49 protein-coding genes (1 of these 49 cut by a window edge) are annotated in these 57,671 nt (G+C 70.4%); 7 read left to right on the top strand and 42 right to left on the bottom strand.

The window, feature by feature from the left end:
* From ITJ57_RS06065 to ITJ57_RS05985, 17 genes are all read right to left on the bottom strand, one after another.
* A protein-coding gene (locus tag ITJ57_RS06065) for an Ig-like domain-containing protein (protein WP_194669299.1) crosses the window boundary here: on the bottom strand, positions 1–845 show its start. 4,438 nt of this gene lie to the left of the window's left edge; 845 of the gene's 5,283 nt are visible here — the first part of the coding sequence; its start codon is at positions 843–845; its stop codon lies off the left edge, out of view.
* Between the two features lie 77 nt (positions 846–922).
* Positions 923–1,672 carry a hypothetical protein gene (locus ITJ57_RS06060; protein WP_194669298.1) on the bottom strand — a complete coding sequence of 250 codons (750 nt, stop codon included), beginning with the start codon at positions 1,670–1,672 and terminating at the stop codon, positions 923–925.
* A 70-nt stretch (positions 1,673–1,742) separates the two neighbouring features.
* Entirely contained in the window at positions 1,743–3,377 is a 1,635-nt protein-coding gene (locus ITJ57_RS06055; protein WP_194669297.1) for a serine/threonine-protein kinase, read from the bottom strand.
* 1 nt (position 3,378) lies between these two features.
* Positions 3,379–4,728: an FHA domain-containing protein gene (locus ITJ57_RS19745; RefSeq protein ID WP_194669296.1), complete on the bottom strand. Its 1,350-nt coding sequence runs from the start codon at positions 4,726–4,728 to the stop codon at positions 3,379–3,381.
* A 10-nt stretch (positions 4,729–4,738) separates the two neighbouring features.
* Complete coding sequence (locus ITJ57_RS06045) at positions 4,739–5,560, bottom strand: PP2C family serine/threonine-protein phosphatase (protein ID WP_194669295.1); 822 nt, start codon at positions 5,558–5,560, stop codon at positions 4,739–4,741.
* Positions 5,557–6,069, bottom strand: a complete 513-nt coding sequence (locus tag ITJ57_RS06040; RefSeq protein ID WP_194669294.1) for a hypothetical protein — start codon at positions 6,067–6,069, stop codon at positions 5,557–5,559. The genes ITJ57_RS06045 and ITJ57_RS06040 overlap by 4 nt, the downstream gene beginning before the upstream one ends.
* Positions 6,070–6,129: 60 nt before the next feature.
* On the bottom strand, positions 6,130–7,779 hold the full coding sequence (locus ITJ57_RS06035; RefSeq protein WP_194669293.1) for a hypothetical protein: 1,650 nt from the start codon (positions 7,777–7,779) through the stop codon (positions 6,130–6,132).
* Positions 7,776–8,720, bottom strand: coding sequence for a hypothetical protein (locus ITJ57_RS06030; RefSeq protein WP_194669292.1), 945 nt, complete (start codon positions 8,718–8,720; stop codon positions 7,776–7,778). The genes ITJ57_RS06035 and ITJ57_RS06030 overlap by 4 nt, the downstream gene beginning before the upstream one ends.
* Positions 8,720–9,262: a WXG100 family type VII secretion target gene (locus ITJ57_RS06025; protein WP_370582226.1), complete on the bottom strand. Its 543-nt coding sequence runs from the start codon at positions 9,260–9,262 to the stop codon at positions 8,720–8,722. Before ITJ57_RS06025 ends, ITJ57_RS06030 begins: the two co-directional genes overlap by 1 nt.
* Positions 9,263–9,325: 63 nt before the next feature.
* The gene (locus ITJ57_RS06020) at positions 9,326–9,622 is read right to left on the bottom strand and encodes a WXG100 family type VII secretion target (RefSeq protein WP_056008215.1); all 297 of its coding nucleotides are present in this window, start codon (positions 9,620–9,622) and stop codon (positions 9,326–9,328) included.
* A 120-nt stretch (positions 9,623–9,742) separates the two neighbouring features.
* Positions 9,743–14,263, bottom strand: coding sequence for an FtsK/SpoIIIE domain-containing protein (locus ITJ57_RS06015; protein WP_194669290.1), 4,521 nt, complete (start codon positions 14,261–14,263; stop codon positions 9,743–9,745).
* 92 nt (positions 14,264–14,355) lie between these two features.
* Positions 14,356–14,982, bottom strand: a complete 627-nt coding sequence (locus tag ITJ57_RS06010; RefSeq protein WP_194669289.1) for a hypothetical protein — start codon at positions 14,980–14,982, stop codon at positions 14,356–14,358.
* Entirely contained in the window at positions 14,969–17,362 is a 2,394-nt protein-coding gene (locus ITJ57_RS06005) for a hypothetical protein (RefSeq protein WP_194669288.1), read from the bottom strand. Before ITJ57_RS06005 ends, ITJ57_RS06010 begins: the two co-directional genes overlap by 14 nt.
* Complete coding sequence (locus tag ITJ57_RS06000; protein WP_194669287.1) at positions 17,362–17,634, bottom strand: hypothetical protein; 273 nt, start codon at positions 17,632–17,634, stop codon at positions 17,362–17,364. The genes ITJ57_RS06005 and ITJ57_RS06000 overlap by 1 nt, the downstream gene beginning before the upstream one ends.
* Before the next feature lie 133 nt (positions 17,635–17,767).
* The gene (locus ITJ57_RS05995) at positions 17,768–19,084 is read right to left on the bottom strand and encodes a hypothetical protein (RefSeq protein ID WP_194669286.1); all 1,317 of its coding nucleotides are present in this window, start codon (positions 19,082–19,084) and stop codon (positions 17,768–17,770) included.
* A gap of 89 nt (positions 19,085–19,173) precedes the next feature.
* Positions 19,174–19,662: a DUF6121 family protein gene (locus ITJ57_RS05990; protein WP_194669285.1), complete on the bottom strand. Its 489-nt coding sequence runs from the start codon at positions 19,660–19,662 to the stop codon at positions 19,174–19,176.
* Positions 19,663–19,664: 2 nt separating this feature from the next.
* The gene (locus ITJ57_RS05985) at positions 19,665–20,678 is read right to left on the bottom strand and encodes a hypothetical protein (RefSeq protein WP_194669284.1); all 1,014 of its coding nucleotides are present in this window, start codon (positions 20,676–20,678) and stop codon (positions 19,665–19,667) included.
* 261 nt (positions 20,679–20,939) lie between these two features.
* Here ITJ57_RS05985 and ITJ57_RS05980 point away from each other — a divergent pair, with 261 nt between their 5' ends.
* The gene (locus tag ITJ57_RS05980) at positions 20,940–21,941 is read left to right on the top strand and encodes an amidase domain-containing protein (protein ID WP_194669283.1); all 1,002 of its coding nucleotides are present in this window, start codon (positions 20,940–20,942) and stop codon (positions 21,939–21,941) included.
* A 27-nt stretch (positions 21,942–21,968) separates the two neighbouring features.
* On the opposite strand, the gene ITJ57_RS05975 is transcribed toward ITJ57_RS05980, so the two are convergent.
* The 6 genes from ITJ57_RS05975 to ITJ57_RS05950 all read right to left on the bottom strand — a co-directional run bounded on the left by ITJ57_RS05975 (position 21,969) and on the right by ITJ57_RS05950 (position 32,837).
* Positions 21,969–22,739, bottom strand: a complete 771-nt coding sequence (locus tag ITJ57_RS05975; RefSeq protein ID WP_194669282.1) for a hypothetical protein — start codon at positions 22,737–22,739, stop codon at positions 21,969–21,971.
* Between the two features lie 113 nt (positions 22,740–22,852).
* Positions 22,853–26,734 carry a DNA-directed RNA polymerase subunit beta' gene (locus tag ITJ57_RS05970; protein WP_056008241.1) on the bottom strand — a complete coding sequence of 1,294 codons (3,882 nt, stop codon included), beginning with the start codon at positions 26,732–26,734 and terminating at the stop codon, positions 22,853–22,855.
* Positions 26,735–26,779: 45 nt separating this feature from the next.
* Positions 26,780–30,271 carry a DNA-directed RNA polymerase subunit beta gene (rpoB, locus tag ITJ57_RS05965; RefSeq protein WP_194669281.1) on the bottom strand — a complete coding sequence of 1,164 codons (3,492 nt, stop codon included), beginning with the start codon at positions 30,269–30,271 and terminating at the stop codon, positions 26,780–26,782.
* 237 nt (positions 30,272–30,508) lie between these two features.
* Positions 30,509–31,378, bottom strand: coding sequence for a biotin-dependent carboxyltransferase family protein (locus ITJ57_RS05960; protein ID WP_228506516.1), 870 nt, complete (start codon positions 31,376–31,378; stop codon positions 30,509–30,511).
* Positions 31,375–32,052 (bottom strand): allophanate hydrolase subunit 1, encoded by a 678-nt coding sequence (locus ITJ57_RS05955; protein WP_370582224.1) that lies wholly within the window; start codon positions 32,050–32,052, stop codon positions 31,375–31,377. The genes ITJ57_RS05960 and ITJ57_RS05955 overlap by 4 nt, the downstream gene beginning before the upstream one ends.
* Positions 32,049–32,837 carry a 5-oxoprolinase subunit PxpA gene (locus ITJ57_RS05950; RefSeq protein WP_194669280.1) on the bottom strand — a complete coding sequence of 263 codons (789 nt, stop codon included), beginning with the start codon at positions 32,835–32,837 and terminating at the stop codon, positions 32,049–32,051. Before ITJ57_RS05950 ends, ITJ57_RS05955 begins: the two co-directional genes overlap by 4 nt.
* Before the next feature lie 55 nt (positions 32,838–32,892).
* Between ITJ57_RS05950 and ITJ57_RS05945 the strand changes: the two genes are divergently transcribed.
* The 5 genes from ITJ57_RS05945 to ITJ57_RS05925 all read left to right on the top strand — a co-directional run bounded on the left by ITJ57_RS05945 (position 32,893) and on the right by ITJ57_RS05925 (position 37,039).
* A complete protein-coding gene (locus ITJ57_RS05945) occupies positions 32,893–33,747 on the top strand; it encodes a spermidine synthase (protein WP_194669279.1) in 855 nt (284 codons plus the stop codon).
* Between the two features lie 2 nt (positions 33,748–33,749).
* The gene (locus ITJ57_RS05940) at positions 33,750–34,973 is read left to right on the top strand and encodes a sorbosone dehydrogenase family protein (RefSeq protein WP_194669278.1); all 1,224 of its coding nucleotides are present in this window, start codon (positions 33,750–33,752) and stop codon (positions 34,971–34,973) included.
* A gap of 73 nt (positions 34,974–35,046) precedes the next feature.
* Positions 35,047–35,571, top strand: a complete 525-nt coding sequence (locus ITJ57_RS05935; protein WP_056008258.1) for a SprT-like domain-containing protein — start codon at positions 35,047–35,049, stop codon at positions 35,569–35,571.
* Positions 35,568–36,131: a DUF1697 domain-containing protein gene (locus ITJ57_RS05930; protein ID WP_194669277.1), complete on the top strand. Its 564-nt coding sequence runs from the start codon at positions 35,568–35,570 to the stop codon at positions 36,129–36,131. Before ITJ57_RS05935 ends, ITJ57_RS05930 begins: the two co-directional genes overlap by 4 nt.
* A gap of 86 nt (positions 36,132–36,217) precedes the next feature.
* Positions 36,218–37,039, top strand: a complete 822-nt coding sequence (locus ITJ57_RS05925) for a tryptophan-rich sensory protein (RefSeq protein ID WP_194669276.1) — start codon at positions 36,218–36,220, stop codon at positions 37,037–37,039.
* Positions 37,040–37,067: 28 nt separating this feature from the next.
* On the opposite strand, the gene ITJ57_RS05920 is transcribed toward ITJ57_RS05925, so the two are convergent.
* From ITJ57_RS05920 to ITJ57_RS05905, 4 genes are all read right to left on the bottom strand, one after another.
* Positions 37,068–37,571, bottom strand: coding sequence for a DinB family protein (locus ITJ57_RS05920; protein ID WP_194669275.1), 504 nt, complete (start codon positions 37,569–37,571; stop codon positions 37,068–37,070).
* On the bottom strand, positions 37,571–37,873 hold the full coding sequence (locus ITJ57_RS05915; protein WP_056008269.1) for a DUF427 domain-containing protein: 303 nt from the start codon (positions 37,871–37,873) through the stop codon (positions 37,571–37,573). Before ITJ57_RS05915 ends, ITJ57_RS05920 begins: the two co-directional genes overlap by 1 nt.
* Positions 37,874–37,882: 9 nt before the next feature.
* Positions 37,883–38,533: a 2-phosphosulfolactate phosphatase gene (locus ITJ57_RS05910; RefSeq protein WP_194669274.1), complete on the bottom strand. Its 651-nt coding sequence runs from the start codon at positions 38,531–38,533 to the stop codon at positions 37,883–37,885.
* 195 nt (positions 38,534–38,728) lie between these two features.
* Positions 38,729–39,202 carry an EVE domain-containing protein gene (locus ITJ57_RS05905; protein ID WP_194669273.1) on the bottom strand — a complete coding sequence of 158 codons (474 nt, stop codon included), beginning with the start codon at positions 39,200–39,202 and terminating at the stop codon, positions 38,729–38,731.
* 73 nt (positions 39,203–39,275) lie between these two features.
* Between ITJ57_RS05905 and ITJ57_RS05900 the strand changes: the two genes are divergently transcribed.
* Positions 39,276–39,803, top strand: coding sequence for a hypothetical protein (locus tag ITJ57_RS05900; protein ID WP_228506514.1), 528 nt, complete (start codon positions 39,276–39,278; stop codon positions 39,801–39,803).
* A gap of 67 nt (positions 39,804–39,870) precedes the next feature.
* Here the strand turns inward: ITJ57_RS05900 and ITJ57_RS05895 are convergent, their stop codons facing one another.
* From ITJ57_RS05895 to ITJ57_RS05825, 15 genes are all read right to left on the bottom strand, one after another.
* Complete coding sequence (locus tag ITJ57_RS05895; protein WP_194669271.1) at positions 39,871–41,391, bottom strand: aldehyde dehydrogenase (NADP(+)); 1,521 nt, start codon at positions 41,389–41,391, stop codon at positions 39,871–39,873.
* Between the two features lie 26 nt (positions 41,392–41,417).
* Positions 41,418–42,419 (bottom strand): proline racemase family protein, encoded by a 1,002-nt coding sequence (locus tag ITJ57_RS05890; RefSeq protein WP_194669270.1) that lies wholly within the window; start codon positions 42,417–42,419, stop codon positions 41,418–41,420.
* A 51-nt stretch (positions 42,420–42,470) separates the two neighbouring features.
* Positions 42,471–43,385 (bottom strand): dihydrodipicolinate synthase family protein, encoded by a 915-nt coding sequence (locus ITJ57_RS05885; protein WP_194669269.1) that lies wholly within the window; start codon positions 43,383–43,385, stop codon positions 42,471–42,473.
* Positions 43,386–43,426: 41 nt separating this feature from the next.
* Positions 43,427–44,932 carry an NAD(P)/FAD-dependent oxidoreductase gene (locus tag ITJ57_RS05880; RefSeq protein WP_194669268.1) on the bottom strand — a complete coding sequence of 502 codons (1,506 nt, stop codon included), beginning with the start codon at positions 44,930–44,932 and terminating at the stop codon, positions 43,427–43,429.
* Positions 44,929–45,279, bottom strand: coding sequence for a (2Fe-2S)-binding protein (locus ITJ57_RS05875; RefSeq protein WP_194669267.1), 351 nt, complete (start codon positions 45,277–45,279; stop codon positions 44,929–44,931). Before ITJ57_RS05875 ends, ITJ57_RS05880 begins: the two co-directional genes overlap by 4 nt.
* Complete coding sequence (locus ITJ57_RS05870; RefSeq protein WP_194669266.1) at positions 45,279–46,475, bottom strand: FAD-binding oxidoreductase; 1,197 nt, start codon at positions 46,473–46,475, stop codon at positions 45,279–45,281. Before ITJ57_RS05870 ends, ITJ57_RS05875 begins: the two co-directional genes overlap by 1 nt.
* A 115-nt stretch (positions 46,476–46,590) precedes the next feature.
* On the bottom strand, positions 46,591–47,268 hold the full coding sequence (locus ITJ57_RS05865) for a GntR family transcriptional regulator (protein ID WP_194669265.1): 678 nt from the start codon (positions 47,266–47,268) through the stop codon (positions 46,591–46,593).
* Between the two features lie 41 nt (positions 47,269–47,309).
* On the bottom strand, positions 47,310–48,797 hold the full coding sequence (locus ITJ57_RS05860) for an aminopeptidase P family protein (RefSeq protein WP_370582221.1): 1,488 nt from the start codon (positions 48,795–48,797) through the stop codon (positions 47,310–47,312).
* A complete protein-coding gene (locus ITJ57_RS05855) occupies positions 48,794–50,107 on the bottom strand; it encodes an alpha/beta fold hydrolase (RefSeq protein ID WP_194669264.1) in 1,314 nt (437 codons plus the stop codon). The genes ITJ57_RS05860 and ITJ57_RS05855 overlap by 4 nt, the downstream gene beginning before the upstream one ends.
* Positions 50,104–50,982, bottom strand: a complete 879-nt coding sequence (locus ITJ57_RS05850; RefSeq protein WP_194669263.1) for an ABC transporter ATP-binding protein — start codon at positions 50,980–50,982, stop codon at positions 50,104–50,106. Before ITJ57_RS05850 ends, ITJ57_RS05855 begins: the two co-directional genes overlap by 4 nt.
* On the bottom strand, positions 50,979–51,860 hold the full coding sequence (locus tag ITJ57_RS05845; protein WP_056008302.1) for an ABC transporter ATP-binding protein: 882 nt from the start codon (positions 51,858–51,860) through the stop codon (positions 50,979–50,981). Before ITJ57_RS05845 ends, ITJ57_RS05850 begins: the two co-directional genes overlap by 4 nt.
* The gene (locus ITJ57_RS05840; RefSeq protein ID WP_056008304.1) at positions 51,857–52,852 is read right to left on the bottom strand and encodes an ABC transporter permease; all 996 of its coding nucleotides are present in this window, start codon (positions 52,850–52,852) and stop codon (positions 51,857–51,859) included. The genes ITJ57_RS05845 and ITJ57_RS05840 overlap by 4 nt, the downstream gene beginning before the upstream one ends.
* A complete protein-coding gene (locus ITJ57_RS05835) occupies positions 52,849–53,808 on the bottom strand; it encodes an ABC transporter permease (RefSeq protein ID WP_194669262.1) in 960 nt (319 codons plus the stop codon). Before ITJ57_RS05835 ends, ITJ57_RS05840 begins: the two co-directional genes overlap by 4 nt.
* 21 nt (positions 53,809–53,829) lie before the next feature.
* Positions 53,830–55,524, bottom strand: a complete 1,695-nt coding sequence (locus ITJ57_RS05830) for an ABC transporter substrate-binding protein (RefSeq protein ID WP_194669261.1) — start codon at positions 55,522–55,524, stop codon at positions 53,830–53,832.
* Between the two features lie 83 nt (positions 55,525–55,607).
* Positions 55,608–57,611 carry a glycoside hydrolase family 127 protein gene (locus tag ITJ57_RS05825; RefSeq protein WP_194669260.1) on the bottom strand — a complete coding sequence of 668 codons (2,004 nt, stop codon included), beginning with the start codon at positions 57,609–57,611 and terminating at the stop codon, positions 55,608–55,610.
* Between the last annotated feature and the right edge of the window lie 60 nt (positions 57,612–57,671).

The raw sequence follows: 57,671 nt of genomic DNA, 5'->3' as shown, positions 1-57,671 counted from the left end.
TCCGCGTCGAGCACCTCAGGATCGCCGCCACCGAGCGGGATGCGGACCAGGGAGTCACCGGTCGCGACGACCGCGCTGTCGTCCGTCGCCGAGGGTTCCTGGATCTTGAGCGGGTCACCCGGAAGCTCGACGACGGAACCGTCCTGCTTGATGAGGTCGCCGGACGTGAGATCGAGGATGACCGCCTGCTCACCGGCGGCGCTCAGCTGGTAGTCCTTGAGCTTCGGGAGCTTCGACTCGGTCTTCGTGCCGTCGGGCAGGATCCGGTAGAGGCGTCCCTTGGTGGGCGCCACCGCGAGGATGGTGCCCTTCGAGGTGACGACCGCCTGTCCCGCCTTGCCGATGGAGACGATCGGCTTCGTCTCGGTGGGGTCGAAGCGGAGCTCGCCGGCGGCGTCGACCGACCAGAGCTTGCCCGTCTCCCCCGCGACGACCGACAGGCGGTCACCGCCGTAGTGCACCGTCGCACCGGTGGGCAGTGAGACCCGCTGGATGAGGCTGGTGAACGCCGGGTCGATGCGCTCGAGTGAGGAGAGCGCCTTGTCCTGGAGGAAGACGTCGTCGCCGTTCTGCAGGATGTCGGCGTTGTTCGACGCCGTCGAGACCGCGCCGTCGAGTTCGGAGATCTGGTCGTTGAGGCGCCCGGCCAGGAGCGATTCGCCGTTCGTGACCCAGACGTCGCGGGACTCGAGGTCCACCTCCGTCACCGGGAATCCCTGGTGGATGAGGGCGGCGGTCACGGGGACGGCGACGAGGACCGACAGGGCCGTGATCGAGGCCGCGGTCTTGCGCTTGCGCAGCCAGCCGCTCCAGTTGCTCACGATCCCCCAGGTGTGTTCGGTCAACGCGCGGTCGAGCGACCGCGCTGCAAACGCGGAGTCACTCTAACAAACAAGTGAGGCTTGGAAAACGGTTGCGAGGGTCAACCCCGAGCCGGTTGTCCCTCGTCGACCGCGGCCTGCTCGGCGTGGTCGAGGAGCGGCAGGTCGCTGGCGTCCACGAGTCGGGTCGACACCGCGTACTCGACGAGCCGAGCGCGGCGCCCCGTGGCCAGTTTGCCCGGTCCACCGCGCAAGCCTTGGACGCCGAACTTGTCGAGTTTGTCGCAGACGTTGTCGAGCTTGCGGTTGAACGTCGTCTGGCTCCAGCCGAGCCGGGCCGCCGCCGCCGCCGAGGCCGGGATCTCGCCACGGCCGGGCGACGCCTGCCGGAGGACGTCCTCGGCGAGCGCCACGATCAGCAGGCGCTGGCTGCTCGTGAGATGGATCGGTCCGACCGTCGTCGTACCCGCCGTGGTCGTCGAGAGCTGCGACGGGCTGAAGTACTCAAGGTCGGAGGTGATCGTGAAGTCGTAGGTCGTGGTCCCGGCACTGAAGAGCACCTGGAGTTCGGGGAAGACGATCGGCAGGCGCGCACCAGGAGCGAGCCAGGCCTGCACGTTGCCGGTGGTGTCGGTCACCGTCGCGGAGAGGGTGTTGCCGATGTTCGTGAGCCACCAGAGCCCGGCGTCGAAGGTGATGCTGAGGAAGGTGCGGTGCAGGAACGGGTTCTCGTCGACGACGAGGTCGCCCTCCCGCCCGATGAGGAACGGCTGCCGTGCGTCCACGTCGTACTGCTCGCCGCAGAACTCGACGCGTACCGCGGTCTTCCTCGTCGCCTCGTCCGTGGTCATCGTCTGCTCCCCTTGCTGTCCATGGTCGTCGTGTCCGTTCCCGCCGCGCTCGTCCGGCACCTCGTCGAGGTCACTGCTGTGAGCACATCTCGAGGGGGTCCGGTGAGGTGACGCCCGCGCGGACGATCACCACCTCGATGCAGAGCTGCGCGCCAGGGGCGCTCGGCTTCAGATCGACCGCGTAGGTCGAGGTCGGGACCTTCGGCGAGTTCTTGCCGCCGCTCGTCACCTGGTAGATGTAGGTGTCGCCGTCCTGCGGGTCCGGGTTGTCCCAGATGAACGTGACGACGCTGCCGTCCTCGCTGATGTTCACCCCGAACGCCTTCGGCGAGGGGACGTCGCTCAACTGGATCGGTGCGCCGGTCGCCGCCGCCGTCGGTTTCGGGTCGGTGACGGCTCCCTGCCAGACGATGCCGGCCGCGATCCCGCCGACGGCGAGCACGGCGACGCCGCCGACCACGAGCCATCGCGTCAGCCGGCGGCGCTTGGCGAGACGGGCAGCGTCGTCCGTCGGGTCCGTCGTCGGTTCGGTCGTGGCCGGCTCGAGGCGGTCGCGACGGATCGTCTCGGAGGGCGCCGAAGCGGAGGCACCGATGACGATGGGTGCCGACGGCTGGATCGGTTGGACGAGCGGCCCGGCCGACCGCACCACCGTCTCGTCGCCGAGCGCGGGCTGCACGCCCGGCCGGGGCTGGGCCTCCACCGACGGCACCTGCCGGACGCGGGTCTCGTCGGAGGCGCTGCCGCTCGGCTCCTGCCGCGGGGCCTGCGACTGCGGTTGCACGAGGTTCGGGATGTCGATGGGCGTCGGCGCGTAGGCGAGCTCCATCTCGACCCGCTGCAACGCGCGGGCGAAGTCGACGGCGCTGTCGAAGCGGTTCGCGCGGTCCTTCGCGAGACCCTTCTGCAGCGTCGCCACGAGCGAAGCGGGTGCGTCGTCGCGCCCGAGCGGGGTGACGGTCCCTCGTTCGATGCGGCTGATGAGGTCGGCCGCGCCGTTCGACTGACCCGGGATCTCGAAGGGCGTCCGTCCGGCGAGCAGCGTGTAGACCGTGGCGGCCAGCGAGAAGACGTCCGACCGGACGTCGGGTCTCGGCTCGTCCTCGAACATCTCGGGCGGCGACCACGGGATCGACAGACCGACCGTCTGGGTGCCCGATGCCCCCGTCGAACCCACGTCCCCCGGGCGGCTCTCCACGGCGGACGGCACTTCGAGCTCGACGGCCTGCGAGATGCCGAAGTCGGTGAGCGCGGGCCAGCCGTAGGCGTTCGTGAGCACGTTGGCCGGCTTGATGTCGCGGTGCAGGATCCCGGCCGCGTGCGCGGTGGCGACCGCACTGGCGAGGCGGACACCGGTGCGCAGCGCGTCGGCGACGGGGAACCGGCGCAGCTTCGCCTGTTCGGCGAGGCTCGGCCCGGCGCAGTACTCCATGGCGAGGTACGGTCGGCCGTCGGGCGCGACGTCCGCCGTGTAGATCGTGACGATGTACGGGTGCGCCGACAGCTGCGCCATGAGGTTAGCCTCGGCGACGAACGCTTCGCGGGTCTGCTCACTGAGGTGCTCGGCGAGGAGGACCTTGACGGCCACCTGACGCCTCGGCAGCTGCTGCTCGTACAGGAAGACGTCGGAGAAGCCGCCCGCTCCGAGCTGTCGTTCGAACCGCAGTCCGGGGATGGCCGGCGGTTGTGAGGGAGAACGACGCACGTCAGCCCTCTCGGACGCGGAGTGCGACGCCGCCGCCGAGGTCGATGACGGTTCCGACGATCACGGGGGTCGACTCCCCCGGCCGGAGGGACTGCGGCGCCTGGCCGGGGAGGACGACCTGGGTGCCGTTCCGCGAGTGCAGGTCCGTGACGACGACCGTGCCGCCCTCGACCGCGACGCGGACGTGGCTTCGCGAGATGTCGTCGCCGGCGAGGGTGACGAGCGTGGGGACGACCGATGCGGGGACCTGGGAGACGCTCGGTGCCCGGCCGAGGACGACCGGTGACGCGAGCGACTGCCGGGTGCCGCCGGGGAGCTCGAGGTAGGTGAGCGGCGTGGCCGCGGGAGTGGTCGACCGCGCAGGCGGGGTCTCGGCCGCTCGACGTGCACGGAGGGCCGCGAGGTCCTCGGCGAGGATGGTGTGACCGTCGTGGTCGCCGAGCTCCGTCGCCTCCGCGACCGGGGCCTCGGGCGCAGCCATCGCCGCAGCCTGCTGCTGGGCGGCGAGCTCGGTCGCCGCGCGTTCCGCGTCGCCGGCCTCATCGACGGCCGCCGCCCCGACCGGCCGGAGCACGGTCTGGCCGAACAGGAAGTCGTAGCCCTCGTCGACGGGCTCCTCCGGGGGTGCCGGCGGAGCATCGGGGTCGTCCTCGTCGTGGAAGAACTGCGTATCGGAGACGGATGGCACGACGTGGAGCGGCTGGGCCGGCTCGACGGGCGCTTCGGAAGCCGACTCGTCGTCGCCGACCTCGTCGTCGGGGCCTGCCGACGACGCCGACGCGGCAGGCTCCGCAGGTGACGGGACGGGCGGAGCGGCGAGCTGCTCCGCCGCGGTGGGCGAGCTGATCGACGCCTCGGCGGACAGTGGTTCTTCCGCAGGCGGGGCGGGGACGGCGGCGGACGCATCCTCGTCGAGCGTCGCCGTGATGGAGGTGGTCCAGACGGTGCCGGACCCGAGCGGCAGCCGAACACCGGAAGGGTTCGGCTGGTCGCTGCGGAGCGTCACGCTGACCGCGTCGGCGTGGTGCTCCTCGACCCAGGTCGTCGCCCGGGCGCCCAGGACCGTCTCGGTCCCGGCATCGCTCGTCACGACGGCTGCGGCGAGCCCGCGCACGATGACCGTCGCGCCCGAGTCATCCCACACCGCCGCGGCGAACGCGGGGGTGTTCGAGAGACCGCCGGCGGCGAGGCGGTCGACGATCAACGCGAGCGAGGCGTCGCCGGGGAGGTCTGCGGCGAAGGCCGCAGCCGCGGCGTCGTCGCCCTGGGCGTCGACCAGCACGAGCCTGCCGGGCGCCGCCACGGCGAGCCAACGGCGGACCTCGGCCGGTTCCATTTCGTACGAGTACACGGCCACTCCTCTAGCCTCGCGGCATCGTCTCTTCAAGATACCCGAGACCACCCGCGTCATCGTAGCCGGGACCGCTGGACATGAGCGAGGTCGACACGACATCGACGACCAGCGCGGTCACGTTGTCCCGTCCGCCGGCGGCCAGCGCGAGCTCCACGAGGCGGTCCGCTGCACCCTCGAACCCCTGCGAGAGGACCTCGGCGATGCCCTCGTCGGTGAGCTCGCCGGTGAGCCCGTCGGAGCAGAGCAGGAACCGTTGCCGTCCGGCGACCGGGAGCAACCAGACGTCCGGGTCGATGCCGGCTTCGACGCCGATCGCCTTCGTCACGATGTTGCGGTCGGGGTGCTGGCGCGCCTCCGCCTCGGTCAGGGAGCCGTCGTCGATGAGTTCCTGGACGGCCGAGTGGTCGACGGTGATCCGCCGGAGCACGCCGTCCGTCCACGTGTAGACCCGGGAGTCCCCCACGTTGAAGACCATCCAGTGCAGATCGGTCTGCGGGGACAGCGCGACGAGTGCGAGACCCGCGACCGTCGTCCCGATGACCCCGTTCGGTGTCGGGATGCTCCGGATGACGGCGTTCGCCGCGACGATCGTCGTCACCACCGCCTCGGTCGTCGTGGGGGTGCCGACCGGAATACCCCGTTCGAGCGCTGCGGCCACCTCCCGGCTGGCGACCTCGCCGCGTTCGTGCCCACCCATGCCGTCCGCGACGACGAACGCCGGAGCGCCCGCGTAGAAGGCGTCCTCGTTCAGTCGACGGACGAGGCCGGTGTCGGTTCGGCCCTCGCTGCGCAGGACGTGGGTGGATCGGGGTGTCTCGATCGTCGTCATCCCGCGCCTCCCAACGTCGTGGGCAGCGTCGGCACCTCGCTCGGCCAGGAGCCGTACCGGGCGTCGAGGTCGGAGCTGGAGAGCTCCACGGAATCACCGCCGGCGTACTGCTCGGACGCGATGTCCAGCGTCGCGAGGATGGCGATCGTCGACTCGACGGTCTGCCCTGGGGCGTCGAACGCGAACCGCACGAACCGACCGCGGTCGAGCTCGTCCTGTGAGGCGAGCTGCGCGAGGGAGTAGTCCACCAGGGCGCCGGGGTCGCCGGTGAACGCCTCGGTGGCCGAGAGCGTCGCGGTGACGTAGGCCGTCGTGCCGTCCCAGGCTCGGGCGGCTCGGAAGTCGGCGCCGGGGATCTCCGCGACCGCTTCCTCGACGGCAGCCAGGGGCCGCTCAGGGCTGCGGGTCGGGTTCCGCTGCGCCGTCGGTACTCCGGTCCCGCAGGCGGTGAGGAGTCCCAGCAGGACGACCGACACGGCGCCGGATCGGACGATGGTGCTGATGCGCATGGAAGGCCTCACGGTCGGAACGGTCTGCGGAAGGGCGACCCGGTGGCAGGCCGCATTCGATCATCTCCGCGTAGGACTGTAGTCGGTCACCTGTTGATCACCGCTGAAGAAGCCACTCGCCGAGTCCAGGTACGACTCGACGCTCGGGTCTCCCGACGACGTCGTCTGATCCGCCATGATCTCGTACCGCTGCGCGTTGTGGGCGCCCGCGATCCCGGGATCCTGCTGTTCCGGGTTCACGCCGCCGAGTCTCGGGGCATCACCCTGCACGGTCGTCCAGTTCGCCGAATCCGGGTTCCCCTGTCCGTCGAGACGGGCGACGGGGTCCTCGTTGAACTCCATCGAGAGGACCTGCACATCGTCGGGGATGTCGAACCGGGCGATCGGTGAACCAGCGGTGACGACGTGTGTGACGTTGTACCCGAGATCCGGGTCCGAGGCCAACAGCCCGGCCGTGATCCCGCCGAGACTGAAGCCCTCGAGCATCACCGGATCCGTCGGGGAGATGCCGGCCGCGGCCATCGCGTCCTTCACCGCCTGGCTGAGCGCAGTCTGTCCGCCCTGCATGGCCGCGATGTCCGAGGTGAGGTCGTTCGAGATCGCCCCGCCGTGCGGGTCCCAGACCTGCGTGCTCGGGATCTGCACGATCCAGCTCGGCGGCGGTCCGGCCGATTGGATCACGCGGATGTTGCTGAGTTCTTCCTCACCCTGGTCGATGTCGGCCGAGCCCTGCATGAGGTCGCCCAGGTCGGTGACCGTCCGGTCCCGAGGGACGGCGAGCGGCTGCGTCGGGTTGTCCGGGTCCATGGCGAGGCCGCCCTGGCCGTCCTCGAAGAGGCCGAACCGGCCACCGCCACCGGCGATGGCCGCGATCGCCTGCTCATACGTGAGGGGCGGCCAGCCCTGGCCGGTGAGGCCCGACATGAGGCCGTTGAAGCCGGGGATCAGGCCGGGGAGGAACGTGAGGCCGGCCAGGAGACCGGGGGCGCCGTCCGTGAGGATGTCCGCGATCCAGGCGTTCTCGCCCAACCATTCGTTGGCGGCCTGAGCCGCGACCGGGGCGAGCTCCTGCAGTCTGGACAAGGCGTCGGCGTACGTCGCCGCCGTCCGGTCGACGACCTCCTGCGGCGAGTAGGCGGAGACCGAGTTGGTTGCGAACGCTGCGGCGACACCGGCCGGCGACAGCAACAGCCAGGGGTTGTCGCCGATCTGGTCCAGCGTCTGCTGGGCGCCCTCCACCAGCGAGTCGACCCCCTCGACGACGACGTTCACACCGGCGACGGTGAGCATCCACGCCCCGCCGGCCACCACCACGCCTGCCGCGACGACGAGGCCGACCGGCACCGCCAGGACGCCGATGACGAAGGCGACACCGTTGTGCAGCGCGACCGTCGCGGCGGCGATCATCTGATCGGCCGTCTCGTACGCGACCACGGCGCCCTCGAGGAAGACGGCGGAGACGCCGGTCTCGGTCGCGACCAGCAGCAGGGAACCGGAGGCCAGCACGATGGCGCCTTCGGCCGCCGCCCCGGTCATCGGGGACAGCAGCATCGACTCGAGCAGGTCGCCGTCGACCGCCTTCGCGGCGGCGGTCCCGGAGCGGCCGATGAGCTCACTCGAGAGCGTGGCGAGTTGCTGGGCCTGCAGACGCATGTCGTCGAGCTTCGCGCCGACACCGCCCGCGCCGCCGGAGACCGTGATGTCGCTCATGCCCGTGCTCCCTGGATCTGGGCCGCGATGGTGAGCACCTCGGCGACGATGTCCGCCCGCCGAACCGCCCGGAGCGAGACCCGGCTCGCCTCGGCGACGGCGGTCGGATCCGTGCTCGCCGGATCGATGTCCGGGGTGTCGACCGTCACGGCCACCCACCCGTCGGAGCTCCGGAGCCAGGTGTCCGTCCACCGGCGTGCTGGACTTCCGAGCCGGGACAGCGCGTCGAGCCGGAACCCGCCGTCGATCCGCTTGGCGAGTCCACCGAGGAGGGACGCGGCCTGCGGACTGTGGAGCTGGTCGACGACCGCGCCGACGACGTCGGGTCGGTCCTGACGAAGCGCTATGACGAGCGCCTCGGCGTCGGCGAGCGGGAGGACGACGGCCTCCGTCGAGCGGCCTCGGGAGTCGGGGACGTCGTGCAGGGCGGAGAGTGGCCGGAGGAGTTGCTGCGCCAACCCGGCGGTGTCGAAGGCGCGGATCTCGATGGCTTCCTCATCGCGTGCGGCCGTGCCGTACTCCGCGAGCGAGGCATCCGAGTGATCGACCCGCTGCGTCCGCAGCAACGCCAGGGCGTGCGCGCCGATCACGGAGACGGACTGGATCGCCGTCCGGTCCAAGGTCCAGCAGGACGCGTCGACGGCCGCCGTCGCGAACTGGGGCATCGACAGGAATGCGGCGAAATCGGGATCGACGTCGGCCGTGAGGTCGTCTGGAACGCCGCCGTCACCGTGGGCGAGGAGTCGTCGCTCTCGGAGTCGGGTGACGGCTCGCAGCTCGCGCTCGCGGATCTCCTCTGGTGACACCTCCGAGCCCCACTCGGTGTGGAAGGCGTGGGGCAGCACGAGGTGCGGGGTCCGGTGCTCCAGCACGTGGAGCTCGTCGGCGGACAGGAGGAACGCGGCGGCGGCGGGAGCCGGCCTGGTGCGTGTGGTGGTCATCAGGGGGTCCATCCTCGGCTGCGGTAGAGGTCGGCGAGGTCGAGCCAGCCGCGATCACCGGGGCTGGGGAGCGACGGGGTGGAGGCGACGATGTCCTTCGCCTGGTGGACGAGGAAGTCCGGGACCTCCTGGCCGAAGAACTCGAACACCTTCGCGGCGCCGTCCTTCACGGTCTCGACGGCTCCGGAGACGAGGTTCACCGCGTCGTTCCAGCGGTCGCCCACCCAACGGGCGGCATCCTCGATCAACTGCTTCACGTGGTCGACCGCGGTCGCATGCTCGTCGAGCTTCGTCGCGGCGTCGTCGAGTTGCGTCGCGGAGGTCTCGAGCGAAGCCGCACGGGTGCCGAGCTGCTCGATGAAGGTGTCCGCGGCCGTCGAGGTCCATGAGAGCTCGGCGGCTGATCGCAGCTCACCGGCCCTACCTCGGACCTCGGTCGCGAGGGCCCGGAGCTCGGTGGCCCGGAGTCTGATCTGCTGGGTGTCGCCGTACACGGCTCGCTCCTCGTCGGTTCGTCGACTCGTCGGTTCAAGGCTCGACAACGACCGCGCGCCCTCACCGACGAGGTGTCGGGAGGGCGCGCAGAGCGAAGCCGACGGTGGTGACTACTGGCCGGCGCCGGCGGCGAGCGCCGCGTCGGTCTGCTCGAGCGTGGTCACAGCGTTGTTGAGGTAGCCCGACAGCTTGTCGAGGTGCTGGATGGTGACCGTCGCGCTCTGCGTGAAGGCCGTGTAGGTCTCGTTGAAGGTGCCGGACGCGGTGTCGGTCTGGAACCCGGAGGACACGAGGTTGTTGATGAGGGTCTGCAGGCGGTTGAGCGTCGTCTCGACCTCGCCCTTGCCCGTCGTCAGGTTGACGGCGGCCTGCTTGATCTCGCTGTAGTTGACGTTGATGTTGGCCATGTCTCTTGCTCCTTCGTTGTGGTCACCGGCACCGTCGGTGCCTTCATCATGTAACCACAACGCCTGTCGGGAACACATGGGGAGCACTCCCCATGCAGCCCCACCGGCGCCTGTCGGCCGTCAGACGAGCGGGAACTCGGGGGCGATCGGGACCTGCACGCGTGACAGCGCACCACGGTTCGCGTACATCCCGCGCCCAGGCGGGAAGTCCTTGCGGGCGAGCCGGGGGAACGTGGTGCGGAGGACGAGGTCGCCCTCCATCTGCTCCGGCTGCAGGAGGATGCCACGCCTGGCGCTCTTGATCTCGCCCATGAGCGGCCAGGAGGACGACCAGCCGGACACCTCGTTCTCGGCGATCACCAGGTGGTCGCTGCGCTTGATGGCCTTGATCAGCTCCACGAGCGGCGGGTCGGCGATGCCGTTGAGGTAGTCGGAGATCGTCTCGATGACGACGACGGTCCGCGTGGTGACCGTCTCCGCCGCGATCCCCGCCGACAACGCCTTCGCCTGCTCGACGATCGTCTCCGGGGTGACGGCCGACTCGTCGAACCGCAGCTCTCGGAGGAGGTCCGAGCGCTTCGATCCGAAGTAGACGAACCGGGTCGACGGGTCGAAGCGCCGCATGGCACCGACGAGTGCCGCGACCGCGTTCGTCCGGCCGCTTCCGGGCGGACCGCCGACGAGGAAGGCACCGGAGGGGTCGAAGCCGAGCGGCGCGAGGTCGGCGTCGCCGATACCGAGTGTCGGACGGTCGCCGACGCGGTCGGGGAGCTCGCGTGCTTCGATCTCCTTCGGGAGCGCACCGATCGGTGGCGCCGTGATCGTGGCACCGGCCCTCGCCATCGCCTCGGCGAGCTTGACCGTCGCGAGCGACTGCTCCGACAGCACCGGCGAGCCGCCCAGGATCGCGACCTGGACCTCGAGTCCGTCGACGATCGCACGTCCGGCGGGCGACTCAGGCCCGAGGACGTCCTTCGGCACACCGAGGAGCTGGTACCCCGTCTCGTCCGCCAGCCGCAGCACCACGCGGCGTTGCACACCCGCACTGATGTTCGTCGGCACGGACCCCGGCCGGTCGGCCGAGAACGCGATGTTCACACCGAGCTGGCGGCCGTCGGTGATGAGCTGTTGGAACAGCGTGTACCAGGAGGACAGCCCGAGGGTCGTCTCGTACTCCTGCCGGAAGGACTGGAACCCGTCGACGAGCAGCAGGATCCGGCGCTCGTCGTTCCGGCCGGAGACCCGACGGTAGTCGGTGATGGAGGACGCGTTCGCCTCCGCGTACCGGACGCTGCGGTCGTCGATGATCTCCTTGATGTGGCGGAGCAACCGGATGACCCGCTCCTGGTCGTCGCCCGGGATGATCGAACCGACGTGGGGCAGCGCCTCCAGCATGCGGAGGCTCCCCGCACCGAAGTCGAGCCCGTACACCTCGACGGGCCCACCGCGCGGCGTGATGCCGGCTGCCGTGGCGAGGGTGCGCAGGACCGTGCTCTTGCCGGAACCACCGGTGCCGAAGACCGCGATGTGGCCGTCGACGTCGGGGCGGAAGTACACGGGTCGCTGTTCCTGCGAGTCGGGCAGGTCGGCTACGCCGATGAGCAGTTCGGCGTCGGACCGCTGCCGGAGCTTGCTGAGGTCGTAGACGGGTGCCAGCTCGTCGAGCCACGGTCGCCGCGGCGCGGGGATCGACGCACGGTCGGCGGCGGCGATGATGCTGGCGACGAGCCGCTGCTGGTCGGTCGGGCCGAGGTCGCGCTCCTCCTCGGCGTCTGCGGCTCGCGGCTCCTCCCACCGGGTGTCGCCACCGAACCGCAGTTCGCGGACCTCGATGTCGGAACGTTCGGGTTCGTCGCTCGTCCACCCGCCGGCGTAGCCGGACTGGAAGATGCTCAGGCGCCCTGGCCCGGTCTTCGCGATGCCGCGCCCGGGCACACCGGGATCGAAGTGCGCCGCGTCCTTGACGCCGACGACGTCCTGGCTGTCCGACTCGTCGGCCATCCGCAGGGCGACCCGGAGGTTGGTGTTGGCGCGCAGGTTGTCCTTGATGACGCCGGCCGGTCGCTGCGTCGCCATGATGAGGTGGATGCCGAGGGACCGACCGCGCTGGGCGATGTCCACGACGCCGTCGACGAACTCCGGGACCTCGCCGACGAGCGCTGCGAACTCGTCGATGACGAGGACGAGGGCGGGCGGCGAGTCCGGGTCGCCGCGCTTCTCGAGCTCCAACAGGTCTTTGGCCTTCTTCCGGTTGAGCAGGTGCTCGCGGAAGTGCAGCTCGGCGCGGAGGCTCGTCAGTGCTCGGCGGACGAGGTGGGGGCTGAGGTCGGTGACGAGACCGACGCAGTGCGGAAGGGTCACGCAGTCGGCGAAGGCCGAACCGCCCTTGTAGTCGACGAAGAGGAACGAGACGCGGTCGGGGCTGTACTCCGCCGCCATCCCGAGGACCCAGGCCTGCAGGAACTCGCTCTTCCCGGCACCCGTCGTGCCACCCACGAGGGCGTGCGGGCCCTGCGCGCGGAGGTCGAGGTGCATGGCGTCCACACCGCCGGAGCCGACGGTCGCGCGGAGCTGGCCGGCCCGGCGGGGCTTCGGCGGAAGCCCGGGGGTGCGGTCGTGGATGGAGGAGTTCTGCCGCCAGCGATCGACGACGGCGTCACTCGACGTCGTCAGCTCCGAGCCCAGCAGCGTCACCATCGAGACCGAACGCGGGAGGTCGCTCGAGTCCTCGACGAGGGCGCCCGCGTCGATCACCGATGCCATGCGCCGGGCGTAGTCGAGGGCCGTCACAGGGTCGATGAACTCCGGACGGGCGTCGTCGACCGAGTATCCGAGCCGGACCATGCCGACCGTCGCGGGTGCGTCGACGCCTGCGCCGGCCTCGGGGACCCGCAGGAAGGTGCGGCAGGCGGCCGGCAGCGAGACGACCTCGTCGGCGATCCAGATCGGGAAGACACCGGCGTCCGCGGCGATCTCCGCCAACTGGACGAGCCGCGCGCGGTCGACGCCGACGTCGTCGGAGATGAGGAGCACGATCGCGGGGATCGGCGACTTCGTGCCGGTGTCGTTCGAGCTCTTGGTGCCGATGTCGGCGCCGCGTTCCTGCGCCGCCTGCTTCTCGGAGATGGCACCACGGCGCGCGTCCCCCGCCCGGGCCGCCTGGAGGCGGGTCTGGACGAGTTCCTCGATGGCCGCCAGCAGTTGGTTGCCACTCGACACGCTGTCCGCGAGGTGGCCGACGTCGAGCGGGCTGTTCGACGAGGAGGCGTGCGGCAACCATTTCACCCACGAGAGTGCGTTCGACCAGGCGGGCGACACGATGGCTGCGACGACGACCTCGGCCGGCGAGTGGAGTGCCGTCAGCTGCACGAGGATGCCGTTCACGGCCCCGCCGGCGGTCTGCGGCGATCCGGCGATGCCGAGCGCGCCGGCATCGTAGAGGTTGTCGATGATGGGGACGTCGGCGACCGTGGCGTACTCGTCCTTGAGCTTCTCGAGTCGTTCCTGGAACTCCGGCAGGAAGCTGTCGCGCGCCTTCGCCGACACCTCGTTCCGCGACGGCATGGTGCCGACGCCGAGCCGGAGGTTCAGGAAGGACCAGTGCTCCGGCCGACGCGTCCACAGCAGCGGGCCGCGGGTGAGGGCGTGCTTCAACGCCTCGGAGGTGGACGGCGCCTCGCGCATGCGGACGTCGTGCTCGATCTCCCGCTCCGCCGCGAGCTGCTTGCCGAGCGATTCGAGCCGCTCGTCGAAGATCTTGATCTGCTGCTTGAGCTTGCGCTTGTTCCGCCCGCGGCCGGTGAAGTAGTTGCCGATGAGCATGAGCGGCGTCATGGCGATGAAGATGAGCGACAGCGGGTTCTTGGTGAAGAAGTACATCGCGCCACCGAGCAGCATCGGCGTGAGCATGCCGAGGAGCGGGAACGGCTGGTTCTCGCGCTCGGTCGGCGGCTCGGGGGCGGGGAAGGTCTCCCCCGCGTACCGTTGCTCGACCCGCGGGGACCGGTTGAAGTACACCGGCCCGGCCTTGGGGACGACACCGGCGCGACCGACCGTTCCCGCGAAGCCGATCTCGACCTCGGTGTCGCCGATGAGCACCCGCTCCGGCTCGACCACCTTGAGCCGAGGGACGATACCGCCATCGACGACGATGCCGTTCGCCGCACCGAGGTCGACGAGTTCGATCTCGCCGCCGACCTCGAGCCGCGCGTGTCGCTTGGAGACGAGCGGGTCGTCGAGGACGACGTCGCAGCTCGCCTCGCGTCCGATGGTCCAGCTGCCGGCCGGCAGGGTGAACTCACGGCCGGCGTCGTCGCCGGACAGGACGCGGACGACGGCGACGGCGGGCGCCTGGCCGGTACGTGCGGCGGAGTAGTAGACGCCGGCGTCGGCGAGTTCGATGACCGCACCGGAGCCCACCCAGGCCTCACCGATGGGGGCCTCGGGCGGGAGCGGCAGCGTCTCGGTCGACCCCGGCAGGCGGGCGTGCAAGGTGAAGTCGGCGTTCGCGGAGTCGGGCCCCTGCGGGTCGACGCGCGCGATCGTCGATGCGACCTCGGCGATGCTCGCCGCCGCATCCGTGGTCACGACGATGTCGGCGGACGAACCCGACGGCCTGGTCAACGTCAGCTTGATGCGCATGCAGGGTCCCCTTGGAGGTGCGGGCCGCCGGACACGGCCTCGATCAGCCTAGCGACGGCAGCGGTGCCGGCTTCGATCTCGACGTGCCGGGATCAGTCGCGGGTCGGCCGGACGATCTGCTCGACGTCGTCGACGATCGACGGTTCCGGCGCCGGGTCGAACAGGGCGACGGGCAGCTCGACGGCCGAGCAGTCGAGATCCGGCACGTTGACCGTCGCCGTGACGACCCTGGACCCGTCCTTCTGCTCGAGCCGGTACTCGATTCCGCGCGCACCAGGCACGGCCGGCGCGGTGCCGCCCTCGCTCGCCCACTGCTCGGCGACGCACCCGCGGACGGACGCGGTCTCATCCTCCGGGACGCCGATCACCTCGACCGGCGCGAACGGGAGCGGACCGGGCAGGACATCGGTGGCGCCGTTCGCGAGTTGATCACGTGCCGCGCCGTACAACCGCGACCGGAGATCGTAGGACGTCGTCTCGGTGAGGGATGGCAGCGAGAAGTCGTTGCGGTTGACGGCGACAGCCTGCGCCTCGAGCGATGCTCGAACCGCGACCACCCACGGATCGCCCTCGAGCGGCCCCTCCGGGGCGGACGACGACCACACCGCGCTGGGGAGCGGTGCAGGAGCCTCCTCGGAGGGCGTGCATGCGGTGAGTGAACCGAGCGTGATGACCGTCAGAGCGGCCGCGACGGCCACCCGTGCATCAGCCCTCGGCATCCGTCTGGTACGCGTCGAAGGCGTTCGAGGCGTTGGTCGCGATGGACGCGAGCGTGCGGGTACTGCCCGATGCCGGATCGATGATGTCGTCGAGCGCGGCACGGTTGTCCTGCACCCAATCCCACCACTCCTCTGCGTCGTCCGTACTCGGCGCTTCGAGCCCCTCCGGTGGCGAGAGCTCCATGAGCGTCTGAGCGACACTGATCTGAGTCGCGCGCAGGCGCGCGTCACCGCCGTCTTCGAGCTGCGTGAGCAGGTCCTCGTGCGAACCCGCCCAGGCATCGCCGGCTGCGCCGGTCGCGGCATCGGTCAGCTGACCGCGCACATAACCGATCCCCTCGCTCGCGATCTTCTCCGCGACCGCGTCGCCGAGCGTCCCGACCAGCTTGTCGAGACCGGGGATCGGGAGCATCCCGACGCCGGTCTCGACGACGCCGATGGCCGACTGGACGGCCTCGTCGTGACGGGTGGCCTCACCGAGGTCGACACCCGCCGTGCTGCCGTCGAGCACGGACTGCAGCATCGAGACCCGGGTCGCGGCGTCGACCGGGCTGTAGAGACCGAGCTCGGCCGCGCCGAGCACCGTGTTCTGGTAGTCGTTCACGACGGCCTGCAGGGCTTCGGCGCCGCCGCTGTTGCTTCCGGCGATCCCGAGGATCCGTGCGAGCGCCTCGGGCGAGAGGTTGGCATACACCCGCGGATCGCCCTCGATGCCGAACGGGTTGATCGAGGTGGTCGGGTCCGAGGTGCCGTCCGGGTTCTGTCCCACCATCGGGTGCTCGACGAGTCCGGGGATCTGCGGCGCAAGCGCCTGAACGAGCTTGACGCTCCCCAGTTCACTGACGTTCTCGCTGTCGAAGTGGGGGTTGCCTGCCACGTACCCCTCGGCGTCCTCGGTGGCTCGAGGCTCTCCGATGAGCCGGGCGATGACATCGTGACTGAGCGTCGACGCCTGATCCCAGGCCTCTGGGATGTACGCCGTGCCGTCCGTGGGACCCCCCGGGATGGACTGCGCGCCCTCCCACAGAGCGAGGACACCCTCGAACCCGTCGAGGCCCGAGTCTCGACGCCCGTACCAGTACTCAAGACGGTTCGCGCCGAGCTCGTCCGAGTCGTACGGCTCGTCCGGATACATCGGCGCATCCCGGTACGGGTCCTCCCTCGTCGAGGTCAGCCAGTCCATCGCCGCCTCGGGGTATTCGCCGAGCGTGCTGAAGACTCGGGCCGTCCAGTCGCCGAGTCGGTTGACGTCGTAACCCGCCTGCTCCGCCTCGGCGAGGCTGAGGAACCCTCCGGGGCCCATGATCCCCTGGCCGGGGCCGTACATGCCTTCGTGCGAGCCAGGCAGACCGCGCTCCGTCGCGTCGGCGATGTCGGCGAGGCCGACCGTCGTCGATTCACCGATCGGGTTGTCCTGCTCGTCACCGAAGAGGAACGCGAGGCTCGTCCAGCTGTTCGTGCCGTGCACCGACGCCGAGCCGTCGTAGAGCTCCTGCGCGAATTCTCGTCCGACGCCGTCGGTCCAACGCTGGGACCCGACGGACAGACCGCCGCGAACCGACTGAGCGAGCAGCAGGGCCGCGCCGGGTGCCATCCACCCGTTGGCACCGGCCTCGTCGATGCGGCTGATGAGTGAAATGAGGTCCTCACCGCCGAGCGCGAGGTTCATCTGCGCCATGACCGACGGGTTGTTGCCGTAGAGCGAGTACAGCGACTGCAACTGCGCGGCGAGATCGGATTCGAAGGTGCCGTTCCCGAGCTCCGCCGCCATGTCCGCCATGCCCTGCGCGATCGCGTGCGGGTTCAAGCCGGCCGCGGAGGTGATGCCGATGGCAGCGAGCGCCGCCTGCTGGGAGTCCCAGCTGTCGCCACCAGGCGAGGACAGCGCAGTGACGAGGGCGGCGTCGGCCGCCTCGCGCTCTGCGGAGAGCTCGTCGAGCAGCCGCTGGGCGGTCGCCTGATCTGACTGGGCCGTCTGGCGCAGTTGGTCGCGACGCGCCTGCTCCACAGGATCCGGACCGCCGACGGCGTCCAGGTACTGGACCGCGGCGGTGAGGCTCGCTTGGACGATCATCTCCTTGTAGCTCGTTGCGCGCGTCTTGATGTCGTCGACCGTCGTCGTGTAGGTGGCGATCGCCGTGCGGACCGCCGCCATCTCGGGGAGCACCGCGTCGATCTTGCCGATCGGCGTCGCCAAGGAACTCGTCCACGCAGCGGCCGCGTCTCCCGTCCAGATCGCGTCGGAGATCCCCGCGCGGGCGGTGTCGGCGACCGTCCGCGCCTCGCTCAGACTCGTCTCCGTCGTCTGGATCGTCGTCGCAGTCGTCGCAAGCGCCCCCGAGTCGATCTCACCGGGGTTCTCCGCAGTCCAGTTCGCCATCAGCCCTCATCTCCCATCGCCGCATCAGTCGCTTCCCACGTGCTGACGACATCGCGCGCCGTCCGATCCGCCTCGACCATGGCCGAGCCGGCCAGCGAGACGTGCACGGAGATGTACATCGCGAAGCTCTCAGCGGCGGCGGTCACGGCGCTGCTGCAGCTGCCGGAGAAGTCGAGCGGGATGTTCTGCGGCAGACCGGAGCCGCTCGGTGTCAGTGGTGCGGCGACGGCCAGGATCTGATCCCCGTCGACGACGAGTGGTTGCTCGCTCATCATTCCCCTTCATGGAACCGGCGCAGCGGGCCTGCGCCGCCCACCGGTTGCTCGTCCGGCGGGTACGTCGTTCAGCGTAACCGAGAGCGTCCGACCGGACGATGGGGAGCACTCCCCATCCGCTGCGCGACGTTCAGCCCGTCACGACCCGGATGGGGAACTCGCCGATCCCGATCGTCGAACCCGCCTCGACGACGTAGGCCTCGCCCGGCTGGCAGACGGTGACGGCACCGGACGCGTCCGTGATCGTCGTGCCGTTCGTCGAGTGCAGGTCGGTCACCCGGAGCGACCGACGCCCGGGCACGACGGCCGTGTGCGTCTTCGACACGGACATCCGCGGATCGACGAGTGATCGCAGTTCGGCGTCGGGCTGCTCGGGACGCGCCGAGGGGTTGCGCCCGAGGAGCACCGGCCCACGGAGCTGGATGCGTTCGCCGTCGGGCAGCTCAAGGGCGAAATCGCCGGCCCGCGACGACGAGGAGACGACCGTCGCGCCGAGATCGGCGTGGGGTGCCGCGACGGGGCCGTCGAGCGTCGGCGCCGGGTGCGACGCCGACGCGGGCCGCTCGGACACGGGCGGTGCCGACGCGATGAGTCCGGGCGGGACGGTGATCTGGAGTTCCGGTGCCACCGAGGACGTCGCGGAGTCGTCCGGCGACGTCTGCGGGATCGCCGCGGGCGGCGGCTGGCGGAATTGCGGCGCACCGAGCGGCGGGGCGGCGACGACGGGGCCGGCGTCCGGCACCCGTTCCGGTTCCGGGGCCGACGGTGCGGCGGCGGGAGCATGCGGTTCCGGGGGCGTCGCCACGGAAGCGGGTTCGGGCACGTCAGGGGTCGGCGGTGCATCGACCGGCTGGGCCGAGAACCTCGGTGCCTGCACCGGAGGCGCGACAGCGGAATCGGTGCGTTCCGCGGGCTCGCCACCCGAGTGCACCTGCCACGCGGAGGCGACGGGCGCCGCACCGGTCGGGGCGGCGGAGGGCGCGGCGTCGGGCAGGGACGAGGCGCCACTCGACGTCTCCGCGCCGCTCGGCGCGAGCTCGGTCCTCGCGCTGTGCACGCGGACCGTGGCGGACGCACCCGGATCCGACTCCGCCACGAGTGCGGCCAGTGCGTGCAGGAAGGCCAGGAACGGCTGCTCGCCGAGCAGCGTGCGCTGCCGTCGTTTCTTCTGGACGCCGTGCTGCAGGATGAAGGTCGCCGCTGCGGTCCCACGGGCGGACGGGGCCGTCGTGATCGCGAAGGCGAGCAGTGGTGCCGGGTCGTCGACCGAGACAACGCGTAAGCGGATGTCGGCGTTCGTCCCACCGTCGATCGCGACGTAGTGCCTGGTCGTCTGCGCATCCGCGCCGGAGGCTGCGACCGCACGCTGGACGAGCGCGACGAGCTCGTCGGCGGTGCCCGCCAGGTCGAGTTCCAGACCGGTGTCGGTCGGGTCGGGTGATCGCATCGGTGGTTCCTCCCCAGGCGCCGTCGGCCGACGGCAGCAACGCAACGATTATCGCGCAAGCGGCGCGTCGGCGCGTGAGCCCGCCGGGGTCAGATGCCGCCGCGCTCCCACGGCCACCGCGGAGTCGGCCGGCCGCCGGTCGACGAGGTCGCCACCGCGGCTGCGGCGAGCACGATGACGAGCGCCAACACGCCGACGGTCACCGAGAACGGTCCCGTCAGCGTCGTGACCGCGAACGCGGCCGCGTCGGCTCCGTCCTGACTCGCCACCGCATCGAAGATCCCGCCACTGACGCCGTAGGCGAGCCACGCGAGCAACCCGGCCAGGACGGCCGATCCCACCGAGACGCGCACCGGCGTCCGGCGCGTCTCTCGGATGATCGCCCAGAGCACCACGAGTGCGGCCACGACGACCATCAACGGGCCGGTCAGCGGCCCTGCGTCGGGATCGGTCACCACGTCGAGATCCGCCAGCAGACTGATGAAGCCGAACGCGCAGACGACGAGCGCCACATAGGTGATCGCCGCGAACGGAGCGACCCACCAGGGCCCTGGCGCCCCGTGCTCGCGGTCGGTCATGCTCAGCGGGCGGTGGTCGGTCCGGCCTCGAGGACACGCTCGTACTCGGCGCGGGCCTCGAGGTTGGCCTCACGGACCTTGCGTCCGCGGGCGGCGATCCAGCCACCGAACCAGACGGGGATCTCGCGGGCGACGACGAACGCGAGGACCGGTCCGAAGGTGAACGCGACGCCGGTCACTTCGGCGAGCACCTCGTCGACACTCAGCGTCCACGCGCGCTCCTGGATGAGGAACCCGCCGACCCACGCGAGGAACACGACCAGTCCGATGATGAAGCCGCCGAGCACCCAGTGCACCCAGCCGGAACGGTTGACGATGGTGGCCGTGACCACCCACGACAGGAAGAATCCGGCGGTCGCCAGCAGGAAGGGCCAGCTGGTGGAGATCGTGATGAGGTTCTCGACGAAGGTGCCGTCGCCCTCGAGGACGAGCTGGAGGCCCGCGACGGCGGCTGCGTACAGACCGGCGAAGATGATGGTGCCGAGCAGACCGATGAGGATACCGAAGCCGCGGTTGCCGCGGACCTCCGGCTCCGACGGCGCCTGGACGTAGAGCGGGAAGGCCTGCTGCTGCTGCTCGGTCTCCGTCGCGGCGGCGGTGTCGCTCGCTCCGGAGCGCGCGACCGGCTCGTAGGCTGCCGCCGGGTAGGGGTGCGCGCCGGTGTCGGCCTGCTGGGACGTCGCCGCAGTGGTCGACGTGGACGTGGTGTCGTCGTCGTCATCGACGTTCGAGTACGCGCGCTGCGGGGTGTGCGGGCGGTACGGGCGCGTCTCGCGGACACCGGCGTCGGCGTCACTGCGAGCTGCCGCCCGATGGTCGTCGACGACCGGGTCGGCGCCGACGCCGTCCGCCGTCGTGATCGTGTCCTGCTGGACGGTGTCTTCGGAGAGGATGTCGCGCTCGACCACGGGGTCACCGCTCGCGGTGGCCGGACGGGCGGTACCAGACGCGGTCTGGGCAGCCGCCGGAGTGGTCGGGTCGGTCGACGATCCGGGCTCGGGGTTCTGGGTGCTCATCGCGTACTCCTTCGGCGGAAGCCTGTTCAGGAGCGCCCGCACGGCGCTCCGTCCGCCACGGTAGCAACACCGGGACGCGATGCCCGGCAAGCTCGCCGGGCACGCGGGACTCCCATCGATCGCGATTCAGGTCTGATTCATATCCGAAGGAAACGGTCCCCTCAGCTCCGCCCGGTTGAGTTGGCCGCACAACAGAAATTTGTCGGATCACCGCCGATCCCGCGACGCCGATCCCCCACGGCGCACCCCCGGAAAGGCACCATGCCAGAGCATCTCCCCCACGCCCACCGCGACGACGCCCGTGCCCACTCACCGTTCCGTCGCCTCTCGGCCCGGTACCGCGGCCTCCCTCTGCGCGGACGCCGCGTGGTCGCCGGCGCTGCTGCCGCTGCCGCGCTCGTCCTCGCCACGGCGGTCGTCGCCCCGCTCGCGGTGAACGGAACCGGCTCGCCGCAGTCGGAAGCCGCCGCGCAACCGGACGGCGATCCGGCGCTGTCGGTCCCCGCGTCCACGGTGAACGCCACGGCGGTCACGGCGATCTCCGAGACGACCGGCCCGGTCGCCGGCGGTAGCACGGTGACCGTCAGCGGCGTCGACGTGGACGGCGTCACCCGGGTCGTCTTCGGCGCACAAGAGGCCGAGATCCTGTCGGCGACGAGCACCGAGGTGACGGTCGCGGTACCGGCCGCGTCGGATTTCTCCCCTGCCGACGTCGGCATCGCCGTGTACGCGGACGACCTCCGGGTCGACGGCGACACGCTGAGCTACCGCTACGACATCATGAGTCCCGTCGACACGCAGATGGCCTACGTCTTCGCGCACTGGGACGACTACAATCTCGCCGAATACGGCTCGCTCCCCGACACCGACTGCGCGAACTTCGCCAGCCAGAGTCTCATCGAGCGCGGGTGGACGATGGACGAGGACTGGTGGGCCGAGGGGACGGACGAGGACTTCGACTTCTCGAAGGCCTGGGTCAGTTCCACGTTCTTCATGAACTACCTGGAGGAGCGCCCGGACCTCGCCACCGCCCTCGACGACACGCAGCGCGACCAGGTGAAGGTCGGTGACATCGTGCAGTTCGACTGGGACGACAGCGGCGACCGCGACCACACGGGCATCGTCTCCAAGGTGGAGACCACGGCCGCCGGAACCCAGGTGTACTACGCCGGGCACACCGACGACACCGACTACCGCACCGTCGACGAGGCCATCACCGTCCTGCACCCCGGCGCGGACGTGTACTACTGGAGCATCGCCTAGCCGGAATCCGGAAGCCGGGCCCCGGTCTCAGGCGGGGAAGAGCGTGGAGACGATCGTCTGCGTCCAGCCGGTGATGGACGTGTTCGACCAGCGGGTTGCGATCCACGTGCCGTCACGGAGGAAGTGGCGCTCCCCGTAGGTGCCGGCGTCCTCGGTCGTCTCGGTGAAGCACATCGTGCCGCCGGTCTCCTCGGAGCAGGTGAAGCCCGCCTCGTTCATCCGCGCGATCGCAGCGGCCTGCGTGGCGGCGTCGACCACCAGCACGTTCGTCGTGATCCCGAGGTCCCCACCGCCACTCGACTTGGCGAGGATGCAGTTGAGGCGGTCGGTGTTCGCCGAGATGACGGCCACGAGCGCGTTGTCGTTCGACCCGATGAACTCCGTCGCGAGATCCGGCTGCGCCCACGCAGGGTTGAGCTCGAGGATCCCGCCCTCGGTCACCGAATCGATGTACCCGGCGGGGAAGAGCTGCGTGCAGTCGGTCGGCCGCACGGGGGCGGCGGGCGTGACGGCGGCGTCCGTCGCGGTCGGCGCCGGAGTCGGCTCCGCAGTGGCCGTCACGGTCGGCGTACCGGTGGCGTCCGCGGCGGGAGTACCGCGTTGACCGACGACGAGGAGTCCGATCACGACGACGAGCGCGATCACGAGCACCGCGGCCAACACGCTCAGCCAGATGACGAGGGGGTTCCGCTTCCGCTTCGGAGCCGGTGCGCCGTACCGGACGTCCGGCTGCGCCGCTGCCGAGTCCGGTTCCAGGGGCTGGAAGGAACCGGTGGGCTGCTCGGGCTGATCGCTCATCCCCTCAGCATGTCGGCCCCGGCCCGCCCGCACAACTCGGGTGTCCCCCACCAACGGCGGAAGGCCCGCCCTGCATGATGCAGGGCGGGCCTTCCGGTTGAGTCGTTCAACCCCTAGTTGTAGTTCCCGGGGGTGAAGTCGTCGGAGCTGAAGCTGTCGAAGTCGACGAAGCTCAGGTCGGACTCGTTGAACGCGCCGTCCTCACCGAAGATGCGGTTCGGGTAACGCTCCGCCTTCGCCTCTTCCGTGGCCTCGACCGTCACGTTGCGGTAGCGTGCCAGGCCGGTACCGGCCGGGATGAGCTTACCGATGATGACGTTCTCCTTGAGGCCGACCAGCGGGTCGCTCTTGCCTTCCATGGCGGCCTGCGTGAGGACACGCGTGGTCTCCTGGAAGGAAGCGGCCGACAGCCACGACTCGGTCGCGAGGGAGGCCTTGGTGATACCCATGACCTCCTGGCGGGCCGACGCGGTGCGACGACCCTCCGACACGGCCGAGCGGTTGAGCTCGGCGTAGCGCAGGCGGTCGACGAGCTCGCCGGGCAGCAGGTCGGTGTCGCCGTGGTCGACGACGGTCACCTTCCGCAGCATCTGGCGCACGATGACCTCGATGTGCTTGTCGTGGATCGGGACACCCTGCGAGCGGTACACGCCCTGGACGCCACCGACGAGGTGCTTCTGGACCTCGCGGACGCCCTGCACGCGCAGGACCTCCTTGGGGTCGACCGCACCGACGTGGATCTTCTGACCGAGCTCGACGTGCTGTCCGTCCTCGACGAGGAGGACCGCACGCTTCAGCACCGGGTAGACGACCGGCTCGTCGCCGTTGTCGGGCGTCAGGATGACCTTGCGCGACTTGTCGTTCTCGTCGATCGTGATGCGACCGGCGGCCTCGGCGATCGGGGTCGCACCCTTGGGGGTACGCGCCTCGAACAGCTCCTGCACGCGGGGCAGACCCTGCGTGATGTCGTCTGCCGACGCGGAACCACCGGTGTGGAAGGTACGCATCGTCAGCTGGGTACCGGGCTCACCGATCGACTGGGCCGCGATGATGCCGACGGCCTCGCCGATGTCGACGAGCTTGCCCGTAGCGAGCGAGCGGCCGTAGCAGGCTGCACACACACCGACGGTCGACTCGCAGGTCAGGACCGAGCGAACCTTGATGTTCTCGACACCGGCCGACACGAGCTTGTCGATGAGCACGTCACCGACGTCCTCACCGGCCTCCGCGACGACCTCGCCCTTCGGGTTGACCGCAGCGGCGGCCAGCGAACGGGCGAACACGGAGTTCTCCACGTTCGGGTCGCGCACGAGCTCACCCGAGCTGTCGGCGTTCGCGATCGCGAGCTCGAGACCCTTGGTCGTACCGCAGTCGTCTTCGCGGATGATGACATCCTGCGAGACGTCGACGAGACGACGCGTGAGGTATCCCGAGTCGGCGGTACGGAGCGCCGTGTCCGCCAGACCCTTACGAGCACCGTGGGTCGCGATGAAGTACTCCGCGACCGACAGGCCCTCACGGTAGGAGGAGATGATCGGGCGAGGGATGATCTCACCCTTCGGGTTGTTCACCAGGCCTCGCATACCCGCGATGTTGCGGATCTGCAGCCAGTTACCACGAGCACCCGACGACACCATGCGGTTGATGGTGTTGTCCGCCGGGAAGTTCGCGCGCATGGCCTCGGCGACCTTCTCGGTGGCCTCCGTCCAGATCTTGATGAGCTCCTGACGACGCTCGGCATCCGTGGTCAGACCCTTGTCGAACTGGCTCTGGACCTTGGCGGCCTGCTTCTCGTAGCCCTGGACGATCTCCCGCTTGTTCGGCGGGGTCAGGACGTCGCTGAGCGCAACGGTCACACCGGAACGCGTCGCCCAGTGGAAACCGGCGTCCTTGATGTTGTCGAGCGTGGCCGCGACGACCGTCTTCGGGTACCGCTCCGCGAGGTCGTTGACGATCGAGGACAGCTTGCCCTTGTCCGCCACGTCCTCGACGTAGGGGTAGTCAGCCGGCAGCGCCTCGTTGAAGAGTGCGCGACCGAGCGTGGTCTCGACGAGTGCGACACCGGAACCCTCGTAGCCCTCAGGCCCGGTGCCCTCGGCGAACGTCACGTCGGTCAGACGGATGCGCACCTTGGCGTTGAGGTCGAGCGAGCCCTGGTCCTTCGCGAGGATCGCCTCGGCGACCGACGAGAAGGCACGACCCTCACCCTCGACACCCTCCTTGAGGGTGGTGAGGTGGTGGAGGCCGATGATCATGTCCTGCGTGGGCAGGGTGACCGGGCGGCCGTCGGACGGCTTCAGGATGTTGTTCGACGCGAGCATCAGGATGCGCGCCTCGGCCTGGGCCTCGACGGACAGCGGGAGGTGGACAGCCATCTGGTCGCCGTCGAAGTCCGCGTTGAACGCGGCGCAGACGAGCGGGTGCAGCTGGATGGCCTTGCCCTCGACGAGCTGAGGCTCGAACGCCTGGATGCCGAGACGGTGCAGCGTTGGCGCACGGTTCAGCAGCACGGGGCGCTCGCGGATGATCTCCTCCAGCACGTCCCAGACCTCGGGACGGCTGCGCTCGACCATGCGCTTCGCGGCCTTGATGTTCTGAGCGTGGCTCAGGTCGATCAGGCGCTTGATGACGAACGGCTTGAAGAGCTCCAGCGCCATCTGCTTGGGCAGACCACACTGGTGCAGCTTCAGCTGCGGGCCGACGATGATGACCGAACGACCGGAGTAGTCGACGCGCTTCCCGAGCAGGTTCTGGCGGAAACGACCCTGCTTCCCCTTCAGCATGTCGCTGAGGGACTTCAGGGCGCGGTTGCCGGTACCGGTGACGGGGCGACCACGGCGACCGTTGTCGAACAGGGCGTCGACGGCCTCCTGCAGCATCCGCTTCTCGTTGTTGACGATGATCTCGGGAGCCCCGAGGTCGAGCAGACGACGCAGACGGTTGTTGCGGTTGATCACACGACGGTAGAGGTCGTTGAGGTCGGAGGTCGCGAAGCGGCCGCCGTCGAGCTGCACCATCGGACGGAGCTCCGGCGGGATCACGGGGACCACGTCGAGCACCATCGCGGCCGGCGAGTTGCCGGTGATGAGGAACGAGTTGACCACGCGCAGACGCTTGATGGCGCGGATCTTCTTCTGACCCTTGCCCTCCGCGATCTGGTGGTGGAGCAGCTCGGACTCGGCGGCGAGGTCGAAGGACAGCAGGCGCTTCTTGACCGCCTCGGCACCCATGTAGGCCTCGAAGTACAGGCCGAAGCGGTCCTGCAGCTCGTGGAACACGGAGTCCTCGGGCTTGAGGTCGCCGACCTTGAGGTTGCGGAAGTCCTCCCAGACGCGCTCGAGGTGAGCGATCTGCTCGTCGTAGGACTTGCGGGTCTGGCTCATCTCCTTCTCGGCGGCGTCCTTCGTGCGACGCTTCTGCTCGCTCTTGGCGCCTTCCTCCTCGAGGGCGACGAGGTCGTCCTCGAGCTTCTTCAGGCGGTCTGCGATGCGCGAGTCACGCTGGTCGCCGAGGGTCTTGATCTCGAGGCGGAGCTCGTTCTCAAGGCCGGGCATGTCCTGGTGGCGTGCGTCCTCGTCCACGTCGATGACCATGTAGGCCGCGAAGTAGATGACCTTCTCGAGGTCCTTGGGCGCCATGTCCAGCAGGTAGCCGAGGCGAGACGGGACACCCTTGAAGTACCAGATGTGCGTGACCGGGGCGGCGAGTTCGATGTGGCCCATGCGCTCACGGCGCACCGACGACTTCGTGACCTCGACACCGCAGCGCTCGCACACGATGCCCTTGAAGCGGACCCGCTTGTACTTGCCGCAGGCGCACTCCCAGTCGCGGGAAGGACCGAAGATCTGCTCACCGAACAGACCGTCCTTCTCGGGCTTGAGGGTGCGGTAGTTGATGGTCTCGGGCTTCTTGACCTCTCCGTGCGACCAGGCACGGATGTCGTCTGCGGTGGCCAGACCAATGCGAAGCTCGTCAAAAGTTGTGACGTCGAGCAATGTATCTCCTATGAAAGGTTTCGTCAGTCTCTACAGTGGTCAGGCTTAGATCTCGTCGATGGACGACGACTCGAACCTGGAGGAAATGTTGATCCCGAGCTCCTCGGCGGCGCGGAAGGCGTCGTCGTCGGTGTCGCGCAGGCTCACCGCGGTGCCGTCGGCCGAGAGGACCTCGACGTTCAAGCACAGCGACTGCATTTCCTTGATGAGCACCTTGAAGCTCTCGGGGATACCCGGCTCCTGGATGTTCTCGCCCTTGACGATGGCCTCGTACACCTTGACGCGGCCGAGGATGTCGTCGGACTTGATGGTCAGGAGCTCCTGGAGCGCGTACGCGGCTCCATAGGCCTCGAGGGCCCAGACCTCCATCTCACCGAAGCGCTGTCCACCGAACTGAGCCTTACCACCGAGCGGCTGCTGCGTGATCATCGAGTACGGACCCGTCGAACGCGCGTGGATCTTGTCGTCCACGAGGTGGTGCAGCTTGAGGATGTACATGTAGCCGACCGAGACCGGCGCCGGGAACGGCTCGCCGGAGCGGCCGTCGAAGAGACGGGCCTTTCCGGAGGAACCGATGAGGCGGTCACCGTCGCGGGTGACGTTGGTCGAGTCGAGCAGGCCGGCGATCTCCTCCTCGGAGGCACCGTCGAACACCGGGGTCGCGACCTTGGTGTTCGGCTCCGCCGAGTGGGCGGCCGCGGGCAGCTTCTTCGCCCAGGACGGCTTGCCCTCGACGTTCCAGCCCTGCTTCGCGATCCAACCCAGGTGGATCTCGAGGACCTGGCCGAAGTTCATTCGACCGGGGATGCCGAGCGGGTTGAGGATGACGTCGACCGGCGTGCCGTCCTCGAGGAACGGCATGTCCTCGACGGGCAGGATCTTCGCGATGACACCCTTGTTGCCGTGACGGCCGGCGAGCTTGTCGCCCTCGGTGATCTTGCGCTTCTGGGCGATGTAGACGACGACACGCTGGTTGACGCCCGAGCCGAGCTCGTCGTCGCCGTCCTGTGCGTCGAACACCTTGACCGCGATGATCGTTCCGGCTTCACCGTGGGGCACCTTCAGCGAGGTGTCGCGGACTTCGCGGCTCTTCTCGTTGAAGATGGCGCGGAGCAGCCGCTCCTCGGCGGAGAGCTCGGTCTCACCCTTCGGCGTGACCTTGCCGACGAGGATGTCGCCGGGGCGGACCTCGGCACCGATGCGGATGATGCCGCGCTCGTCGAGGTCCTTGAGCAGCTCCGGGCTGACGTTCGGGAGATCACGGGTGATCTCCTCCTTGCCGAGCTTGGTGTCGCGCGCGTCGACCTCGTACTCCTCGATGTGGATCGAGGAGAGGATGTCGTCCTTCACCAGGTTCTGGCTGAGGATGATCGCGTCCTCGAAGTTGTGACCCTCCCACGTCATGAAGGCGACGAGGAGGTTCTTGCCGAGCGCGAGCTCGCCGTTCTCCGTGGCGGGGCCGTCGGCGATGACCTCGCCGGCCTCGATGCGTGCACCCTCGGAGACGATGACGCGGTTGTTGTAGCTCGTGCCCTGGTTCGAGCGGTCGAACTTGCGCAGGTAGTAGGTCTGCGTGCCACCCTCGTCGAGCTGGATAGTGACGGACTCGGCCGACACCTCCTGCACGACGCCGGCCTTGTCGGCCGTGACGACGTCACCGGCGTCGATGGCCGCATAGCCCTCCATACCGGTACCGACGAGCGGCGAGTCCGACATGAGGAGCGGGACGGCCTGACGCTGCATGTTCGCACCCATGAGTGCGCGGTTCGCGTCGTCGTGCTCGAGGAACGGGATGAGCGACGTCGCGACCGACACCATCTGGCGCGGGGAGACGTCCATGTAGCCGATCTCCTCGGACGGGATGAGGTCGACCTCGCCGCCCTTCTTCCGGGCGAGGACGCGGTCCTCCTGGAAGTGGCCGTCGCTCTTCAGCGGAGCGTTGGCCTGCGCGACGATGAAGTTGTCCTCTTCCATCGCGGTCAGGTAGTCGATGTCCTCGGTGACCCGGCCGTCGACGACGCGACGGTACGGGGTCTCGATGAAGCCGAACGAGTTGATGCGCGCGAACGATGCGAGCGAACCGATCAGGCCGATGTTCGGGCCTTCCGGGGTCTCGATCGGGCACATGCGGCCGTAGTGCGACGGGTGGACGTCTCGCACCTCGACGCCTGCACGCTCACGCGACAGACCACCGGGGCCGAGCGCCGAGAGACGACGCTTGTGGGTCAGGCCCGCGAGCGGGTTGTTCTGGTCCATGAACTGCGACAGCTGCGAGGTTCCGAAGAACTCCTTGATCGCGGCGACGACGGGGCGCACGTTGATCAGGGTCTGCGGCGTGATCGCCTCGATGTCCTGCGTGGTCATGCGCTCGCGGACGACGCGCTCCATGCGGGACAGGCCCGTGCGGACCTGGTTCTGGATGAGCTCGCCGACGGCGCGGATGCGACGGTTGCCGAAGTTGTCGATGTCGTCCGTGTCGAGACGGAGGTCGACCGGCTTGCCGTTGCGGACACCCGGGAGGGTGGCCGTACCGCGGTGGAGGGCGACGAGGTACTTGATCGTGGCGACGATGTCGTCGTTCGTCAGGACGGAGTCGCTGAGCGGCTTGTCGAGACCGAGCTTGTTGTTGATCTTGTACCGGCCGACCTTCGCGAGGTCGTAGCGCTTCGAGTTGAAGTAGAAGTTGTCGAGGAGCGCACGCGCGGCCTCGGCAGCGACCTGCTCGCCCGGACGGAGCTTGCGGTAGATGTCGCGGAGCGCGTCCTCCTTGGTGAGGATCGTGTCCTTCTCGAGGGTGAGCTCAATGGACTCGTAGCCCTTGAACTCCTCGAGGATCTCCTCGCTCGTCATGCCGAGTGCCTTGAGGAACACGGTGACGGACTGCTTGCGCTTGCGGTCGATGCGGACGCCGACCTGATCGCGCTTGTCGATCTCGAACTCGAGCCAGGCACCACGGCTCGGGATGACGCGAGCGGAGAAGATGTCCTTGTCGGAGGTCTTCTCCTGAGCCGACTCGAAGTAGACGCCCGGGCTGCGGACGAGCTGCGAGACGACGACACGCTCGGTGCCGTTGATGATGAAGGTACCGCGCTCCGTCATGAGCGGGAAGTCGCCCATGAAGACCGTCTGCGTCTTGATCTCACCGGTGAGGTGGTTCATGAACTCGGCCTCGACGTAGAGCGGGGCCGCGTACGTCTTGCCGCGTTCCTTGCACTCGTCGATGGAGTACTTCTCGGGCTCGAGGTACGGGTTGGCGAAGGAGAGCTGCATCGTCTCGCCGAGGTCCTCGATGGGAGAGATCTCCTCGAAGATCTCGTCGAGGCCGCTCTTCGTCGGCAGGTCCTGCCGGCCGGCCTGGGTGGCTTCATCGACGCGTGCCTTCCACACGTCGTTGCCGACCAGCCAGTCGAAGCTTTCGGTCTGCAGAGCCAGGAGGTCTGGAACCGTCAGCGTGTCGGTGATCTTCGCGAACGAGAGGCGGGATGCTCCGCGGCCGTTCTTGGGTGAGTTGGTGGTTGCGTTGCGCGCAGCAGCCAAGGGGATAACCTCCGGAGGCCTGTTGGGGGCCGAGTTACTGGTCGTCAGTGGAGTTACTCACCAGAAAGAGAACATGTGGCGGGTTGAACCCGCACACCAGCCGACCGCAATATGAAGGCATAGAGATTCTGGGAGCGCAAAGAACAACTATATGCCGGAATCTGCGGCGTGTCTACTGTTTCCTTGACGAGTTTTCGACTTTCCGGTATAACCGCCGGGCGGACCCCGCTGTTCCCGTCAGGCCCGACTGAACCGCACCCGCTGGCCGGGCCGCAGCTGCGCGAGGAGGTCGCGGCCCGCCGGCCGCACGACCGCGATGACGGGGTATCCGCCGGTGACGGGGTGGTCGGCGAGGAGGATCGTCGGCAGACCGCTCGGCGGCACCTGCACGGCTCCCGCGACCATGCCCTCGCTCGGCAGCTCGAGGCCCGGGTCCCGCCGGTCGAGCGGCGTCCCGTCGAGGCGCATCCCGATCCGGTCGGCGTCGGACGTCACCGTCCAGGGGTGCTCGAGGAACCGCCGACGGGAGTCGTCGTCGAACCAGTCCGCGCGTGGTCCCGGCATGACCCGCACGAGCCGCTCCCCGGCGTGCGGCCGCGTCCAGGGGAAGATGTCGAGCACCGGGATGCGGCGGCGCGGTGTCGGCAGGACGGTGAGGCGGTCGCCGGTGGCGACCGGCCCGGGGCCGAGGCCCGCCAGGGTGTCGGTCGACCGCGAGCCGAGGAGCTGCGGGCCGTCGAAGCCGCCTCGGACGGCGAGGAGGTAGCGCAGGCCGTGCGTCGCGGCGCCGAGCTGGAGCCTGGAACCAGCCGGCACGAGGACGGCGCGATGCCCGTCGACCGGTCGACCGTCGACGGAGATCCGGCCCCAGGCACCGGTCACCGCGACCCACAGGTCGACGTCCGGGACGGCGGCGAACGGACCCAGCACGATCTCCACCCCCGCACGGCCCTCCGGGTTGCCGACGAGGCGGTTGGCGAGGCGCAGCGCTCCGCGATCGAGCGCGCCGGACGCACCGACCCCGAGTGACGCCGCGCCGGGGCGCCCCAGATCCTGGACGGTGGCGGACGGCCCGGCGGTCTCCACGAGCAGGGTGCCGCCCATCATGCGGGGACCTGCACGAACCGCACCCGTTCCCCGGGGACGAGCAGGGCCGGTGGATCCGCCGTGGTGTCCCACAGCACGGTGTCGGTGCTCCCGATGATGCGCCATCCGCCCGGTGAGGCCCGCGGGTAGACCCCGCTGAACGCCCCGGCCAGCGCCACGGCACCGGCGGGGACGGCCGTGCGCGGCACGCTCAGCCGCGGGACCTCGAACGGCCAGGTCGGTCCGCCGACGAGATAGGCGAAGCCGGGCGCGAACCCGCTGAACGCCACGGTCCAGACGCAACCGGTGTGCCTCGCGACGAGCCCGTCGGCGTCCGTCCCCAGGAGCGCCGCTGTCTCCTGGAGGTCGGCGCCGTCGTAGCGGACCGGGATGACGACCTCCGGCCGGTCCGAAGCCCCTGTTGCGGATCCGATCGGGTCTGCCTCGCCCGGCCGCAGCACCCGTTCCGCCGTCGCGAGCAACCAGGCGCCGACCGCGGCGAGCGCCGGGCCTCGCGCGTCCGTCACCGCGAGCACGGTCCGGGCGGCGGGCACGAGGTCGACGAGACCGCCCGGGCGAGACGCGGCGAGCGCCCGGTGGACGAGGAGGACGTCGTCGAGCGATCCGAGTTCGAGAAGGACCGCCTCCTCCCCCATCGCCAGGAGGACGGGACCGCCCGGGGTGTTCGCGGTCACCACGGTGCGACCAGCTCGACGCCGGCCGCCACGAGGGCCGCCCTGACCGCCGCCGCCATCGACACGGCTCCCGGGGTGTCGCCGTGCACGCAGAGCGAGAGGGCTTCGAGTTCCAGTTCGTCGCCGTCGACGCTGGCGATCCGACGGTCCAGGACGAGGGCGACGGCACGGCGGGCGGCCGCCGTCTCGTCGGTCAGCAGGGCCCCCGGCTGATCGCGTGGGACGAGCGAGCCGTCCGAGCGGTAGCCGCGGTCGACGAAGGCCTCCGCGACGAACCGGAGCCCGGCGGCTCGGGCCTCCTCCTCGATGACGGAACCGGGCATGCCGAGGACGGGGAGCGATCGCCCGAGCTCCTCGGAGGCCGCGAGCACCGCCCGCACGACCGCCGACGCCTGGACCCGGTCGTGGACGATCCGGTTGTAGAGGGCACCGTGCGGTTTCACGTACGCGAGCCGGGGGCCGTCGCCATCGGCCACGCGGACCTCGTCGACCGCCCGACCCAAGGCCCGGAGCTGCTCGAGGACCTCGGCCTCGAGCGCCTCGGGCGGGACGTCCTGGTCGCGTCGGCCGAAGCCAGCCTCGTCCCGGTAGGAGGGATGGGCGCCGAGGGACACCCCGTGGAGCGTCGAGCGGCGGACGGCGTCGCGCATGGACCGGTCGTCGCCGGCGTGGAAGCCGCAGGCGATGTTCGCGCTCGTGATCAGGGCGAACATCGCCTCGTCGTCGGCCGTCGCCGTACCACGCCAGACCTCCCCGAGGTCGCTGTTGAGGTCCACCTGGGCCACGGCCGCACCCTTCCCACTCCGCCTCGTGCTGTTGCGGGAAGTCTAGGCTGGGGGCATGGACGAGGCACAGGTACGACTCGGCGTCAGCGGCTACCTGGCCAGGATCGAGGCAGACCGCTTCGTGCCGGGCACCTATCAGCTGGTGGTCGACGGCACCCCGCAGTCGCACGTCAACCTCGACCAGCCCGACGAGCTCTTCTTCGAGTACGTCCAGCGCATCGGTCACATCATCGACGAGATCGCCGACCCCGGTCAGCCGATCACGGCCGTCCACCTGGGAGCCGGCGCGCTCACCCTCCCCCGCTACGTGGAGGCGACGCGGCCTGGATCGCGGCAGCAGGTCGTCGAACTCGAACGGGAACTCATCGACCTGGTGCGCGAGCACCTGCCCTGGTCGAAGCGGGCGCAGATCCGGGTCCGCTACGGCGACGCCCGGGAGATCGTCGCGAAGCTGCCCCCGGGCCTCCGCGGCACGGTCGACCTCGTGGTCGTGGACATCTTCAGCGGTGCGAACACGCCGGCGCACGTGACGAGCACCGAGTTCTACGCTTCGGCGGTCGAGCTGCTCTCGCCGACCGGCGTGATCGTCGTCAACGTCGCCGACGGCCGTGGCCTGGCGTTCGCCCGTGGGCAGGCGGCCACCCTGTCGGCCTCGGTGGCGCACGTGGCCGCGCTAGCGGAGACGCAGATCCTCAAGGGACGGCGGTTCGGCAACGTCGTCCTCGTCGGCTCGAACACCGCCCTCTCACTCGACTTCCTGCCGCGACTCCTCGCCGCCGGGCCCCACCCTGCCAAAGCGGTCGCGGGTGCTGAACTGCGGGCCTTCATCGCGGGTGCGCAGGTCGTGACGGACGAGACCGCCGTCCCCTCCCCGAACCCCGCCCAGGGCATCTTCCAGACGAAGGGCTGACCATGGCCACCACGCAGACGCCGACACGTCGGGGCCTGCGTGCGCCCGCCGCGCTCTTCACCCTGATCGCCGCTGCGCTGGCACTCGTGGCCTGCACGGAGGCCGACCCCCGATCGCCGGGCACAGCGGCGCTCTCCCCCTCCCCGGTGCCCAGCGAGTCGGCGGCAGCACCAGCGGATCCCGTCGTGCCCGTCGCGCCGACCGGTGCCGCGACCACCGTCGTCGGCGGCCTGGACGCCCCCTGGTCGATGGTGAGGCTCGCCTCCGGCAGCACGCTCGTGAGCCAGCGCGATGCAGGCGACATCCTCGAGCTCGTCAGTGGCGGAGGCGTGCGACAGCTCGGTGTCGTCCCCGGTGTCGCCGCCGGCGGTGAGGGTGGGTTGCTCGGTCTCGCCGTGTTCACCCCGGAACCGTCGACTGCGGACACCACCTGGGTCTACGCCTACCTCACGACGGCCTCCGACAACCGCATCGTGCGGATGCCGCTCACCGGCGAGGCCGGCTCGTACGCCCTCGGCGCGGTCGAGGAGGTGCTCGTGGGCATCCCGCGTGCCGGCAACCACAACGGCGGGCGCATCGCGTTCGGCCCGGACGGCATGCTCTACGCCACCGCCGGTGACGCCGGCGACCGGAATCTTGCGCAGGACGGCGACAGCCTCGGCGGCAAGATCCTCCGGCTCACCCCGGAGGGGCAGGTACCGCCGGACAACCCCTTCCCCGGCTCACCCGTCTACTCCGTCGGACACCGCAACCCGCAGGGTCTCGCCTGGGATCGCGACGGCGGACTCTGGGCCAGCGAATTCGGGCAGAACACCTGGGACGAACTCAACCGCATCACGCCCGGCGGCAACTACGGTTGGCCGATCGCCGAAGGGATCGCCGGAGCGGACGGCATGATCGACCCGGTCGCGCAGTGGGCCACCGAGGACGCCAGCCCGAGCGGCCTGGTGATCGTCGACGACACGATCTTCATGGCGTCCCTCCGCGGCGAGCGCCTGTACGGGATCACCGACGGCGTGCACGTGCCGGCCGGGAGCACGACCCTCGTCGGCGTCGTCGACGCCGTCCCCTACCTCGTCGGCGAGTTCGGGAGGATCCGCGACGTCGTCGCCGGCCCGCCCGGGACGGTCTGGATCCTCACCAACAACACGGACGGCCGCGGTTCGCCTGGTGCCGACGACGACCGGATCCTCAAGCTCCCCCTCGAGCCACTCCCACCGCGTTGACCGGTTCTCGCCACGCGGTTGGAAGGCCCGGTTCCTGCCCGGTCGTGTCGGTCGCCGGGGGTACCATCCAGGCATGGCAGAACTGAGTCGGGTGACGGCGTGGGCACAGGCCCTCATCGTGCTGCACCTCGACCCGGCGGTGTGGACCTTCGGATTCGACAACGCGAAGCGCCGAGCCGGTCTCTGCAACTTCACGACGAAGCGGATCACCGTCTCCCGGTACCTCGCCGCCCGCTACGACGACGACGAGATCCACCAGATCCTCCTGCACGAGGTCGCCCACGCGCTCGCCGGGGCACGGGCCGGGCACGGACCCAAGTGGCGCAAGGTCGCCGAAGAACTCGGCTACGAGGGGTCACGACTCCACGAGGGCCAGACCGCGGACGAGCTCGCCCCCTGGGTGGGCACCTGCCCGTCCGGACACGTCCTGTACCGGCACCGGCGTCCGAGCCGCGCCACCTCCTGTGGCAAGTGCTCGCGCTCGTACGACGAACGGTTCCTCCTCAGCTGGGTGCACCGCGAGGTCACCCCCGCGATGCGCCGTCGCGCGGCCGCGTTCGACGGATCGACCCCGAACGACCCGGCCGTCGGGTCGTGACGGTCGACGCGGCCCGCACCGACCGCTGGATCGCGCTCCTGCGCGGGGTGAACGTCGGCGGTGTCACGATCCGCTCGACGGACCTCGCCGAGGTGTTCCGCTCGATCGGGTGCACGGAGGTGCGCACCGTCCTCGCGAGCGGCAACGTGGTCTTCACCGACCCTGGGCACGCACCCGGCGCCGCGACGACCGACACCCGCGGCGCGCTCAAACTCCGCATCGAGCAGGCCCTGGCCGACGCCTTCGGCTACGAGGCCTGGATCGTCCTCAGCCATCAGCGTGTGCTCGCCGACGTCGTCGCGGCCTATCCCTGGCCGGAGACCGAGCAGGTCCAGCCGTACGTCATGTTCTCCTCGGAGCAGGCCTCCCTCGACGCCCTGCTGGCGTTCGCCGCGACGGCCGGCCAGCCCGACCAGGTCTCCCCCGGCGCCGGCGTCCTCTACTGGGAGGTTCCGAAGGGCTCGAGCACCGACACCCCGTTCGCGAAGGAGTCGTCCAAGGCCAGGTTCAAGCCGCACCTCACCACGCGCAACCTGCGGACGCTGCGCAAGCTCCTCTGAGCCCCTGACGCAAGCCCCATCGAGGTACCCTCAGGTGGCGTACGCTGAATTGATCAGCCAGCTGCACAATTCTGGAGGCACGCGTCATGACCGGCACCGAACGACCCACCACCGCGGACCGCCTCCGCCAGAGCGCCGTCGCCGTCAGCGCGGTCCTCGCGATCATCGGCTCGTACCTCGGGTCGGGAGCTGCCGGTGGCACGCAGATCCAGAACGCCGCGAACGGAGCCCTGAGCGCCTCGTCGACCCCGATCGCCCCCGACGGGCCGGCGTTCTCCATCTGGGGCGTCATCTACCTCGGGCTCGTCGCCTACGCGGTCTGGCAGTTCCTGCCCACGCAGACGACCCGCACGCGCCACCGTCGTCTCGGCTCCTGGGTCGTGGCGAGCCTGCTGCTGAACGCCGCGTGGATCCTCGTCGTGCAGGCCGGGCTCCTGATCCTCAGCGTGTTCGTGATCGTCGCGCTCCTCGGCGTCCTGGCGCGCATCTTCGTGATCGTGCTCCGCACCCGGCCGAGCGGCGTTGCCGACGCGATCATCACCGACGGCACGATGGGCCTCTACCTCGGTTGGGTGTGCGTCGCGACGGCGGCGAACCTCACCGCGGCGCTCGTCGGATCCGGGATCGGGAGTGCTGACGGGCCCGCCGCCGGAATCTGGGCGATCGTCGTCCTCGCGGTCGCCGGCGCGGTCGGGGTCCTGCTCGCGGTCGTCGGTCGTGGACGCATCGCGCCGATGCTGTCACTCTGCTGGGGCCTCGCCTGGGTGGCCGTCGGCCGGTTCACCGGTGAACTGCTTTCGACCGAGGCGGGCGTCGCGGCGTCGATCGCCGCGGTCGTGGTCGCCGTCGTCACCGTGGCCGTCCGGATCTCGCGCGGACGCGATCGCTCGACGCTCGTCAGCGCCTGACGCGCCGCAGCTCGGCGGCCGCGGGCCGCTACTCGCCCGTGCGGCCGTCGAGCAGTTCGCGGAGGACGTCGAGGTGGCCGAGGTGCCTGGCGGTCTCCTCGACCATGTGGAGTTCGATCCACCGCAGCGTGAACCGTTGGTCGTTCCCCCGGCAGACGTCGTCGAGTCCGTATCGGGACGCCACCTCGCGGGACTCCGCACACGCCGCCTCGTAGTCCGCGATGATCCCGGCCAGGCTGTCCTCGGCCGTCACCCGCCACTCGCCGTCGGGGTCGTCGTCGGTCCACCGCGCAGGGACGTCGGACTGACCGTCCATGTCCTCGCGGAACCAACTGCGCTCGACATCGGCGAGATGTCGGATGACGCCCGACACCGTCGTGATGCTCGGCAGCAGTCGTTTGGCCGCGAGTTCGTCGGTGAGTCCGCGCGCCTTCCAGACGATGCTGGCGCGCTGGAGATCGAGGAACCCCTCGATCGTCTCGCGTTCACCCCCGCGCTCAGGCGGCTGCGGGCGGTCGCCCCAGTCGGCCATCAGTCGACGACCGTGACCTCGTTCCCGAACGCGACATAGCCTGAGAAGTCCTTGCCGACGCGGTCGAACGCCGTCGGATACGGGGTCGGGTACGACCAGGCGACATCGGGCTTGACCTCGCCACCGTCGGTGACGCCCCAGTACTGGGCGTCACCCTTCCACGGGCAGTGGTACTGGGTGTCGGTCTCGACGAAGCGCTCCCGGTTGAGGCTCGACGGCGGGAAGTACCAGTTGCCCTCGATCTTGATGAGCTCCGATTCGGGGGCTTCGGCGAGGACGGTGGTTCCGAGGAGTGCGCGCATGGCCAGAGACTACGCCCGGAACACGGCTCCGTCCAGGACCGGGACGACGCTTGACACGTCGACCTCGCGCGCGGCCTGCACGTGCTGCGGGTGGCCGGACTGGGCGAGCTGCTGGGCCGTCGCCGAGGCCGACAGGAGGTGACCGACGCCGTTGCGCAGGCCCTCGAAGGCGGCGGCAGCAGCAGCAGCTTCCGGCGAGGTGAAGTCGATGCCGCGGAGCCCGAGCGCCTCGATCACGGCGCCGGCGCCGAAGAGGTCCTCGACGGCGAACCGCGTCTCGGCCGTGTCGTCGAGTTCTCCGACCGCGATGACGACGATGCTCGTGCGCCGGCCGAGTTCGGCCTGCTTCGCGATGATCCAGTCCGCGACCGCCGAGCGGTTGCGGAGGCACGCTGCGACGACCGTCGCACCGGTGTCGGCGAGGAGCGCGGCGATCTGCGCGGTCTCGCCCCGATCGTCGAGCGCGGAGGCCGCGACCGTCTCGCCGGCGCTCACCCGCTGCTCGAGGGAGGTGGTCGCGTGGAGCACGTCGACCACGACCGCGACGTCCGCCGTCTCGACCCGGCCGGCTCCCGCGACGCCCCAGTCGAACCGGACCTGGTACTTGGTCTGCGCGAAGGGCGGGTGGACGGGCGGCGGTGTGGCGGCTGCGGTACTCACCCGTTCATCGTATCCAGCCGACCCGATCCGCCCCACGAGTGTTGCGTCCGAAGACCTCCCCGGGGTGGGCGCCGGCGCGGTGCGCTGACGTGAGCGCGGGCCACCGGACGTGAGCGCGGGTCTCCAGAGGGGCGCGCTCACGCGACAGACCCGCGGTGACGTCAGCGCACCGCGCTGGCGCCGGGAGAGGCAGGGTCAGCGGGAGGCGGTGGGGAACCGACGGTCGTCGGGGTGGGGTGGGCGCATCTCGGTGCGGATGAGTTCGAAGTCGTGGCGGCTGAGCTCGATGAGCCCACGCCGGAGCTGGATGCCCCAGTCACGGGTGAAGCTCGTGAAGTCGAGCAGCGCCAGCATCGGCCGGATGGGCGTCTCCACGGCGTCCGGGTACCAGTCGACGCTCCGACGCCACGGACGCCAATCCGCACCGTCGGGACGCGGCACCGCGGCCTGGTACACGGTGTCGTCGGCGATCCGACCGATCGCGGTGAACGCCTTCAACGGCGGGCCGTCCGGTGTGCTGACCCGCGGCGAGTAGTAGACGATCCCGTCGGACTCGCGCATCTGCTCGAGGCCGCCGCGCTGCCCGTGGTTGATCTGCAGGAAGCCGTGCCGGACCCCGAGGACGACGTGATCCCGCTGGATCACGCCCAGCCAGTACCGGATCGCCATAGGCACAGTCTTCCCTACCGGCGCACCCCCTGCAGCCGCCGAGCCGCACATGCGACACTGAGGCATGCGCGTGATGCTGAAACTCGTCCTGGACTGTGATGTCGACGTCGCCTGGCGGGCGCTCCGTTCCCCGGCCGTCCTCCGGGAGCTGTACAGCCCGATGATGGGGCTCGAGGCGCTGGACGCCGCCGGCTTCCCGACCGTCTGGGAACCGGGAGCGCACCGCGTTCGGGTGAAGGCCGCCGGCGCCGTACCGCTCGGCGACCAGATCATCGACCTGGAGTTCCTCGAACGCCGCGACGGCACCCGTATCCTCCACGATCAGGGCGACCCGATCACCGGGCCCCTCAGCAAGCTCGCCGGCTGGGACCACCAGATGGCCGTCTCGCGCGACAAGCACGACCCGACGAAGACGCTGTACCGCGACCGCCTCGTGATCACCGGCGCCATCGCCCCGCTCTACTGGTACCCGCTCTGGGCGACGTGGCAGTGGCGCGGCGCCCGCATCAAGGCGCTCGCCCCCACCTGGGCCTACGACCCGCCGCTCCCCGGTGACGAGGAGGACGACGAGGTCGGTGCCACGGTCGAAGGCGCCATCTAGCCGTAGGAGCTGACCGGGCGGCCGGGCCATCAGGCTCCGATCACCCGGCCGACCGCGCCGCCACGGATCAGGCCGTCGCGGCCTCGCCCCACTGCTTCGATGCGCCGGCGGGCGCCACGGCCGCCGGGATCCCGACGGCGTCGCTGCGCAACACCGCCGGCAGGAACCGGTCCGGCATGTTCTGGAACGCGACCGGCCGCAGGAAGCGGGTGATCGCCGCCGTCCCGACCGAGGTGCTGGAGTCGTTCGTCGTGGCCGGCCACGGTCCGCCGTGCTGCATTGCCGGCGTGACGGCCACCCCGGTCGGCCACCCGCCGAAGAGCACCCGACCGGCGTGAGCCGACAACTGCCCGACGAGCTCCACGAGGTCGTCGCTCGTCTCCTCAGCGCCGGCGTGGAGGGTCGCGGTCAGGTTGCCCTCGCAGAACTCCGCCACGAGCGGCGCGAGCGGGGCGCCGGCCGGGACCTCGACGAGGATCGACAGCGGCCCGAACGCCTCGTCGAGCAAGCGGTCGCGGCCGGTCCGCAGGGCGTCGACGGACACGGCGACGATCGTCGGCGTGGCCCAGCCGTCACCGTCGGCGTCGATCCGCAGCGAGCCCTCCGCGATGACGCGGACGCCGGGGGTACCAAGGATCGTGTCGCGGCGCTCGGCGTATCCGGCGGTGATGCGGTCGTTCAGGAGGCGGTGCTCCGGCACGGCCGCGGCCGCGGTCCGGATCGTGTCGTCGAGGCCCGCGGCCTCCGGCAGGTAGACGAACCCGGGCTTCGTGCAGAGCTGTCCAGCCGAGCCCGCGACGCTCCCGACGAACCCCGTCGCGATCGCCTCGCCCGACTCCTCCACAGCTTGCCCGGTGACGAAGACCGGGTTCACACTGCCGAGCTCGCCGAAGAACGGGATCGGGACCGGCCGAGCAGCCGCGATGTCGGCGAGGATGCGGCCGGCGCGGAGTGAACCCGTGAACGAGCCCGCGCGCACGCGCTCGTCGCGCAGAGCCGTCACGCCGGCGTCCTGGCCGACGATGGTCTGGAAGACGCCTTCGGGAGCCCCGCTCGCCCGCAGGGCGTCCTCGACGACGGCGGCGGTCGCGAGCGAGAGCCCGGGGTGCCCGTCGTGGACCTTGAGGATGACCGGGCAGCCGGCTGCGAGGATCGCCGCGGTGTCGCCGCCCGCCACCGAGAAGGCGAACGGGAAGTTGCTCGCGGCGAAGTTCAGCACCGGACCGAGCGGCACGAGGACGCGCCGCAGCTCGGGACGCGCGCCGAGGGCGAAGTCGGGGTCGGCCTCGTCGATGCGGACGTCGAGGTACGAACCGTCGACGACCGTGTCGGCGAAGAGGCGCAGCTGCACGGCGGTGCGCAGGAGTTCTCCGCGCAGGCGAGCCTCGGCGAGGCCCGTCTCCCGCATCCCGACGGGGACGAGCTCGTCGGCGTGCGCGAGCAACGCGTCCGCGACGGCGACGAGCGCGCGGGCACGCGTGGTGGAGGGCGTCGCGGCCCACGCGGGTGCGGCGGTCGCAGCGGCAGCCAGCACGGCCTCGAGCTCGTCGGGGGTCGTCTCGGTGGCGGGGGTGGGGGTGGTCGACATGTGATCCTCCGGGATCGTGGAGCGGGTCAGAACTGGAAGCCGGTCGGGAACGGGTCGGCGGGGTCGAGCAGGTACGAGCCGATGCCCGTGACCCAAGCCCGACCCGAGATGGTGGGGATCACCGCCGGTCGGCCCGCGACCGTCGTCTCGGCGATGAGGCGGCCGGTGAAGCGGCTGCCGATGAAGGACTCGTTGACGAAGTCCTGGTGCAGCGGCAGCTCGCCGCGAGCCCAGAGTTCGGCCATGCGCGCCGAGGTGCCGGTGCCACACGGTGAGCGGTCGAACCACCCGGGGAAGATCGCCATCGCGTGCCGGGACAGCACGGCGTCGGAGCCCGGCGCGATGAACTCGACGTGGTGGCAATGGTCGAGCCCCTCGATCTCCGGGTGCACTGGCGGTGCCTGCTCGTTGATCGCGGCCATGATCCGCAGGCCGGCGTCGAGGATGTCCTGCTGCCGGTCGCGGCCGAACGGCAGACCGACGGCGTCGAGGTCGACCATGGCGTAGAAGTTGCCCCCGAAGGCGAGGCTGTAGGGCACGGTGCCGAGCCCTGGCACCTCGATGACGGCGTCCAGGCGCTCGACGTAGCTCGGCACGTTCTCGATCGTGACGCGGTCGGCGTGTCCGTCGCTCACGTCGACCCGGGCGATGACGAGGCCGGCGGGGGTGTCGAGCCGGATCGTCGTCACCGGCTCGACCACCTCCACCATGCCGGTCTCGACGAGGACCGTGGCGACCCCGATCGTGCCGTGCCCGCACATCGGCAGGCACCCGGACACCTCGATGTATACGACACCCCAGTCGCAGTCCGCGCGCGTCGAGGGCTGCAGGATCGCACCGCTCATCGCCGCATGACCGCGCGGCTCGTTCATGAGGAACAGCCGGAGGTCGTCCAGGTGCTCCATGAAGTGCAGCCGTTTGTCGTTCATCGTCGCGCCGGGGATCACGCCGACCCCGCCGGTGACGACGCGGGTCGGCATGCCCTCGGTGTGCGAGTCGACCGCACTGATCATGCGGGAGGACTTCATCGGGTGCTCCTCGGTGCTCGGGTGTCCAGGTGTTCGGCGTTCCGCGTGCTGTTAGCGGGCGGCGAGGTAGTCGAGCGCGCGGCGCGTCTGCGTCGTCACCTGCTCCGTCTGCAGCGCGGTGAGCGGACCGCGCGGCGGCCGCGTCGGTCCACCGTAGCTCTCGCCGGCGATGTCGATCGACAGCTTGATGGCCTGCACGAACTCGGTCTTCGAGTCCCAGCCGAAGACGGGCACGAGCTCCCGGTACAGGGTGCGGGCCTCGTCCACCCGGCCGGAGGTGACGAGCGTGTACAGCTCGACCGCTTCGCGCGGGAACGCGTTGGGGTACCCGGCGAACCAGCCGACGGCACCGGCGACGAGAGACTCGAAGAGGAGGTCGTCGGCTCCGGCGATGACGTCGAGGTCGGTCTTGTCCTGGATCTCCAGCACCCGACGGATGTCCGCCGAGAACTCCTTCACCGCGACGACGTGCTCGAGCTTCGCGAGCTCGACGAGGAGGTCGGGCGTGAGGTCGACCTTGGTGTCGATGGGGTTGTTGTAGGCCATGATCGGCAGGCCGACCTCGTTGACGCGGCTGTAGTGCTCGATGACCTCGTCGTCGTTGGCCCGGTAGATCGTGGGCGGCAGGAGCAGGACACCGTCGGCGCCGTCCTCCTTGGCGTACTCGGCCCACTGCTGCGCCTGGTGCCAGCCCACGCCGTGCACACCGGCGACGACGAGTCCGCGGTCACCGACGGTGTCGACGGCGACCTGGATCACCTTGCGACGCTCCGCGTCCGTGAGCGAGGAGTACTCGCCGAGGGAGCCGTTCGGGCCGACGCCGCGGCAGCCGTTCTCGATGAGCCAGTTGCAGTGCTCGGCGAAGCGGTCGTAGTCGACGGCCAGGCCGGCGGGGGCTGACGCGTCCTCCTTGAACGCGAGGGTGGTCGCGACGATGACGCCGCCGAGGTCGAACTGCTGGGCCATGGGTGGTTCCTTTCCGAGGGTGTGACGCGGCGACCGGTCGGTCAGCCGAGGGGTTCGGTCGACGGGGTCGACGTCGGTTCAAGCGGGGCGGATTCCGGCCCGTGCGCGGCGAGTTCGCCGATGCGGATCGGGGAGGCGATGGGCCGGCGGTCGCTCGAGACGCCGTCGATGAGCCCGTCGCCGCCGGACTCACGGGCGACGCGGTGCAGCAGCTCCTCGACCGTCCGGCCGCACATCCGGCCCTGGCAGATCCCGAGGCCCGCGCGCGTGCTGAGCTTCAGCGAGCGCAGGCCGGTCGCGCAGGTGGCGGTCGCCGTGCCGCGGAGGGCACCGTGGTCGACCTCCTCGCAGCGGCAGATGGTGGTGTCGTCCTCGAGCCAGTCGCTCCACCCCTCGCGGATGCCGTGCGCCCGTTCGAGGCGTTCGGTGAAGGCGAGGAAGGTGTCGCGACGGCTCACAGCCGAGCGGATACCGGAGGCTCCGGGCAGACCGCCGGCGGCCGCGTGCCCAGCGATGGCGCCTTCCGCGAGCGCCGCGTCGACCCCGCCGATGCCGGTGATCTCCCCGGCCGCGAAGACGGTCGGGACACTCGTCCGCTGCTCGGCGTCGACCTCGACGAACCGGGTCGGGGTGAGGGCGCAGCCGGCGGCGATCGCGAGTTCGAGCCGCGGCGTGAAGCCGTGACTCACGCACACGGCGTCGGCCTCGATGGTGCGCTCGGTGCCGGGGATCGGCGACCAGTCGGCGTCGACGGCCGCGATGGTGACCCGTTCGACCCGCTCGGTGCCGTGTGCGGCGACGACGGCGTGACCGACGCGGTACGGGATCCGGTGCCGGAGGTGGCCGCCGACGTAGCCGATGAGCTCGCCGACCTTCCCGGTGACGCCGAGCAGCTGCCAGGGCTTCGGGAGCCAGCCGGCGGCGAGTCCGCCGAGGGTCGTGGCCTCGTAGACGCCGAGGACGCGCGATCCGGTCGCGGTGAGGGACGCGGCGACCGGCAGGAGGAACGGTCCGGCACCCGCGACGACGACCCGCTGACCGACGGCTACGCGCTCGCCCTTCGCGAGGGCCTGGGCGGCACCTGCCGAGAACACGCCGGGGAGGTCCCAGCCCGGGAACGGCAGGGTGCGGTCGTGCGCCCCGGTGGCGAGGACGAGCGCGTCCGGCCGGAGGGTGAGCGGCGTGCGGTCGGCGCCGTCCGGCGGGCCGACGAGGACGTGCAGGCGCAGCCCGGTCACCGTGGCGTCGTCGGCGGGGGCGTCGCGGTCGACATCGATCGCCCACACCTGGGCCTCGGTCACGACCGTGCAGCCCGCATCGGCGTCGAGCGCGGCGCGCATGGCGAGGAAGCGCTCGAAGCCGTGGTGCAGGGACGCCTCGGCGGCGGACGGACGGCTCGCCGGCAGGTGCCGCCAGTACTGACCGCCGAGTTCGTCGGAGGCGTCGAGGAGCGTCACGGTCGCACCCAGCGCTCGGGCAGCGAGGGCGGCCTGTAGCCCGGCCGGGCCGGCTCCGACCACGACGACGTCGCGCTGCCGGGCGCTCATGATCGGCCCTCGAGCGGGTCGGGCTCGGACACGGGGCGGGGCAGGGCGTCGTGCTGGGTCTCGATACGGTCGCCGTCGCTCGCCCGACGCTGGCAGGCCCGCACGTCCCGCTGGCCGTTCACCGTGACGATGCAGTCGAAGCACACGCCGATGCCGCAGAACACGCCGCGGGGCTTCCCGGAACCGCTCGTTCGACGCCAGGCCAGGACGCCGGAACCGAGCAGGACGCCGGCGATCGTCTGGCCCCGGAGGCCGTCGACAGGGGTGCCGTCGAGCTCGACCCGCACCGCGTCCTCCGTACCCGGCACGATGCGGTCGCTCGTGGCCGGCAGTCGTCTCGAGACCATCAGGCGACCTCCGCCGCTCGGTCGACGCCGAGGTGGGCCACGAGCCCCTGGCGGTCGAGTTGGAAGGGGGTGTCGTCGAGGGCCGCGGCTCCGCCGAGGAGTCGGGCGGCGATGAGTTCCGCCGTCGCGAGGGCGAGGCCGATGCCGGCGCCCTCGTGGCCGGTGGCGTGCCAGAGGCCGGCGACGCGGTGGTCCGGGCCGATGACCGGGAGGTGATCGGGCATGTACGGGCGGAACCCGCCGTAGCTGCGCATCACCGAGGCGTCGCGGAGGAACGGGAAGAGGCGCAGGGACTTGGCGGCGACCTCGCGGAGCACGTCGACGTCGAGCCGGGCGTCGAAGCCGATCTGCTGCCGGCTCGACCCGATGAGGACGGTCCCTGCGGCCGTCGACTCGACGACGCTCGAGGTCTGGAGCGACGCGTCGCTCGACTGGGTGGCGCCGAAGTAGTCGCCGTCGTAGACCTTGTGGTGGACGCGGTGCGGCATGCGCGTCGTGACGAGGACCATGCCGCGGCGGGGACGGACCGGGACGGGGGCGCCGAGCACCGCGCCGACCTCCGCCGACCACGGGCCGGCACAGACGAGGACCACGTCGGCCGACACATCGCCGGCGGAGGTCCGGACGCCCGTGAGCCGACCGGTCGCACTCCGGAGGCCACCCGTGACCGCGACCCCGGTCCGGACGACCGCGCCTGCCAGCCGCGCCGACGCCAGCAGGGCCTCGGTCGCGATGACCGGCTGGACCTGGGCGTCCTCCGGGTAGTGGACGGCGGCGGTCGACGCCCGGGTGATCGACGGTTCGGCGGCGAGCAGCTCCGCCTCGCTGAGCGGCCTGGCGTCGACCCCGGCGGTGCGCTGCGCGGCGGCGAAGTCGAGCAGTGGTTGCGCGCCGGCCTCGGTGGTGGCGACGACGATCCCGCCCTTGCGCTCGAACTCGACGCTCGGGAAGGTCGGTCCGAGTTCGTCCGTGAGCTCCGCGGTGACGACGGGCCAGAGCCGCGACGCGTACCTGGCGAGGTCGAGTTCCGGGCCGGGGCCTTTGTCGGAGACGAGGAGGTTCCCCTCGCCGGCACCGCTCGTCCCACCGGCAGCGGCCGACCGGTCCAGCACGACCACCTCGGCGCCGCGACGGGCGAGGATCCGCCCGCAGGCCGCACCGACGATGCCGGCGCCGACGACGACGATGCGGGTCATGGGCGGTCCTTTCGATCGATGCGGGAAGGCCTGATCAGTAATGTGTCACACATTCATCGGCGGGGCAAGCGTGCGATGCAGCCGGACCCGTCCGGACGGCGAGAGGGTCGTCGCCCTACTCGGCGTCGGACTCCGGCTTGCCCGCCCACCAGCCCGTGGTGTGGCCGATGTGGCGGTGCATGAGGTCGCGGGCTGCCGCGCCGTCGCCGCGTTCGAGGGTGTCGAGGAGTTCGTGGTGCTCGGCCGCGGAGCGGTCGAGCTGCTGGGAATCGAGCATGGCCGACAGCCCCACCAGTCGGGTGCGCCCGCGGAGGTCCTCGACGAGCTCGACCAGCAGCGGGTTGCCGAGCATGGCCGTGAGCGCGAGATGGAAGGCCTGATCGGCCTCCAGGTACCGCGTCAGGTCGCCGTCGCGTGCGCCGGCCACGATGGCGTCGGCCTGACGACGCAGCTCGGGCAGGGACGTCGGCTCGAACGTCCCGGCGAGCCGCTCCATCGCCGGCGGCTCCAACAGCTGCCGGATCTCGGCGGTGTTGCGGAGGGCCGCCTCGCTGACCACGGTGACCCGGAAGCCCTTGTTGCGCACGGCCTCCACGAAGTCGCGCTTCTCGAGGTCGAGCATGGCCTCGCGCACGGGCGTCGCCGAGACGTTGAACTGCACCGCGAGGGTCGGCACCGAGAGCATCGTGCCCGGCGCGAGCTCGCCCGAGATGATCGCGGCAGACACCGCCCGCTCCACCTGTGCTCGCAGGCTCAACCGCTGCTCGGCCGGCCGGATCGCCGTCATGCTCATCGCGACTCCCATCCTTCGTCTCCCACCGTCGTCGCCTCAGATTAGTGGGCGCGCATCCACGCCTCGATGCCCGACGCGTCGATGGGCAGGGCGTCCGAGAGCACCTCGGCGCCGGTCGCGGTCACGAGGAGGTCGTCCTCCAACCGGACCCCGATGCCGCGGAGCTCGGGCGGCACCGTCTCGTCGAAGGCGTGGAAGTACAGGCCCGGTTCGACCGTGAGCACCATGCCGGGCGCCATCGACCCGCCCTGATAGGCCTCGTAGGAGGACATCGCGCAGTCGTGCACGTCGAGCCCGAGGTGGTGTCCGATGCCGCACACGAGGTACCGGCGATGCTGCTGGCCGGTCGCACTCAGCGCCTCATCGACGGACACCGGGAGCAACCCCCAGTCGTGGAGGCCCTGCGCGATGACCTCCATCGCCGCGTGGTGGAAGTCGGTGAAGTCACGCCCTGGCCGCACCGCCGCCATACCGGCTCGATGGGACGCCTCGACGAGGTCGTGCACCCTGCGCTGCTCGGGGCTGAACGTGCCGGACACCGGGAAGGTGCGGGTCACGTCGGCCGTGTAGAACGCCCGCGTCTCCACGCCCATGTCGAGCAGGATCGCGTCCTCCTCGCGCACGGGTCCGTCGCAGCGAACCCAGTGCAGGGTCGGTGCGTGGGCGCCGCTGCCGACGATGGTGGAGTACCCGGGTCCATTGCCGGTCGTGCGGGCGTGGCGGTCGAAGGTGCCCTGCAGCCACCGCTCCCCGCCGCCGGCCACCGCGGTCGGCAGCTCACGGATCACCGCGGAGAATCCGCCGACCGTCGCGTCCACGGCCCGGCGGAGCTCGGCGATCTCCCACTCGTCCTTGATCATCCGGAGCTCGGACAGGACGCGACCGAGTTCCGGCGAGAGGGTCAGCGGCGCGAGCGCCTCGTGCCGCGACGTCAGGCTCCCCGCGAGGAGCGGCCGCTCGGCACCGCGGAGGGCGTCCGGGAGCGCCGACAGCAGCTCGACCCGCAGGTCGAGGACGGCCGACCAGTCGGACGGTCCAGGGGCGGAGCCGACCCACAGCTCACCGTGGTTGGCGTCGGCGAAGAAGCCCGTCTCGCCCGGGTGCGCCGGAGCGGGGATGTACAGCGTCGCATCGTGCCCGGAACCGCTCGGACGCAGGACCACGACGGCGTCCTCCGCGGAGCACCCCGTTGCCCAGAAGAAGTCGCTGTTCGGCCGGAAGTCGTAGTTCGAGTCGTTGGCGCGGACCGGCGCCCTACCGGATGCGATCACGAGGGTCCGGCCGGGGAAGGCGGCGCTCAGCCGCTCGCGATGCGCCGACGCCGCCGCAGCGATCCCCGGCTCCACCGGGGGTGTGCGGTCAGGCGTGCCCCACCCGGTGCCGAGGAACTCGCGGAACGCGGGCACCTCGGTCAGTCGGGGCAACCGCGGGTCCGGGGTCGCGGGCCTCGGCATCGAGGCGGCAGGTGCCTCGGCGGTCGCCGGGGCGATGCCCGCCACCTGCGCTGTCGTGTCGTCGGGGTCGATCATGCGTGCTCCTCGTCATCGCGACGTCCGCCGCGCTCGTCCACCATCGCGAACAGGCGCCGCACGACCGCGGCGTCCTGGATCCCGTCGTGCTCGTACTCGTTCGTGACCCAGGCGGTCGCCCCGCCCACGGCGTCGACCGTCTCCAGCTGCAGCTGGGCGTCGACGTACATGTCGTCGTAGTACACGGCCGCAGCCACGGGTACCGCGCTCGCACGCAGCGTGTCCGGTTCGTACAGCGGATCCCAATCCGTCTTGGCCGCCAGCAGCTCCACGGCGTCGCGGAACGGACGGAGCGCGCGGATCTCCTCGAACATCCACGGGTAGACCATCTCGCCGGTGAAGCGGAGCGGTCTGGCCGTCTCTGCGAAGGCGGGCCGTGCGTCGCGTTCGGTCTGAGCCGCCCATGCGGTGGCTCCGAAGCCCGCCGAGCCGTAGATGCTCTCCTGCAGGGCGATGAAGAGCGGGTTGTCGACGTAGGAGGTCCTCCCCCAGACCTGGGCGAGGAAGGTGTCGCTCAGGCGGTCACCGGCGTCGAACGCCTCGTCGAGGAGCCAGTGCAGCCGCTCGTAGCCAGGCTTCATCCCGAAGTCGATCCCGAGGTTCTGGAAGCGGCGGACGGTCAGTCGGTCGCCGTCGGGCAGGAGCACCTCATCCTCGGCGAGTCGGTCGGCGATGCGGGAGACGGTGTCGACATCCTGCGGGTAGCGCTCGGCGAACGCCAGGTTCTTCCGCTCGGTGCGCGGGTAGGTGCGCCGATACACCTCGGCGGCGGAGGGGTGGACACTCGCGAGGCCGCCGGTGACGTAGCAGCCGGCCAACGCCTCGGGGGCGCGGGAGAGGTAGGTGAGGGTGAGGAAGCCGCCGTAGCTCTGCCCGAGCGTCGACCACCGTCGGCCACCGAAGACGGTGCGGCGCAGGTACTCGGCGTCATCGATGATGGAGTCCGCCCGGAAGCGTTCGAGGTACGCGGCCTGCTCGGTCGCGTCGCCGATGGCCGCGATGGCCCGACCGTCGATCCTGGTGCTTCGGCCGGTGCCGCGCTGGTCGAGCAGGAGGACGCGGTGGGAGCGGAGCGCCTCCGCGATCCAACCGTCGCGCGACACCGGTCGTGGGCCCTTGCCTCCTGGACCGCCCTGGAGGAAGACCAGGACGGGCAGCTCCTCCTTGCGCCGGACGGGGTCGACCAGCTCGCGCGCGAACAGCGAGATGGTCCGCCCGTCGTCCGGGTTCCGCCAGTCGAGCGGGACATCCACGGTGTGGTCGGTGACCGCGATCCCGGGGAGCAGGGAGGTGGTGGTGCGGTGGGTCATGCGTCGGTCCTTCCGGCGGCGCCTGTGGACGTCCGCTCCTGTTCGAGCATGGTGGCACGCGCGGCCTCCCAGCTCGGGTCGATCGTGGGCACGGCGGCGAGCAGGGTCTTCGTGTACTCGTCCTGCGGGTCGTCGAAGATCGCCTCGCGACTCCCCTGCTCCACGACCCGACCCCGGTGCATCACGGCGACGTCGTGGGCGATCTGCCGCACGACGGCGAGGTCGTGGGCGATGAAGAGGTAGCTGAGCCCGCGTTCGGCCTGCAGGTCGCGGAGCAGGTCGATGATGCGCGCCTGCACCGAGACGTCGAGCGCCGAGACCGCCTCGTCGCAGATGACGAGCTTCGGGGACACGGCGAGCGCCCGGGCGATCCCGATGCGCTGGGCCTGCCCGCCGGAGAACTGCCGTGGGTAGCGCTGGAGGTGGTCGGGGTTGAGGCCGACCCGGTCGAGGAGGTCCCGCACGAGCGCGCGTTTGCCCTGCTTCGGCGTGATGCCCTGGTAGTCGAGTGGCGCGGACACGATCCGTTCGACGGTGTGCCGCGGGTTCAGCGAGGAGAACGGGTCCTGGAAGACGACCTGCACCTTCGTGCGGAAGGCGGCGAGCGCCGGCCCCTTGGCCGTGGTGACGTCCTCGCCGTCGAAGGTGATGGTGCCGGCGGTCGGCTCGATGAGCTTCGCGATCATGCGGGCGGTCGTGGACTTGCCGCTGCCCGACTCGCCGACGATGCCGAGCGTCTCGCCGGCGCGCACCGAGAACCCGACGTCGTCCACGGCACGGAACCGGGTCGTCCGTGCGCGGATCGCTCCGTCGCCCTTCGTCGTGAAGTCCTTCGTGAGCCCCTCGGCGCGGAGGAGCACCCCCGTGTCGTTCATGCTCGTGCCTCTCCGGTGGTGGTGGTCCTCGCGGGCCGTTCGGTGAACGCGTCGTCGATCCGCGGGAGGGCGTCGAGGAGGGCGCGGGTGTACGGCTCCCTGGGGTGGGAGAAGATCTCCTCCGCACTGCCCGTCTCCACCGGGTCGCCGCCGCGCATGACGAGCACGTCGTCGGCGACCTGGCTGACCACGGCCAGGTCGTGGGTGATGAAGATCATCCCGGCGCCGGTCTCCCGTTGCAGCTCGGAGAGCAGCTCGAGGATCTGGGCCTGGACGGTGACGTCGAGGGCGGTCGTCGGCTCGTCGGCGATGAGGAGGTCGGGTTCGAGGCACAGCGCCATCGCGATCATGATGCGCTGCCGCATGCCGCCGGAGAACTGGTGCGGGTAGTGGTCGACGCGTCTGGCGGCGTCGGCGATGCGCACGCGCTCGAGCGCGTCGATCGTGACGGCTCTGGCGGCCTTCCGCGACCCACCGCGGTGGGCGCGGTACGCCTCCTCGATCTGCAGCCCGACCGTGTAGTACGGGTTGAGCGAGGAGAGCGGGTCCTGGAAGACCATCGCGATCCGGTCGCCGCGGACGCGACGCATCTCACGGTCGCTCCGTCCGACGAGTTCGTGTCCGCTCAGCCGGACGCTGCCGGTCGTCCGGCCACCGCTCGGGAGCAGGCCCATGATGGCGAGCGACGTCATCGACTTGCCGGAGCCGGACTCGCCCACGATGCCGAGCGTCTGCCCGTGTTGGACGGAGAACGACGCCTTCCGCACCACGTCGACGTCGCCGGCCGTGGTGGGGAACGTGACCGTGAGGTCGTCGACCTCGAGCAGTGACGCCCCGGGGACGGGCAGGGAGATGGTCCTGGTGACGGTGGGGCTCATGCGCTCTTCACTCTCACTCTCGGGTCGAGGACCGTGTACACGACGTCGACCACCACGTTGCCGATGACGACGAAGAACGCCGCCAGGAGGGTGACGCCCATGATCACGGGCTGGTCGTTCTTGGCGATCGAGTCGGCGGCCAACTTGCCGACGCCGTTCAGGCCGAAGACCGTCTCGGTGATGAGCGCGCCGCCGAGGAGTCCGGCGAAGTCCATGCCGAACAGGGTGACGACGGGGGTGAGCGCCGGTCGCAGGGCGTGGCGACGCAGGATCAGCGGCGCCGGCAGGCCCTTCGCGCGGGCGGTCCGCATGAAGTTCTCACCGAGCGTGTCGATGACGTTGGCGCGGACCAGCCTCGCGTACATCGACGCGTAGCCGAGGGCGAGCACGATCCACGGCATCAGGTAGTTCTGGAACCAGCGCACGGGGTCCTCGGCGAACGGGACCGCCTGCGGGAACGGCAGGATCTGCAGTTGCACCACGAGGACGTACTGCAGCAGGAGCGCGAGGAAGTAGTTCGGGAGGCTGATACCGGCGAGGGCGACCATCATCGCCCCGCGGTCCCAGCCGGTGCCCTGCTTGACCGCGCTGAGCAGGCCGCCGCTGACGCCGACGAGCAGCCAGAGCACCGCGGCGCCGACGGCTACGGTCACGGTCACGGGGAAGCGCGCGACGATCATGTCCATGACCGACTCGTTGGTCTGGAAGCTGAAACCGAGGCAGGGTGCCGCGCAGGAGACCGCCGACGCCCCTTCGCCGTAGCTCCGGCCCATGACGAGGCCCCGGAGGAACTCGAGGTACTGCTGCCAGAACGGCTGGTCGAGCCCGAGCTGCGCACGGATCTGGTCGATGCGGTCTGGCGTGCAGGTCTTCCCGCAGATCTGCACCGCCGGGTCCGGCGAAAGCAAGAAGAAGATCATGTACGTGAAGAGGCTGATGAGCAGGAGGATGCCGATCGCCGAGGCGATGCGACGCAGGAGGTAGAGGGTCATGAGGCGGCGTCTCCCGAGTCGAGGGCCTTGCGCAGGTGGTCGCCGAGCACGGTGAACGACAGCACGGTGAGGAACAGGAAGGTGCCGGGGATGAGGAAGTACATCGGGTCGACCGCGTACCACCCGACCGCGCTGGCGATCATCTGACCCCAGCTCGGTGTGGGCGGGGTGACGCCGACGCCGAGGAAGGACAGTCCGGCCTCCGTGCCGATGAAGCCAGGAACGGCGAGCGTGGCCAGGACGATGATGGTGCCACGGAGGTTCGGCAGGATCTCGCGGAACACGATGCGGATGCCGCCGGCACCCGAGGCACGCGCCGACTCGACGAACTCGCTCGTCCGCAGCGACATCGCCTGGCCGCGCACCACGCGGGCCGTGTACGGCCAGCCGAAGATGCTCAGCACCACGACCAGGAGGACCGGCCGGTTGCCCGCGGGCAGGGCCGACAGGAGCGCGATCATGAAGATGAGCGACGGGAACGCCATGAGGAAGTCCATGACGCGGGAGACGACCTGGTCGACCCACCCGCCGTAGAAGCCGGCGAGCATGCCGAGCACGACGCCGAGCACGGTCGTGACGATCGTCGCCGAGACGGCGATCGACAGCGACACCTGCGCACCGAAGGCGATGCGCGCGAAGATGTCGCGTCCGTTCCCGGGTTCCACCCCGAACCAGTGCTCGCCGGACATCCCGCCGAGCGCACCGATCGGCACGCCGCCGAGGTCGGAGTCCACCGCCGACTTGTCGAAGGTGTACGGACCCCAGCCGCTGATCGCGGTGATCAGCGGGGCGAGGATCGCGAGCAGCACGACGAGCACGATGAACGTGACGCTGAGCAGCACCGGGGGGCTCTTGCGGAGGGTGGCGATCACCCGCCGCGCGGGGGTGGGCGCACCGGCCGGCGCACCCACCTCCTCGGCGACGGTGGTCAGCTCACTGGGAACGGACGACGACATCTGCGGCTACCGGCCTTCCGACTACTTGCCGGCCGAGGACAGGCCGACGGACACGTAGTCGATGCCGCCGGAGTAGCCGGCGTGGGAGTACGCACCGGCGACGTTGGCGCCGACGACCATGACCGTCTTCTCGAAGAGCAGCGGCACGGTCGGGACGAGCTTCTGGATCTGCTCGTCGAGGGCACCCCAGGCGGCGTTCGCCTCGTCGGTGTCGGTCATCGCACGGATCTCGGCGATGCGCTCGTTGACGGCCGGGTCGTTCAGCTGGGCGATGTTCGAGTTGCCCTTCGGGAAGATCTGCGAGCCGTCGAACAGCGGCGGCAGGAAGGTCGAGCCCGAGGCCCAGTCCGGGCACCAGCCGGTGATGGCGGCGTCGTTCTGCTGCGACGTCGTGCCGATGACCTCGTAGTAGGTCGAGGTGTCGATGAGGTTGAAGTTCACCGTGATGCCCGCCTTCGCGAGCGCCTGCTGCACCGCCTCGGCCTGGGCCTGCATCTTGGGCTGGCTGCGGATGTCGAGGGTGAAGGAGAAGCCGTCGGGGAGGCCGGCCTCGGCGAGGAGTTCCTTGGCCTTCTCCGGGTCGCCGGCGTTGCCCTTGCTCGGGTAGAGGTCGAAGTCGGTCTGACCGGCGACGGTCGGGGGCAGCATGGTGGTCGCGATGTCCGCGAGCTGCGAACCACCCGAAGCGTCCTTCACCGACTCGCGGTCGATGGCGTAGGCGATGGCCTGGCGGACGAGCGGGTTGTCCATGTTGGGCTTCGTGGTGTTCAAGCCCATGTACGTGGTGCAGCCCTGGAGGCCGGAGATGGTGCGCGCCTTCAGTGCGGGCGTCTGGATCCGGGAGATGGAGGCCGCCTGCACGGAACCGGCGATCGCGTTCGCGTCGTCACCCTGGCCGGCGATCATGCGCTCATCGATGGTCGAGGCGTCGAGCCCGAAGGTGAAGTCGAAGCCGTCGGGGTAGGCCTTGCGGACGTCGTCCGTCTTCGCGTCCCACTCGTCGTTGCGGACGAGCTTCAGCTGCGAACCGCGCTCGTAGCTCTCGACCTTGTACGGGCCGGAGGAGATCGGCATCTTGTCGAGGCTCGTCGTCGTCACCCGCTCGGTGTCGGCCGGGAACGGCACGAAACTGTTCTGCCCCACGACGCTCGCGAAGTCGGCGAAGGGCTCCTTGAGGGTGAAGACGATGGTCTTGTCGTCCGGCGTCTGGATGGACGGCAGGTCACCGGTGATGTACGGACCCTCGTACGTGTCCGCGCCGGCGATGGTGAGGCGGGCGTAGGGCGAACCGACGGCGATGGCCGGGTCGAAGGAGCGCTCGACGCCGAACTTGACGTCGGCGCTCGTGATGGGGGTGCCGTCCTCGAACTTGAGGTCGTCCTTCAGCGTGAAGGTCCACTGGAGACCGTCGTCGCTCACGGTACCGAGGTCGGTCGCGAGGTCGGGGACCATCTCGGTGCCCTTGGCCCCTTCGCCCGTGGACTGCGTCGTCAACGTGCGGTAGATGAGGCGGTAGAAGTTGTTCACGCCGCCGTCGAAGCCCTGGACCGGGTCGAGGTGGGAGAAGTCCGCGTTCAGGAGGACGTCGACGGTGCCACCCTTGACCGGGGTGCTGGAGGGGCCGTCACCTCCCGAGCCCGAGCCCGCGGAGGTACACCCCGCAAGGAGGAGGACGGCCGCCGCCGCGAGGGCGGGGATGGAGAATCGTTGCTTCATGACGCTCTGCTTTCGTGTGGATCGGGCGGATGCCCGCGGATGGAGAGGGTGGAGCGGTGCGAGGGGAACGGGTCGGGGGGGGCTCAGCGGGCGCGGAACCACACGCGCATGGCGCCTGGTCCGCGGTTGCCCCACAGGGCGTAGGGGATGAGGGTGGCGGTGGTCTCACGCATCGGCTCGGCGGGCGGAGGTGTCGCTCCGTCGGCCGTCGGGCCGCCGGTGAGCGCCGGGTAGAGCACGGCGGGTGCCGGAGCGTCCGCCATGGCCGGGAGGAGGAGCGCGACCGCGTCGATCCGCTCGGTCTCGAGGATGCGGCGGTGCTCGACGACGGCGCGATCGGCGTCCGCGGGCGAGAGGCGGAGCAGGTCGAGGTCGGTCGTGCCGTCCTCCTGCTCGGCGCAGTAGACGACCGGCCCGCGGGCGAACGCCAGCGCTCCGCGGAGGGCGTCGACCGAGGGGTGCGCACCGTGCGCCCTGACCGGCATGGGGAGGTCGAGTTCGACCCGCTCGCCCGCCGTCCACTGGCGGGTGAGGCGCATCCAGCCGTCGACCGGTCGGGCGTCCACGGTCTCCCCGGCGATGCGGACCGTGGCGTCCGCCGCCCAGCCGGGCACGCGCAAGGCGAGCTCGACCTCGGCGTCGTCGGCGGCGTCGACCGTGACGACGACCGAGCCGTCCCACGGGTACGCGGTGTCGACCGTGCAGCTGAAGCGCTCGGTCTCGATGGTCGCCGCCGTGTACTGGGCGAGCTCGACCCCCGCCGGGGTGACCACGGCGAGGTGGTCCTGGAGCTCGGCGGTCCAGCGCACGATGTTCGGCGGGCAGCACGGGCAGCCGAACCAGCTGCGACGGAGCAGTCCACCGTCGGGCTCCGCTCCGGAGCGCTGGAGGTGGTCCGGGCGGCGCTGCAGCGGGTTGTCGTAGAAGAAGGCCCTGCCGTCGGCCGAGAGTCCGGCGGCGTAGGCGTTGTAGAGGACCGTCTCGAACGTGTCGAGCACGGCTGCCGAACCCGTCGCGAGGTACATCCGCCAGGACCACTGCATGACCGCGATGGCGGCGCAGGTCTCGCTGTAGGACCGCTCGGAGGGGAGCTCGTAGCGGTCGCCGATCGCCTCGTCGGAGTGGCGGCTCCCGAGCCCGCCGGTGAAGTAGAGCTTCGTCTCGACCATGTCGTCCCAGAGACGCTGCAGGGCCGCGAGGAGGCCGTCGTCGCCCTGTTCGAGCGCGACGTCCGCAGCACCGGCGGCCAGGTAGGCCATCCGCACGGCGTGGCCGGTCACGGAGTCCAGCTCGCGGAGCGGCGCCGAGTCCTGGAAGTATTCCGCCGGGAAGACCCGGAGTTCCACGGTGCCGTGGCCGCGACGGTCGACGAAGGCGGACGCCAGCTCGAGGTAGGACCGCTCGCCCGTCTCACGGAACAGCTCGACGAGCGCCATCTCCACCTCGGGATGCCCGCACACCTGTGGGTCTCCGTCCGGGCCGAACCGCCGGACGGCGAGATCGGCGAACGCCCGCGCGACGTCCAACAGTCGCCCGTCGCCGAGCCGTCGCTGCGCGGCCACGGCGGCCTGGATGAGGTGGCCGAGGTTGTACAGCTCGTGCCCCCAGGCCAGGTCCTCCCACGGCTCCTTGTCGATCTCGGGCGCCTGGAAGTAGGAGTTGAGGTAGCCGTCCTCACGCTGGGCCGCCTGGATGACGGCGACGGCCTCCTCGTAGAAGTCGCGGACCGTGCGGGTGACGTCGTCCTCGGTGCCGTCTTCCGCGAGGAGGTAGGCGAGCCCCTCGAGGGTCTTGAACACGTCGGTGTCGAGGAACGGGTAACGGCCTCGGAAAGCGCCCGTCCCGTTCTCCGGATCGGCGACCCTCGCGAGGTTGTCGAGGTTGCCGGCGAGCCGGAGCTGCTCGATCGCGTGCGGTGCGGTCGCCCGGCGGTTCCGCCGCTGCCACGCCCCGAGTTCACCCTCGCCCAACCGGACCCGTCCGGCGGCCACGGGGACACGGTGTCCGGCGACGGGGTGGACGGCACCTGCCTCGCGGTCCGCGCGCACGGCGGCGCTCGCTGTTCGGGCGTCTTCGTCGAAGCTCATGGGCGACAGGCCTTTCTGTACCGTGTGACACAGTACACCGATACCGGTTTGTGGTGGGTG

The organism is Plantibacter sp. VKM Ac-2880 (genome assembly GCF_015351235.1).
GTDB lineage: Bacteria > Actinomycetota > Actinomycetes > Actinomycetales > Microbacteriaceae > Plantibacter.
The sequence above is the reverse complement of the archived record's forward strand: the minus strand, read 5'-3'. Positions and strand labels throughout refer to the sequence as shown.

Bases quoted from the DNA above. Each gene is read 5' to 3' on its own strand.
- ITJ57_RS05925 (WP_194669276.1), top strand. From the start codon at position 36,218: ATGACCGGCACCGAACGACCCACCACCGCGGACCGCCTCCGCCAGAGC.
- ITJ57_RS05905 (WP_194669273.1), bottom strand. From the start codon at position 39,202: ATGGCGATCCGGTACTGGCTGGGCGTGATCCAGCGGGATCACGTCGTC.
- ITJ57_RS05975 (WP_194669282.1), bottom strand. From the start codon at position 22,739: ATGAGCGATCAGCCCGAGCAGCCCACCGGTTCCTTCCAGCCCCTGGAA.
- ITJ57_RS06000 (WP_194669287.1), bottom strand. From the start codon at position 17,634: ATGAGCGAGCAACCACTCGTCGTCGACGGGGATCAGATCCTGGCCGTC.
- ITJ57_RS05985 (WP_194669284.1), bottom strand. From the start codon at position 20,678: ATGAGCACCCAGAACCCCGAGCCCGGATCGTCGACCGACCCGACCACT.
- ITJ57_RS05980 (WP_194669283.1), top strand. From the start codon at position 20,940: ATGCCAGAGCATCTCCCCCACGCCCACCGCGACGACGCCCGTGCCCAC.
- ITJ57_RS05945 (WP_194669279.1), top strand. From the start codon at position 32,893: ATGGACGAGGCACAGGTACGACTCGGCGTCAGCGGCTACCTGGCCAGG.
- ITJ57_RS05845 (WP_056008302.1), bottom strand. From the start codon at position 51,860: ATGAGCCCCACCGTCACCAGGACCATCTCCCTGCCCGTCCCCGGGGCG.
- ITJ57_RS05850 (WP_194669263.1), bottom strand. From the start codon at position 50,982: ATGAACGACACGGGGGTGCTCCTCCGCGCCGAGGGGCTCACGAAGGAC.
- ITJ57_RS05870 (WP_194669266.1), bottom strand. From the start codon at position 46,475: ATGACCCGCATCGTCGTCGTCGGCGCCGGCATCGTCGGTGCGGCCTGC.
- ITJ57_RS06005 (WP_194669288.1), bottom strand. From the start codon at position 17,362: ATGGCGAACTGGACTGCGGAGAACCCCGGTGAGATCGACTCGGGGGCG.
- ITJ57_RS06030 (WP_194669292.1), bottom strand. From the start codon at position 8,720: ATGACCACCACACGCACCAGGCCGGCTCCCGCCGCCGCCGCGTTCCTC.
- ITJ57_RS05920 (WP_194669275.1), bottom strand. From the start codon at position 37,571: ATGGCCGACTGGGGCGACCGCCCGCAGCCGCCTGAGCGCGGGGGTGAA.
- ITJ57_RS05915 (WP_056008269.1), bottom strand. From the start codon at position 37,873: ATGCGCGCACTCCTCGGAACCACCGTCCTCGCCGAAGCCCCCGAATCG.
- ITJ57_RS06035 (WP_194669293.1), bottom strand. From the start codon at position 7,779: ATGAGCGACATCACGGTCTCCGGCGGCGCGGGCGGTGTCGGCGCGAAG.
- ITJ57_RS06045 (WP_194669295.1), bottom strand. From the start codon at position 5,560: ATGACGACGATCGAGACACCCCGATCCACCCACGTCCTGCGCAGCGAG.
- ITJ57_RS05995 (WP_194669286.1), bottom strand. From the start codon at position 19,084: ATGCGATCACCCGACCCGACCGACACCGGTCTGGAACTCGACCTGGCG.
- ITJ57_RS05825 (WP_194669260.1), bottom strand. From the start codon at position 57,611: ATGAGCTTCGACGAAGACGCCCGAACAGCGAGCGCCGCCGTGCGCGCG.
- ITJ57_RS05840 (WP_056008304.1), bottom strand. From the start codon at position 52,852: ATGACCCTCTACCTCCTGCGTCGCATCGCCTCGGCGATCGGCATCCTC.
- ITJ57_RS05835 (WP_194669262.1), bottom strand. From the start codon at position 53,808: ATGTCGTCGTCCGTTCCCAGTGAGCTGACCACCGTCGCCGAGGAGGTG.
- ITJ57_RS06040 (WP_194669294.1), bottom strand. From the start codon at position 6,069: ATGCGCATCAGCACCATCGTCCGATCCGGCGCCGTGTCGGTCGTCCTG.
- ITJ57_RS05890 (WP_194669270.1), bottom strand. From the start codon at position 42,419: ATGAAGTCCTCCCGCATGATCAGTGCGGTCGACTCGCACACCGAGGGC.
- ITJ57_RS05860 (WP_370582221.1), bottom strand. From the start codon at position 48,797: ATGATCGACCCCGACGACACGACAGCGCAGGTGGCGGGCATCGCCCCG.
- ITJ57_RS06010 (WP_194669289.1), bottom strand. From the start codon at position 14,982: ATGCCGAGGGCTGATGCACGGGTGGCCGTCGCGGCCGCTCTGACGGTC.
- ITJ57_RS05935 (WP_056008258.1), top strand. From the start codon at position 35,047: ATGGCAGAACTGAGTCGGGTGACGGCGTGGGCACAGGCCCTCATCGTG.
- ITJ57_RS06020 (WP_056008215.1), bottom strand. From the start codon at position 9,622: ATGGCCAACATCAACGTCAACTACAGCGAGATCAAGCAGGCCGCCGTC.
- ITJ57_RS05855 (WP_194669264.1), bottom strand. From the start codon at position 50,107: ATGACCCACCGCACCACCACCTCCCTGCTCCCCGGGATCGCGGTCACC.
- ITJ57_RS06015 (WP_194669290.1), bottom strand. From the start codon at position 14,263: ATGCGCATCAAGCTGACGTTGACCAGGCCGTCGGGTTCGTCCGCCGAC.
- ITJ57_RS05865 (WP_194669265.1), bottom strand. From the start codon at position 47,268: ATGAGCATGACGGCGATCCGGCCGGCCGAGCAGCGGTTGAGCCTGCGA.
- ITJ57_RS06060 (WP_194669298.1), bottom strand. From the start codon at position 1,672: ATGACCACGGACGAGGCGACGAGGAAGACCGCGGTACGCGTCGAGTTC.
- ITJ57_RS05830 (WP_194669261.1), bottom strand. From the start codon at position 55,524: ATGAAGCAACGATTCTCCATCCCCGCCCTCGCGGCGGCGGCCGTCCTC.
- ITJ57_RS05960 (WP_228506516.1), bottom strand. From the start codon at position 31,378: ATGATGGGCGGCACCCTGCTCGTGGAGACCGCCGGGCCGTCCGCCACC.
- ITJ57_RS05875 (WP_194669267.1), bottom strand. From the start codon at position 45,279: ATGGTCTCGAGACGACTGCCGGCCACGAGCGACCGCATCGTGCCGGGT.
- ITJ57_RS05990 (WP_194669285.1), bottom strand. From the start codon at position 19,662: ATGACCGACCGCGAGCACGGGGCGCCAGGGCCCTGGTGGGTCGCTCCG.
- ITJ57_RS05885 (WP_194669269.1), bottom strand. From the start codon at position 43,385: ATGGCCCAGCAGTTCGACCTCGGCGGCGTCATCGTCGCGACCACCCTC.
- ITJ57_RS05940 (WP_194669278.1), top strand. From the start codon at position 33,750: ATGGCCACCACGCAGACGCCGACACGTCGGGGCCTGCGTGCGCCCGCC.
- ITJ57_RS05880 (WP_194669268.1), bottom strand. From the start codon at position 44,932: ATGAGCGCCCGGCAGCGCGACGTCGTCGTGGTCGGAGCCGGCCCGGCC.
- ITJ57_RS05895 (WP_194669271.1), bottom strand. From the start codon at position 41,391: ATGTCGACCACCCCCACCCCCGCCACCGAGACGACCCCCGACGAGCTC.
- ITJ57_RS05900 (WP_228506514.1), top strand. From the start codon at position 39,276: ATGCTGAAACTCGTCCTGGACTGTGATGTCGACGTCGCCTGGCGGGCG.